We start from the raw sequence: 57,671 nt of genomic DNA on the forward strand, positions 1-57,671 counted from the left end.
GCGCTGGTTGCTGACGAGATAGACGGTCGCCAGGGCCGTGTCGGGGATGTCCGCGAAGCCGCTCGCCAGGGGCCGGCCCAGCACACCCGTGGCCTCCACTCGCCGCGCTCCCGGGGCGATGCCCTGGAACTCCCAGAGGGCCTCGTTCACTCGACGCCCTCGCTTCCCGTCGAAGACCACCGTGCACGTCTCCGTGCAGCGCACGCTCACGGTGACGCCTTCTTGCGCGAGGGCCGGAGCGGACAGCGACAACGCCAGGGACAGGAACACGTCGCGGAGGGCCATGGATTCGCCAGTCTGGCGCCGGCCGTGCTCCGGGTCGAGCCGCCTTGACTGGTGGCCGTGAAGGGCGGAGCGGAGCGGCCGTGGGTCCGCCTGCCCTCCGAGGGAGGGGAAGGGGGCCACCCGTGCGACGCGCGCGGTCCGTTCCCAACGTACCCAGGTTTCCCGGATGGGCCCATGCATGGCCCCCCAGCAAGGAGAACAGGGCATGAACGCGGTGATGCTGACCGAGCAACCCGACATCCTCAAGGCGGCGGCCTTGCTGCCTCCGCGCCTGTCACTTGGCTCGACGATGGTGGTCCATGGGCTGGCCAAGCTGCGCAAGGAAGGCACCGAGCAGCACGCGGGCTTCTTCGAGCAGCTCGGGCTCACTCCCGCCCGGCCCCTGGTGCTGGCCACCGGCGTGACGGAGGTGCTCGCGGGTGTGAGCGCCATCCTGGGCTTCGCCACCCGGCCCGCCGCGTTGGCCGTGCTCGTCACCCAGGCTTTCGCCATTGCCAAGGTGCATGGCTCCAAGGGCTTCGACAACACCAAGGGCGGGTACGAGTTCAACGTCGCGCTGTGTGCCATCGCCCTCGGGTTGCTGCTGCGTGGACCAGGGCAACTGTCGGTGCACAGCGCCGTGGAGGGGCGGGTGAAGCGCAAGGAGCTGCGTCGGCTGAGGCTGCTGCCTCGCCAGCGCCGTCGTTCCTGGCTCCTGGACCTGCTCGGCTAGGGGGCCCGTGGGGGGAGTGAGGGTGCCCGGTGACGCACATGCCAGCGCCGGGGGTGGGGGGCGTGTGTCGCCTGCCCGGCTGCTGATGGGCCGGGCACATGTGGGCTGTCCCTGGAGGGCCCGGAGCCTCGTAAGATGCGCGGGCCCATGCTTCCGTCCGCCTTCGTCCTGCTGGCGCTCGCCACCTCGCCGGGTACCTCCCCGGCGCACGAGCCCGCCCCCGCCCACAAGTTCTCCACAGCGTCCGTCACCGAGAGCGCCGAGCTGCTGTCCTCGGCGGGCTCACGGTCCGTGCGCGCCGCGCTGGGTGCGGAGGCATCCGTGGATGCGGTCGCGAAACGCGCAGGAGATGGATCCGCGCGGGCGATGATGAGCGTGGCCTCAGCCGCGATGAGTGCGGGAGATGGATCCGCGCGAGCGGTGATGAGCGCGGATCATCAGAGCGTGGCCACCGCCATGCTGAGCGCGGGCTTGGGTTCCGTGCGCTCCGTCGCGAGCCAGTCTCCGTCGAGCGTGGCCACCGCCATGCTGAGCACGGGCTCGGGGTCCGTGAGCGCCGTCGCGAGCCAGTCCCCATCCAGCGTGGCCTCCGCCGCGCTCCGCATGGGGACTCAGGCTGTCAGCACCGCGCTGGTCCGGAACACTCCCGTCGCCACGGTGCAGCCGGCCCTGGCTTCCTCGTCGGACACCCCGCCCACCGGGCAACCCGCTCCCGCGCAGGGCACCGTCACCGACCTGGGCAGCGCGGCCGCCCGAGCCGGCGCAGGCGCCCTCCGTGCCGCGGCCTTCGCCCTGGGCTCGGGCTCCTCGGCCATCCCCTCCCCCGCCGAAGCCGAGGCCCACTACGCCCGAGGCCTCGAAGCCCTCAAGTCCAAGGACACCGCCACCGCCATCACCGAACTCTCCTCCTGCGTGAAGGGCCTTCCCTCCCGCGTGGACTGCCGCTGGGAGCTGGGCTGGGCCTACTCCGTCGAAGGCCGCTGGGCGGACTCGCTCGCGCAGTGGACCGAGGTCCAGAAGCTCGCGCCCGAGCACCCTGATTTGGAAACCGCGCTCGCCCAGGCCCGAGGCCAGGCCGCCCTCCAGGCCCGGCTCTCCCTTTCCCCCCTGGCCAGCAACCGCCCGCCCCCTCCCGCCGACGCCAAGGTGCGCATCCGCGCCGTGGGCGACATGATGCTCGGCACCACCATCCCCGAAGACAACCTGCCACCCGATGGCGGCGGTAGCGTGATTGCGGGTGTGCTCCCCTTGATGCAGGACGCGGACCTCACCTTCGCGAACGTCGAGGGCCCCCTCTGCGACAACGGGAAGACCACCAAGTGCCGCTCGTCCGGCAACTGCTACGCGTTCCGCTCGCCCACCGCCTACGGCCAGTTCTTCAAGGACGCGGGCGTGGACCTGGCCTCCACCGCCAACAACCACTCGGGTGACTTCGGTGAGCTGTGCCGTCGCGAGACGGAGGCCACGCTCGATGCGCTCGGCATCGCCTGGAGCGGGCCTCCGGGCTCCGTGGCGACCGTGGACCGCAACGGCCTGCGCATCGGCATGGTGGCCTTCCACACGTCCCCCTCGTGCAACCACCTCAACAACCTGGCCACGGCCACGGCGCTGGTGCGCGCGGCGGCGGCCGAACACGACATCGTCCTCGTCTCCTTCCACGGCGGCGCCGAGGGCGGCAAGGCGCTCCACGTCCCCAACGGCCGGGAGATGTTCTTCGGCGAGGACCGCGGTGACTTGCGCGCCTTCACCCACGCGGTGGTGGACGCCGGCGCCCACATCGTCATCGGCCATGGGCCCCACGTCGTGCGCGGCCTGGAGTTCTACAAGGGCCGCCTCATCGCGTACTCGCTGGGCAACTTCGCCACCTACGGCCGCTTCAACCTCAAGGGTCCGCAGGGGCTCGGCATGGTGCTGGAGGTGGAGCTGAACAACACAGGTGACTTCACCTCCGGCCGCGTCCTCGCCACGAAGCAGGTGGACAAGGGCATCGCCGTCCCCGACGAGAAGGGCGCCGTCATCCAACTGCTGAAGGACCTCACCGCCGTGGACTTCCCCGACTCCGGCGCCCGCATCTCCGACGACGGCACCCTCCGCCCCGCCGGCAAGGGCCCCGTCTCCTCACGCTGACGTCACCCGGGCGCGCGCTGGAATCCGCACGCGCGCACCGATGCCCCGACAATCACACACCCGCGCCCACGCAATTCCTCGCAGGGCTTTCATGAAATGCGTCGTATCAGGACATGCCTGAGCGACTGTGCCGTACGCCGCGCGCGTGAGCTGTGTCACAGCCCTGTCGAGCGAATCGTCCGTGTCGTCGTCATCCATCGCACGCTGAAGGCTGACTGCTGGGCCCACTGCGCCTCTCGTGATTGCGGCACCAAGCATGACGCGTCTCGTGGAAGCGCATCGCAGACGCGTGCGGTACAAGGATTTCGCCGTGCGCGCACTTCGACTGCCCCATCTCTCCTCGCTTCGCGCTTTCGAACACCCTGGCTATCTCGCTGTCTGGCTGGGCGCACTCATCTCCAACATCGGCACCTGGATGGAGACGGTGGCGATGGGCGTGTACGTCACGCAGGAGACGGGCCGCGCCGAGTGGACCGGCGGCATCGTCGCCCTCGCCTTCCTTCCCTCCGTCGTGCTGTCGCCCCTGGGCGGCGCGCTCGCGGACCGCTTCGACCGCCGCGCCTACGTGGCGCTGGGCACCGGCGTGCAGCTCGCGCTGGCCGCGGTGCTCACGGTGCTCGCCTTCACCGGCCACCTCAGCGTGCCCATCGTCGGCGTCGTCACGCTGCTCAACGGCTGCGCGAGCACGCTCACCAACCCGGCCTTCTCCGCGATGCTCGCGGAGCTCGTTCCGCCCCGTGACTTGCACAGCGCCATGAGCCTCAACTCGGCGCAGTTCAACCTGGGCCGCATCATGGGCCCGCTGCTCGCGGCGCTGGTGCTCCAGATGGGCGGCGCGCCGTGGGCGCTGTTCGTCAACACGCTGTCCTTCGTCGCGGTGGTCGTGGCGCTGTCCCGCGTGCGCATGCCCACGCGAGAAGCCTCTCGCACGAAGGAGAGCCTCTGGGCCGGCATCACCCGAGGCGTCTCCGTGGCGCGCGGGGACGAGGACATCTCCCTGGTGCTGTGGGGCACGCTGTTCGTCGCCGCGCTGGTGGCGCCCTTCATCGGCCTGGTGCCCGTCTTCGCCATCAACGTCTTCGGTCAGGGCGCCGCCGCCACGTCGCTGCTCGTCGCCTGTCAGGGCGCGGGCGCGGTGGTGGCCGCCGTCGTCGTGGGCACGCTCGCGGACGCGCTCGGTCATCGCAAGCTCCTGGGCTTCGCCGCCATGTCCATTGGCGTGGTGTCCGCGCTCTACTGGATGTCGCCCACGCTGACGGTGGCCGCCGCGGGCATCTTCGTGCTCGGCGCCAACTACCTCACGCTGATGAGCGGCCTGCACGCCTTCGCCACCTCGCGCGTCCCCCGCGAACTCCAGGCGCGCGTGAGCAGCCTGTACAGCATGGTGCTCGGCGGCGGGTACGCGGTGGGTGTCTGGGCCCTGGGCGCGCTCGCCGACCGCGTGGGCGTGCGCTTCGTCACCATCAGCGCCAGCGTCCTGTTCTTCGCCATGGTGCTGACGCTGCGGCTGCTCAGCCCGCGCAGCTTCGAGCGCTCCCCCAACTGACCTCCCGCACCCGGGGTGCCCACGCCCTCCACGATGAGGGCGTGCCCCGGTCCACCTCCGGACATGAAGGCCGGTTCAGGTGTCGAAGGCCCTGCGTCCTCGCGCCCCACGCGCTACACACGGACGCTGTCGCCGCGAGACACCGACCCCTAGCGAGGAGCCCGCTTCATGTCCTTCCGTCCGTCCCTCCTGGCCCTGACCGCCCTGCTGCTGTCGGCCCCGCCCGCCCTCGCCCAGACGAAGGGTGCCGTCGAGCCGCTCGGTACCGCGCTGGAGGGCCTGCCCTCCGCGTTCCCCGTGCAGCAGCTGCCCCTGACGGTGGAGGGCCAGGACGTGCGCATGGCCTACCTCGACGTGAAGCCCGCCGCGCGCGCCAACGGGCGCACCGTGGTGCTGCTGCACGGCAAGAACTTCTTCGGCGCGTACTGGGAGGCCACCATCCGCGCCCTCACCGCCGCGGGCTATCGCGTCGTCGCGCCGGACCAGCTCGGCTTCGGCCGCTCGTCCAAGCCGGACATCCACTACAGCTTCCACACGCTCGCCTCGCTGACGAAGCAGTTGCTCGACACGTTGGGCGTGAAGCAGGCCGTCATCCTGGGCCACTCCATGGGCGGCATGGTGGCCACGCGCTTCGCCCTCATGTACCCGGAGACCACCGAGCGGCTCATCCTCGAGAACCCCATCGGCCTGGAGGACTACCGCGAGAAGGTCCCCTGGCAGCCGACGGAGGCGTACTACCGCGAGCAGCTCGCCGTGACGGAGGCGTCCACGCGCAAGTACCACCAGACGTACTACGTGAAGTGGAAGCCCGAGTATGACGTCTGGGTCCAGGTGCTCTACCGCCAGACGCTCAGCGGCGACTATCCCCGCCTGGCCCGCGTGGCCGCCGAGACGTCGCAGATGATTTACGAGCAGCCCGTGTCCCACGAGTTCCCGCTCGTGAAGCCGCGCACGCTCGTCGTCATCGGCCAGGAGGACCGCACCTTCATTGGCCGGGGCAAGGTGCCCGCCGACGTCGCCGCGACGCTCGGCCAGTACCCTCAGTTGGGGAAGAAGACCGCCCAGGCCATTCCCCAGGCCACCCTGGTGGAGCTGCCCGCCGTGGGCCACATCCCCCACTTCGAGGCCCCCGAGAAGTTCCACGCCGCCGTGCTCGACTTCCTCGCGAAGTAGGCCCGCCTCGCCCCTTCTCCGAGCCTGTGGGCAACTTGGGGACGCAGGACACACTCCCCGCATGGGCTCCCGGCTACCGGGTTCCGGACTAGAGTCCGTGAATCCGGGGCTTACGGCCCTGGTGCAGACCGGGGGGAGCACATGAAGAAGCTGCTCGGGCCGATGCTGTACGCGAGGAACCAGCCATCCGAGGACACGTGGTCGTTCTTCGTGAATCTGTACCTCTCTGACTCGGACCCGGCGAGGCCGCCTCCGTTGCGGCTTCGCTTCCAGGGTCTCGACGGCGTGGAGGTGGCGGGTGCTGTCTCCACTCCGCCGACGTCGGTCGCGGACTTCTCCTCGCTGAACAGCCCGGCCGCCGGTGTGTTGTGGCGGTGGGAGGTGACGCTCACGCGCGAGGCCACGCCCCGGCGGGTGACGTACCGCTTCGAGCCCGGGGAGGGCTGTGCCGCGCTGGAGCAGGTGGACTTCTCCTCGCGGGGCCATGCGGTGAAGCCCTGGGGGGAGGAGGACGTGAAGACGGTGGTGGTGCCCGCGAAGGGCGCCCTGCCTCGCGCGGCCTTCTTCTCCTGCAACGGCGCCAGCGACGCGAAGACGTGGGGCTCGGTGATGCGGATGAAGCGTCCCTTCGGCTGCTGGGCGGACATGTTGGCCCAACACGAGGAGCCCAGGGAGGGCGGCTTCGAGCTGCTGCTCGGCGGTGGAGACCAGGTGTACGCGGACTCGCTCCTGGACCACGAGCCGCTGGTGGAGTTCCGCAAGCGGGAGCTGGAGCAGAAGCTCAACCGGGACTTCGGGCCGCCTCCGGGGTTCCACGAGGAGATGGTGGCGCGCTACGTGGAGTTGTACTGCGAGCGGTGGAGCGGCTCGGCGGGAATCGCGCCCATGCTCGCGCGGGTGCCGGGCCTGTTCACCTGGGATGACCACGACATCTTCGACGGCTGGGGCTCGCACGAGTCGCTGCAGTCCTGCGAGTGGTTCGAGTCCATCTACAGCGCCGCCGCGCTCGCCTTCGAGGCCTTCCAGCTGGGCGAGCTGAAGACGGCGGAGAAGAAGCCCGCGAAGCGCAGGCCCTGTGACGCGCACTATCTCCAGACGCTGCATTTCGTGGGCACGGAGTGCGACGTGGACCTGGTGGCGTTGGACCTGCGCAGCGGGCGCACGTACCGCAAGCAGGTCAACGGGAAGATGGCGCACGAGGTGATGAGCGCCGGGCAATGGGACACGTTGGATGCGTGGCGACAGGAGCACGGGAGGGACGCGCGGAAGAAGTCGAGGCACGTCATCGTGCTGTCTTCCATTCCGTTGGTGCACCTGCGCTTCGGTCCCTCGGTGGAGACGCTGGGCGGCGACACGGCGCTGCACGACGACATGCTGGACCAGTGGGAGTCCGTCGCGCATCGAGGCGAGCGCATCCGGCTGATGGTGGACCTGCTCCAACTGGCGAAGGTGTCGCACTGCGCGGTGACGGTGGTGTCCGGGGACGTTCACGTGGGGGCGCGTGGGCTCATCCGCTCGCGCAATCCGGAGCACATCCCGGCGGGGCTCGCGGAGGCCGCGATTGAGCAGGTGACGTCCTCGGGCATCGTCCACCCGCCGCCCAACATCCTCCAGTTCATGGGCATGCGGCTGTTGTCGGAGGAGTCGGTGGATGACCTGCCTTCGTACATGCAGACGGAGATGCTCCCGGTGGGCAAGAGCCGCTATCTGCGCGAGCGCAATTGGTTGTCATTGAAGGTGGAGCCCGCGCGCTCGAAAGTCTCGCGTCCGAAGCTGTGGCTGCGCTGGGAGGCCGAGCACACCTCGCTCTCCATGCAGGTGGTGGTGGAGCCTCCGCCGCTCGTCTCGACGCAGACCTAGCGACCCGGGCCACCTCGCCCACCACCCAGGCGGGCGGGCCCCGCTGTCGTCGCACGGAGCTTGGTGCCCGTGGTCGTCGCTCCGACATTGAGCCCTGTGTGGAGTCGGCGTGGGGATGCACTCCGCGCCCTTCGACGAGGAGCGCGACATGGGCACGGGCAACAAGAAGAACGACCCCTCGAAGGGTGGCGGGGCTGGGGGCCATCACAAGCCGACCTTCGCGAAGGACCGCGTGGAGCGAGGCCTGGAGGCGGATGACACCCTGCCCCTCTACGCCGCGGACTCCATCCGCAGCACGCGGGAGCAGAAGTTCGCGCTCGACAGCGACGGCCCCGTCGGCGGCGACGTGCCCGACATCCGCAGCCCCATCGATGAGGCGGACGAGCTGGAGCGCGAGCGGCAGGGACGCGAACGGGCCCTGGAGCGTCAGGTCGAGGAGGAGGACTGACGCCGCTTGCTGACGAGACCCGACGCGTCCTTCGTCGACGCGCCGGGCTCGTTGCTGGACTGACGACTACGGGCGCGCGCTCGCGCTGCCCGGCTGCGTGTCCGGCTCCACCGCCATCAGCTTGCCCAGGTTGAGCGGAGACACCTGCTCCTGGATGAGCAGCGGGTCTCCCACGAGGATGATTTGCAGCGTGGCCGGGTCCAGGTACTTCTCGGCCGCGCGCTGCACGTCGGCCGCCGTGGCGGTGCGCAGCCCCTCCACGGTGCGGTTGAACTCATCCAACGGCCGGCGCTTGCGGTACAGCTGCGACGCGCTGGAGCCCAGCCCCTCCACCGACTCGAAGGCGCCGGGGAAGGCGCGGATGAGGCCCTCGCGCGCGGCCGCCAGCTCCTTCTCGGTGATGGGCTTCGACTTCAGGCCATTCAGCTCGCCCATCGTCTCGTTGAGCGCGGGGCCCGTCACGTCCGCGCGCACCGACGTATAGGCCGTGAGCGGACCGACGCCCAGGCGCGCGTCCGTACTCGCCCCCGCGCCGTAGCTGTAGCCCTTGGCCTCGCGCAGGTTCATGTTGAGCCGGCTGCCGAAGAAGCCGCCGAACACGGTGGTGGCCAGCTCCAGCGAGTACTCGTCCGGATTGCCCGCGGCGATGGCGGGACGGCCCAGCATCATCACCGTCTGGTCCAGGCCGGGCTTGGGCACCACGTACACCATCTGGCGCGCGGGAGTGGACGGCGCGGGCGGCGCGGCGGGCGGAGTCGCGGGCGCCTTCCATGCACCGAAGTGCTGCTTCGCGAAGGCCACGGCCTCCTCCAGCGAGATGTCACCCGTCAGCACGAGCGCCGCGGCGGCCGGACCCACGTGCTTCTTGTAGAAGCCCTGGATGTCCTCCAGCGAGAGCGCCTGCACCGTGTCGGGCATGCCCGCGGACGTGTGCCCGTACGGGTGCGTGTTCCCGAAGACGGAGGACAGGAAGACAATCTGCCCCAGCGCGCTGGGCTGACCCAGCCGGCGCACCAGGTCCGCGAGCTGCTGCTTCTTGCGCCGCTCGAAGGCCTTGGGAGCGAAGGTGGGCCGCAGGGTGACGTCCGCCAGCAGGGCCAGCGCGGCGTCCACGTTGCGCGTCAGCACGCGCACGCCCACCTGCGCGCCATCCGGAGACACCTCCTGGAAGGCGGACACGCCCAGGTCCGAGAAGGCGTTGTCCAACGCCACCGTGTCGCGGGTGCCCGCGCCCTCCAGCAGCATGCGGTACGTCAGGTCGGCGAGGCCCTTCTTTCCCACCGGGTCCTGCGCGCTGCCCGCCGCGAAGGTGACACCCGCGAAGACGAGCGGCAGCTCACGCCGGGTGCTCACCAGCACGGTGAGCCCGTTGTCGAGCGTCGCCTTCTGGAAGGTGGGCAGCACCAGCTCCGGCGGCTTGCCCGGCTGGGGCGGCGTCGCGCGGAAGGCCTCCGCGTCGGCGGGCGTCGCGGGGTTCGGGGATTGGGGCGCGGCGGTGCCCTGGGGCTCGGTCGTCGAGGGCTTCTGCTGGCTGGCGCAGCCCGCGAGCGAGACGGCGACGAGGGCGGTGATGAGGCGGCGCATCAGTGGCGCTCCTTCGGTTCGACGGGTGCCTGCTTCCGGGCGGGAGGCACGGCGTGGAGGATGACGCGAGCATCGGGGCGCAGCGTGTCGCGGGCGAACAGCTTCACGGACTCGGGCGTCACCGTCTCGTAGCGCGCCAGGTCCTGCGCCACGTAGCTGGGCTCACCGACGAAGTGGTTGTAGTTCTGCAGCACGTCCGCCTTGCCACCGAAGCCGCCGATGGACTGGAGGCCCGCCAGCGTGCGCGTGTCATAGCGGGTGCGGGCGCGCTGGATTTCCTCCGGGGTGATGCCGTTGCGACGGATGTCTTCCAGCACCGCGTCCACTTCCTTGAGCAGCGCGTCCGTGGAGACGCCGGGCCGGGCCACCACGTCGAGCGTGAAGACCGACTGCGCGCCCTGGCTCTGCTGGGTGACGTTGACGCTCTGGGCCAGCTGCTTGTCCAACACCAGCCGGCGGTAGAGGCGGCTGGCCTTGCCGGTGCCGAGCGCCGTGGCCAGCACGTCCGCGGTGGCGTCCCCGTCCTCGAAGTACCCGGGCGACAGCCACTGGATGGACAGCAGGGGCAGCGTGGCCACGCGCTCCTCGTGGCGGATGACCACGGGCTGCGCGAGCTTCACCGAGGCGACCTCGGGCTTCGTCGGCTTGGGGTGGCTGGGCAGCGAGCCGAAGTACTTCTCGATGAGGGCCTTCGTCTTCGCCACGTCGAAGTCACCGACGACGGCGAGCGTGGCGTTGGACGGCGCATACCACTTGCGGAAGAAGTCCTTCACGTCCTCCGGCGTGGCCGCGTCCAGGTCCTTCATCGAGCCGATGACGTCACCGTGGTACGGGTGCGGCAGCGGGAACAGCGCGTGCCAGGCCGCCTCGCGGGCGAGGCCATAGGGGGCCGTCTCGGTGCCCTGGCGGCGCTCGTTCTTCACCACCTCGCGCTGGGTGGCGAGCTTCTCCGGGGAGAGCGCGTCGAGCAGGAAGCCCATGCGGTCGCTCTCCAGCCAGAGGGCGGTCTCCAGGTGGTGGGTGGGCACCGTCTCGAAGTAGTTGGTGCGGTCGAAGCTGGTGGTGCCGTTGAGGTCGGTGGCGCCCAGCTGTTCGAGCATGGAGATGTGCACGTCATCGGCCACGTTGCGCGAGCCCTGGAACATCATGTGCTCGAAGAGGTGGGCGAAGCCGGTGCGGCCGGGCTGCTCGTGGTAGGCGCCGACGTGGTACCAGACGTTGACGGAGACGACGGGCAGCTTGCGGTCGACGGAGAGGATGACCTCCAAGCCGTTGGGCAGCGTGTACTTCTCGTAGGGGATGGCGACCGCTTCGCGACCGGGCTCCAGCGGCTTCGCCTCTTGTGCTGAGAGGGCGAGTGCCGGGAGCCCGAAGACGACGAGGGCTGCGGCGACGAGGGCCTTCATTCGGGACAAGGTTCCTCCGGGGCTTCCGTGCCAGGGACTCACCTCTCGCGCTTAGCACGCGTCCCTCGCCGGGTGGGCAAGGAATGACAAGCGGAATGGGCGGCGGGTGGCAACTGTTGAGGGCCGGCTCCGAGCGGGGTGAGGTGTCCGTTGACTCGCGTCCCAAGCGCGCGGCGCTCCATGAGACACTGGAGCGCATGGTTTCCTTGGTCGGTGTCACGCCTCGCTGCGCTCTCCACCCGGAGGTGGAGGCGGGGGGGACGTGTCAGCGCTGCGGCGGCTTCGTCTGTGAGGAGTGCTCCACGTGGGTGATGGGCGTGCTGTATTGCGCGGCCTGCTCCCTCCGCCCGGAGGTGAACTACCTGGAGACCTTCCGGCTGAAGCTCTGGGGGCGGCGCGACACGAATGCGTGGCTGGTGGGAGTCGGGACGCTGGGGGTGTTCGCGGGCGTGCTGACGGCCTTGTTGCAAGGCGTCTGGCCCATGGCGCTGGTGCTGCTCGGCGCCGCGGTGGTGGGTGGGGCGTTCTACCTGGGACAGAGCTGGGCGAGGACGGCCCTGGTCTTCACGCCGGTGGTCGCGGGGGTGGCGGGCGCGGCGATGTTCGGCCCCGCGCTGCTCGTGGGTGGGTTCCTGCTTTTCGTCACCGCGTTGCAAATCTTCCTCGACACGAGGAACCGGCTCTTCTTCCGCGTGGACGTGTCGGAGAAGGAGCTGCGGCGGTTGTGGGATTTGCGGGTCAACAACCCGATGGCGAGACATGCGCTGTCGTTGGGGTTCACGACGTTCATCTTTCCGGTGCTGGGGCCCGTGGCGGTGGTCTTCGGTCTCATCGCCTTGCGGAAGGTGGATTCGCGAGCGCGGCCTCCCATCGGTAAGGGGTGGCAGGCGGTGGCGGGCATCCTGCTGGGAGTCGGGGGCACGGTGCTGTGGTTGCTGCTCTTCGGGCCGCTCGTGAAGGGCTTCCTGGAGCGGCTTCCCGCCTGAGTGCCGGCTCGTCGCCCCGGCGCGCGGCGGGGGCATGCTGCCTTCTGGGAGGGAGGTGTCCACGGTGAGTGGGTGGGAGTCAGCCACCACACCCGGACAGGGGAGGGCCACGACATGGCGAATGAAAACGAGGGACGACCAGAGGCGGGCGAGCGCCCGAGCACGTCGACGGAGGAGCTGCGCGCGAAGCGGCGCGAGTCGAGGACGTCGCGGACGTACACGCTCTTCTTGAGGGACCTGGAGGCGAAGGCGGGAGTCGACCGTCCGCTCGCGGAGCGGGCCGCGGAGTCGGTGCTCTGCACGCTGGAGCAGCGGTTGATGGGCCAGGAGGTGGAGCACCTGGAGGCGCAGCTGCCGCAGAAGGTGAGGGACTTGTTGCAGCGCTGCCCGCGACACGAGGGCCTGCCTCCCCGCAAGTTCAAGATGCTGGAGTTCCTCCAGATGGTCTCCGACGACCTGGACACGACGCCGAACGAAGCGGAGCGCCTCACGCGCGCCGTGTTCGCCACGGTGCGAGCGCATATTTCCGAGGGAGAGGCCGAGGATGTGATTGGCCAGCTCCCCGCGGACCTGCGCGCGCTGTGGGTTCCGGAGGCGTGAGCCGCGCCCTACTCCGCGAGGAGTGATGAAGCCAGACGTCTCACGTCCTCGGAGTCATCGCGGGCGACCACGTCGCGCAAGAGCTCACCGGCCAGGTGCTCCACGGTGAGCAGTGTCCCCAGCATCCGCACCACCTCGGCGCGGACCTGGGGCTCGGGATCCGCACGCAACACCTGCGCCACCGCGCGCAGGTGCGGACCAGCCACGCGCCGCGAAATCATCACCGCCGCCTGCACGCGCACCCGCGCCTCCGGGTCCTCCAGCAGCACAGTGTCCAACAACACATCCACGTCCGCACCCGCCATCGCCCCCAACGCCTCCGTGGCCACCACGCGCACCTCCGCCGAGCGGTGAGCCAGCGCCGCGCGCGCATACTCCAACCCTCGAGCCGAGCCCGTCCGCGCCAGCGCCCGCAAGCACGTCTCCACATCCAGCCGCTTCGCCTCGCAGCGCCCCATCAACCCATCGAGCACCCCGAGCGCACGTCCGGGCTCCGAGCGCTCCAACCCCTTCGCCACCGAACCGAGCGCGAGCACCACCGCGCGCTTCAGCTCGCCTTCCTTCGTCGCTCCCACGGCCCGAGCCAACGCTTGCGTCAACTCCGCCGACGGCCGCGCCACCTTCCCCGCCGCCGTGGCCACCAACGCCCGTGTCGTCACCCTCAGCCGCGATTCCCCCAGCAGCCGGGCCAGCTCCCGCTGTGCCTCCGGAGTCCCCGCGCTCCCCAGCGCGTCCAACACCTGAGCCACCCCGCTGCCTTGAGCCGCCGCCACCCACCGCACGCGCCGCGCCGCCAACACCGCCTTCGTGGGCAGCAGTCGGAACAGCGCCGCCAGTCGCTCCCGGGCCTGAAGCAACTCCTGCTCCCGCGTCTCCGTCTCCAGCACGCCGAGCAGGACCTCCAGCGTCGCATCCCCCACCAGCCGACGGTCCCCCTCCACCGCCCCCATGCGCGTGGACTCCATCGCCGACAGGGGCTCCGCGTGCAGCCGGCTCCGGGCCTCTCGAAACACTCGCATCGACAGCGATGTCCGACGCGGCGTCTCCAGTCGAGTCAGCGCCACCCGGGTCTCCGCGCGCGTCTGGGGCAGCCCCGTCGCGCCGCCTCCCAGCTCCACCACGTCCGAGCCCGTCACCTCTCGCAAGAGCCCGTCCTCGTCGAGCATGAAGTCCAGGTGCCCTCGCAGCCGAGGCACCACCAGGCCCGGACCCCGAGGCCCCGTCGGCGCCCACAGCGGCAGCGCCGTCCGCAGGTAGCGCCGCTTCGTCTTCACGTACGTGTTCGCGCTGCCCCCCGCGCGGTACTCCGACTCGTAGTCCCCGGTGGTGTCTGTCTCCTCCGTGCTCCAGCTCCGGCCGTCCTCCGCCACGAACTGGGTGGCCGCCAGCAGCAAGCGCAGGAACCGCCGCTCCCGCGCGGCCAGCTCTCCGTCGAAGTGCACCGAGAGCACGCGTCCACGGGGGTCCTGGGCCACGTACACGGGCCGCTCGAAGCGCGAACGAAAGGCGCGCAGTTCGTCCTCTCCGAGTGGCTCCTCCACCTCCACTCGCGAGGGCTCCACCCGAGCGGAGAAGAAGTGCTGCCCTCCCTCCTCGCCCAGATACGTCAGCTCCAGCACGCCGCTCCAGCCGGTGTGCCGCCAGGTGCGTCCCGTCTCCGCGCCGGGGAGCTGCTCGGCCGAACGCGCATCCAGGTCGAACGAGTACCGGTGCTCCAGTCCGGGCGTCAGCACGCGTTGGCGGCCTCGCTTCCCGGGTGGGACTGTCTTTGGGACAGCGGTGGAAAGGGGCTCGTCGGAGCGCGGTGCGGGGTGGCTCACCGAGATGACCTGGGTGGGCGCTGACGGCTTCCAGCCTCGCTGCGCCTCGAAGCTCCACAGGGCCATCACCGCCAGCAAGACGATGAGGGGCACCAAGCTCTTCAGGCGAGGGGACACGGCACCTGGGATACGGAGCCACCCCCCATTCCTGGTCGTCGGCCCGGCGTGACGCGGTGCCTCAACCCAGGGAGGAGGAAGACCGAACGCTCACTGACCGCCGAGCCGCAGCTCCAGCTCCGCCAGCTCCCGCTTCACGGTGGGGTCCGACTCCCGCAGCCCCTCCACCTTGCGCACGGCGGAGATGACGGTGGAGTGGTCCTTGCTGAAGCGGGACGCAATCTCCGGGTAGGAACTCTTGGTCAGCTTGCGGCTCAGGTACATGGCCACCTGCCGCGCATGCGCCAGGGCTTTGTGACGGCGGTCTTCCTTCAACGACTCCACCGTGACTTTGTAGAAGCGGGCCACCTCGCGCTGGATGGCTTCCACGTCCACCACGTTCTGCGCGGGGAGGATGTCGCGCAGCACCTCCGCGGCGAACTCCTCCGTCACCGGCTGGCGCGTCAGGCTGTGCACCGCGGACAGCTTCACCAGCGCGCCTTCGAGCTCACGCACGTTCTTCTGGATGTGCTTGGCGATGAAGTGCGCCACCGAGTCCGGCAGGTCCAGGTTCTCCGTCAGGGCCTTCTTCTGGAGGATGGCCACCCGCGTCTCGTACGTGGGCTCGCGGATGTCTGTCATCAACCCCATGGTGAAGCGACTGCGCAGCCGCTCCTCCAGGCCCGGAATCTCCGCGGGCACCGTGTCGCTGGTGAGGATGATGGCCTTGCCCAGCTCGTAGAGCGTGTTGAAGGTGTAGAAGAACTCCTTCTGCGTCTCCTCGCGCTTGCCCAGGAACTGGATGTCGTCGATGAGCAGCACGTCGCACTCTTCCCGGAACTTCCGCCGGAAGTCCGTCATGCGGTGCTCGCGAACGCTCTCCACGTACTCGTTGGTGAACTGCTCGCTCGACAGGAACACCACCCGCTGCGTGGGGTCCTTCTCCCAGATGTGATTGCCCACCGCCTGCAGCAGGTGCGTCTTCCCCAGGCCGGTGCCGCCGTAGATGTAGAGCGGGTTGTAGTGGTGGCCCGGCTTGTCGGACACGGCCTGCGCCGCCGCGGCGGGGAGCTGGTTGCTGTCCGCCACCACGAAGGTGTTGAACGTGAAGCGGCTGTTCAGCCTCGAAGGACGGCCAATGCTCACCTTCACGGTGGGTGTGGGCGGGAAGAAGCCCTCCGGGACGAGTCCCTCCACCACTTCGTAGGCGACGGAGACGAGTCCGTCACCCAACCGGGCCAGGTGTCCTTCGAGCAATCCGCGGTAGTGGTCATCCACCCAGTCGCGGAAGAAGCGATCCGGAACACCGAGGACGAGCGCCCCGTCACGGACCTCCAGCGCGCGAACCCGGTCCAACCACTGGAGCGCGTACTGACGGCCTTCCTGACGGATGGCCTCCAGCATCTTGTTCCAGAGAATTCCAGCACTTGGAATGGAGGGTGCGGCCTGAGCGAGGGCGTTCAAGTGTGTCTCAACCGTGCAAAGCGGAGGGAGTTGCGAGCGTCTGGCGGTGCTAACAGACGCTTCCGGGTGGATCAAGCTACCGACCCAAAGCGGCGCCGTTGAAGGATCTTTTCCGGGTCCGGATGATCGGCAACGGCCATGCCGCCCCGGCGCGATTGTGGAGATCCGCCCGACGCCCCCCAACCGCTGGGGTTCCCCTGTCCCGACTTGACTGTGGGTACGGAATGCAAAAGGGCGCGGTTTCGCGCGTGCGCGCCCTCAGGGGCTCCCGGTGGATCCGCTGGAGGGCACCACGCCCAGCGCTTCGTGGCTCTGGGCATCCAGCTCCGGGAAGCAGAGGTGACACGGCCCTGGGGGCAGTCCGCCGACGCGCGCGAAGCCCCGCGCATCCGTGCGTCCCTTTCGCTGGGTGCCGTCCGCGAGGATGACGATGAAGCGCTCGTTGGCGATGGGCATGTCGTTCTCTCCCACGAGTTCGAGCTCCACCCAGCCCTCTTCCAGGGGGCACGCCTGCACCGCGGCACTGTTGTCTTCGAGGCCCATGTCCTAGGTCCCTCCGTTCCTGAAGCGCTGTCGTGTCTGGGCGTTGCGTTCTTCGCGCTGCTTCCTACGCGTCGCCTCCAGGTGCAGGCGGCGCATCCGCTCGTGCGGCTCGGTGACGTCCGCGTCATCGAGCATCTGCGAGGCCCAGCGCAGCTCGGGACGTGACTCGAAGTCGAGCCCGTGCATCGCCGTCACCTCCACGTACCAGGTGAGGCCCTGTCTGGACGTGAGCGAGCGCGCCTTCGCCTGACTCAGGCCCTCTCTCACGTGCGCCGCGAGCGCCGCGTCGTCCAAGGCTCGCAGCTCCTCGGGGAAGTGGCGCCGCAGGTGCTCGCGCAGGTCCGCTTCGAAGCGCTGCTCCGAGACGGCGCCGAGCGCGCTCAACTGGTTCTCTCGAATGGTCAGCATGGGCGAGGGCATCCGTTAGAGCGTGGACTCCGCTTCGGAGCTGGGGAGCTTCGAGTCGGGAGGCTTCGAGTCGGGAGGCTTCGAGTCGGACACGGGGAGCTTCGGCTTTGGAGGCGCCTTGTGGTGCTGTGCGCCGGAGAGCTTTCCGGTGACGGTCCGCGCGCCGAGGGGATTCTGCTGCTTCATCGCGTCCTCCCGGGTGGCGAAGACCTCGAAGCTGTCGTCGCTCACGTAGCGCACGGGGATGCCACCGGGGCGCTCGTCGGTGGCCCACAGTTGAGCGAAGGCGAGCAGCTTTGCGTCGAAGGCGCCCCAGTCCCAGACCTTCTCCTCGCTCTTGTACGCGTCGCGGCTCGCCGGGTTCACGCTGATGCGAATCTCCTCCACGTCGTGGGCCCACTCGACGAGCCCGTGGATGTGGGCCTCGATGTAGGGGATGGCGGCCTTCTTCTGGGCCGCCCTGCGCAGGCCGTCGTTCTGTCCCCGCCCGGCGGCGTAGAGCTTCAGGTGGTCTTCCTGGAAGCGCAGGCCGCTGATCTGCTTCAAGAGGGTGAACGGGTGGGTGGGCGTGCAGAGGTCGTCGGGGAACACGCCCACGCTGAAGGTGTCGTTGTGCGTGAGGGTGATGCGCCGCCAGAGGTGGGGCTTGAGGATGTAGGCCGCGTCGCCGTACTTGGGGCACGCGCCGGACGTCGTCTGCGCCAGGTTGATGGCGGCGTACTTGGGTCGGCGCGCGCGGTCGAAGCCAGGGGACTCGCAGGGGGTCTGGTACTGGACCTTGAAGCGCTCGGCGTTGTCGCGAGGCACCGAGTCCGTGCTCGCGCCCACGCGCTGCTTGCCCGTCTTGAAGAAGATCTCCCAGTACTGGGCCAGGTGTGCCGGCAGCTTCGTGCCCCGGTCCACCGCGTCGATGACCTTCTCCAGGTCATCGCAGTTGAGGTTCGCCGTGAGCTGGAACTGCACCAAATCCCGGCCGAAGTTCTCGACGGTGTAGTCCGTGGAGCCCGTGGTGTTGAAGGCCGTCAGGGCCTCGGTGGCGAGGGCGTGGTCGCGCGTCACGCGCTCGATGGTGTTGATGCGCGCGCGGACCAGCACCAGGCGCTCCTCGGGCGTGAGCTTCAGGAACTGGGCGTCCTTCGGGTCGAAGCAGGCGTGGAAGTAGTACTGGTAGAAGAAGGGAAAGGACCGAGGCTTCTGGACGATGGCCTCGATGAGCACCGACTCGTGGGCCTCGAAGTAGCCGCCGAACTGCTTCGTCACGCCCCGGAAGGACTTGAGCCCTTCCTCGAAGTGGACCCTCCCTGGCCCTCCGGACTTGCCGTCGTCTCCGTCTTCGGGCGGCACGGCGATCTTCTCGGTGATGTGGACGAACCAGGCCGCGTCCGCGATGAGCTGCTCGCGGAACTCCTGCTTGCGTCCCTCCGCCAGCTTCACCCTGTCCAGCCGCTCATCGGTCAGGAACAGCAGTCGCTCTGGCAGGAACTTCTTGTTGTTGAGGACGCGGTGGATTTCGAGCGTGTCCGCGTCGTGGACAATCTGCTCGTTGAGGTCCCCCAGCCTCGGAGGCTTGGGCTCATCCGTGCGCGCGGTGTTCTTCGCGTCGCCCTTCTTCGCGGAGCGGCTGTCCACCTTGCTCACGGTGATGACCTTTGGGACGGAGAAGCCCTTCTCCTCCGGGGGCTTCGGCTTCTCCTTTCGCTCGTCGTCGTTCTGCTCGTTCTTGACGATCATCCTCGCGACGTAGGCGGCGTACTCGTTCCCGTAGCCGGACTCGCGCAGGTAGTAGAAGCAGTTGCGCGCGCTCTCGTGCTCCCAGACGTCCTTGCCTGAGCTGGCGCGGGCGCAGTCATGCATGCCGATGCCGTAGGCGATGGCGGAGATGTCCACCTCATCCAGCTCGGGCTCGGGCATCCGCGCGAGGGCTTCGTCGCGTTGCCCGTCGTCATTGGCTGGTTTGGTGCGCAAGCTCTCCGGTCGCGTGTCCCCGGGCAGGAAGCGCGGCTGGCCATGGCGCAGGTAGAAGTTCGCCATGGCCATGCCGAGTATCAGGCTGCGCGCGATGTGCTGGTGGTTGTGGTGGAAGTCGGGAACGTTCTGCTCGTAGTGCGCCAGGAGCGTGTTCATGTCCTGGCGCTGGAACTGGAAGAAGGTGGGCTGGAAGCCCTCCGCGGGCACGCGCTTGAGGAGGCTCTGCGTCCGGTCCGTCTGGATGGCCTCGGAGGTGTCTGGGTGGAGTCGGGGCTCCAGCGTGAAGCCGCCCTTCTCCACATAGGTGGAGTACTTGGAGACGAACCCGCCCCCCTTGGGCTTCCGGGGTGAGGGAACGCTCGACGACTCACCGAGCACCTCCCAGAGGGTCCGTCCTTCGTCCACCAGGGTCATCAGGCTCTCGGCGCGCTCGCCGTTGATGACCGTCAGCGCGCTCGGGCTGGTGTGGATGAAGCACTTGGTGAAGTCCCGGTCGTTGTTCGTCGCGAGCAGCAGGGCCGTCTTGAGCTTCTTCTTCCGGCTGCTCTTCGTGCTCATCAGCGACTTCTTGAGGATGACGTCCGAGTCGCTCTTCTTCGTGGGCTCGGGAGGCTTGCGCTCCTTCCGGGCAGACGACTCGCCCCCGAGCGGAGGCGGTGGCTGGGCCAGGGGCGCGGGCGGAAAGAGGGGCTCGAGCGCCCTCAACATCTGTCCCCGCAGCAGGTCGCAGCTCGCGCTGGTGATGAGGCCGAGCGGGTTCGCGGAGAGCGTCTGCCCCGCGCGCATCAGGGCCCGGGCGAACTGGATGACGTAGAGGCCGCAGTTGTAGCCATCCTCCTGACGCTCGACGTCCGCGGAGGTCGTGAAGTCGAGCGCCCGGGAGAGATAGCCCTTCGCGTGGAGCTTCTGGATGAGGGCCCGGGCCGCGCCCGCGTTGCTCTCCCCCAGGGAGTCGTAGTGCACGAAGGCGCGGGTCGCCGCGGAGAAGACGAGCAGGCTCCAGTGGGTCTCCTCGGTGTTGACGGGAAAGAGGAGCACTGGCGCGTCCTTCGGCAGCCGGGTGGTCGCCAGGTCCAGGTGCCGCGCGGCGCCCAGCTCCGCGCCCAGGGAGTTGCCGAAGGCCTCGTCATCCCCGTCCTTGCCCGCCTTGACCACGGAGGGGGAAATCCACATCACCTGGTGGGCGTTCAGCGCCCCCAGCCCGTCGTCGTAGCCGGTGACGCCGTGGTCGATGAGGGTGTCCGTCATCCAGCCGGTGTCTTCACGCAGTTGGAAGAGGTCGTAGCGGCTCAGGAGGTTCCGCGTGGCGCGCAGAACGGTTGCGTCACTGTCGATGTAGAGAATCCACTCGTGGGCCATGAGGGCTTTCGCGGGCGCGATGTTGGACGGTGAAGTTCAGGAGCCGTGGATGGCGATGAGCTGGGTGCGCGTGCGGTCGTCGACGGTGGTGACGCGCTCGTACGCGTCGTCGTCACCCGCGAGCAGGTCCTCCGGTGTCAGCTCCAGGCCGCAGTGCTCGCGCTTGAAGGCGATGACGGCGACGGCGAGCTCGTCCTCGTCCCCTTCGACGTCCAGGTAGCCCAGGTTGATGAGCCGCTGGCGCACGCCGCTGGCCTCCGTGGCCGGGTCCAACCGGCTCAGCTTCAACTCGTAGCGCTCCTCCCCTTCCAGCTCGAGCGTGGCCTGCTGGCTGCCCGGCATGACCCAGAACGTGACGTCCCCGGCGGGCCCGGTGGTGCCGGAGAGGGCCTCACCGTCGACCTCCAGGAGGTACCGGGCGTCCTTTCGGGGCTCCGAGCCGCTCAGGAGCCGCACCTGGACCTGCACGGGCACGCCCTTGCGGCGGAAGCGGTAGCGTTTGCCCGTCTGGGCGGCGTGGCGGACCTGCTGGAGGGCGGGAATCGTCAGGACATCGCCGGCCAGGAGCACATTGGGGTCCTGGCGCAGCTCACGGAGTTCAGCGTTACCCGGGTCATTCCAGATGGCCTCGGGGAGCAGGCCGTAGCGAGCCGCGATGTCATTCAAGCACTCATGTTCCTGGGCGACATGCACCTGGGGCATCGCCCGACTCTAACGCGGCGCGAAAGGTCGTTTGAGCGCATTGCAGGGCTTGGCGGAAGTTCCGAGTCCCGGGGTGATCGGCCGGGCGGCCTGGACTTCCGTTTCCGGACCCATGTAGGCAGGCAGGCGCCCCCTCTGTGGGCAGGGGGCGACGGTTTCGTTCCCAGGATCGGGAAAATGGGGCGGGTGGAGGTGATCCTCCGTTGACTTACCCTGGAAATGGGGTATGCCCCCGGCCCTTTCCCTAGTTCAGGTCGCGCCGGAGCAGCAGGAGGCGCCGCCTTCATCATCAAGGAGTTCGAGCCGTGTCCAAGCGCACGTACCAGCCGTCGAAGCTGCGCCGCAACCGCACCCACGGGTTCCGCAAGCGCAACGCCACCAAGTCCGGCCGGGATGTCCTCAAGCGCCGCCGCGCGAAGGGCCGCAAGCGGCTGGTCGTGTCGGCTGCGAAGAAGTAAGCGAGTCCGCGTGTGAGGGCCGAGGGTGCGACGCCGGGGCAGCAGGGCCCGGCAGACCAGCGCTTCCCCAAGGCCCTTCGCCTGCTCAGCAGGCGTGAGTTCCTCGAGGTGCAGGACGGTGGGCAGAAGCTCCCCTCCGACTGTCTCCTCGCTCTCTACAAGCGCAATGGCCGGACGTACTCCCGTGTTGGCCTCACCGTGTCGAGCAAGGTGGGAAACGCGGTGGTACGGGCGCGCCTGAGGCGGGTGCTGCGGGAGTTGTTCCGCAAGCGCCGCATGCAATGGCCCCCGGGCCTGGACGTTGTGTTGGTGGCGCGCTCGTCCGCGAAGGAAGCCTCCTTCGTGGCTCTGTCCCGCGCCTTCGACGGTGTCACCCGTAAGCTGCAGCGGCTCCCGCCGGCCGCCGAGCCGAAGCCGAAGGAGCCTCCCAGATGAGCCCGCTCGCCTTCGCCATCTCGCTGCCCATCCGGTTCTACCGGAAGTTCCTCGGGCCGCTCTTGCCGAAGGTGTGCCGCTTCCACCCCTCCTGCTCCACCTACGCCATGGAGGCGCTGGAAAAGCACGGAGGCCTCAAGGGCTCCTGGCTCACCCTGTGGCGCTTGATGCGCTGCCAGCCTTTCCACCCCGGTGGCATCGACCCGGTGCCGTGACGGGGCTTCCACCCCTTGCCGCACCCTCCCCCGAGGGGAGGGACCTCTATGAACGATCCGCTTTCGCCCCAGTCGAACGACTCCCAGAAGCGGCTGCTGGTCGCCCTGCTGCTCTCCTTCGCCGTCACCGCCGGATGGATGTTCCTCTTCCCGCCCCCGCCGGCCGCCCCCGGCGCCGACGACGCGGGTGTGACGACCACCGGCACGACGCAGGACGCGGGCACCACGGCCCAGGCCGCCCTCCCGCCGTCCGGTGAGGGCACGCCGCCGCCCACCGGAACTCCCTCGGACGCCACCCCTCCCCCGCCCGCGCGGCAGGTGGAGATGATGCGCAAGGACTCCGTCTACCGCTTCTCCTCGCTGGGGGCGGGCCTGACGGAGGCCCAGTTGCAGGGCGTGAAGCTGCGTGAGCAGCACTCGCTCACGTTGGCCCAGGGCTGGCAGTTGCTGGTGGGCAAGGAGGTTCCTCCCGCGCCGCAGATGAACCTGGCGCAGCCGGTGCCCAACGAGCCGCTGCCCCTGTCCGTCACCATCGAGGGCGCAAGCCCCCTGCCGAAGAACGTGCCCTACACGGTGGAGGAGAAGAAGGGCGGCGGCGCCGAGTCCGTCACCTTCACCGGCCGCCAGGGCCCGTGGGAAGTCGTGAAGGTGCTCCAGTGGCCGCACGAGGGCTTCGAGCTCACGTACACCATCCAGGTGAAGAACACCTCCGGCCAGCCTCAGAACGGCGAGCTTCAAGTTCACTACGGCCGCGCCATCGACCCGAACTTCGAGCACGCCCCGTCCTTCTTCGGCGGCGTGGGCAACCTGAGCCGCTCCGCGTGCTGGGTGGACGAGAAGCTCCACAACATGAACCCGGGCGACGACAAGCCCGAGGACACCAAGGGGCAGATCCACTTCTTCGGCATCAACCAGCAGTACTTCCTGTCCGCGCTCTACCCGCTGGACGGGCCGCGCCCCGGTCACTGCATCCTCACCGCCACGCCCACCGCGCGGCAGGTGACGGCGGCCTTCCCGCTGAGCGTGGGCGCGGGCGAGACGGTGACGCTGCGGCTCGGCGGCTACCTGGGCCCCAAGGACCCGGACCTGATGGCCGTGGTGCCCGGTCCGGAGCTGCGTCAGGCCGCGGGCCTGGGCGAGGCCGTGTTCCACCCGAAGCTCGAGGACACCGTCGACTTCGGCATCTGGGCGGTCATCTGCAAGATTCTGCTGGGCATCATGAAGTTCTTCCACGGCCTCACCGGCAACTGGGGCGTGGCCATCATCCTGCTCACCGTCGTGGTGAAGCTGGTGCTGCTGCCGCTCACCTACCGCTCCATGGTCAGCATGGAAGAGGTGAAGAAGCTCCAGCCGCGCATGGAGGAGATTCGCAAGAAGTTCGCGGACAACCGCGAGCAGCAGAACGTGGAAATCATGAAGCTGTACCAGGAGGCGAAGGTCAATCCGCTCGGCGGCTGCCTCCCGCTGCTCATCCAGATGCCGGTCTGGATTGCCCTCTTCACGGCGCTGCGCAACAGCTTCGACCTGTACGGTGAGCCCTTCTTCGGTCCCATCTGGAGGGACCTGACCTACAAGGACCCCACGTACCTGCTGCCCCTGGCGCTGGGCATTTCGATGATCATCACCCAGAAGATGCAGCCGCAGATGATGGATGCGACCCAGGCGAAGATCATGACCTGGTTCGTGCCCGGCATCTTCACGCTGACGCTGCTCCAGTACCCGGCGGGCCTGTCGCTCTACATCTTCACCAACAACATCCTCTCCATCGCGCAGCAGTACGGGCTCCGGAAGTGGCTGGACCGGAAGAACAAGCCCCAGGCAGGGGGCGGAACGCCCGCGGTGGCGACAGCGGGAGGAAAACGCAAGTGAGCGAGCAGCAGGTTCCTCAGCAGGCCCCCGTGGGCGGCACTCCCGCCTCGGGCGGGACTCCGGCCCCGGACTTCCGGCCGCGCGTGGAGAAGCTCCTCGGGGACATCCTCGGGCTGATGGGCTTCCCCGCGCGCCTGGACATGCAGGACGCGGCGGATGGCAGCCTGTCCGTCGCGCTGCACTTCGAGGCGGGCCCTCCTCCCGGCGTGGAGCAGGGCCGCCGCAGTCAGGTGCTGGATTCGCTCCAGTTCCTGCTCAACAAGATGCTGCACCGTCCCGGCGTCGAGCGGCGCTGGGTGGTGCTGGGCTGTGGCGCGCACCCGGAGCCCCGTCAGCGTCGCGAGCCGCAGCAGCAGGCCCCCGCGCAGGCGCCCGCCCCCGTGGCCGGCGCGGCGGCGGCCACGGCTCCCGCTCCCGCGGTGGCGCCCCGTGCGCCTGCTCCCGTGGCTCAGTCGCAGGCTCCCGGGAAGCAGGCGCAGCGAGGGACGGCTCAGGCCGCGGCGCCTCGGAGCGCGGCGGCGCCCGCGCGGGCGGGCGGCGAGTCGGATGAGCGCTCGGTGGCCGTGGAAGAGGATGCGGCGCTGCGAGAGGCGGTCCGCCGGCTCGCGGAGAAGTCCGCCAGCCTGGGGCGCTTCTACGCGCTCGCCGCGATGAAACAGGATGACCGCGCGCGCGTCTTTAAGGCGGTAGAAGGTGTGGCGGGGTTGAAGGTGACGGCCGAGGGCGAGGGTCGCAACCGCCGTGTCGTGTTCACTCCGGAGAAGCCGGCGCCGCTGCCCAAGCGGAGCTTGCTCCCGGATGATGACGAGGACGATTTCGACGAGTGAGAGGGCGGTGCATGGGCAAGGCGAAGGGTCTCAAGGACAAGCTGTACGGCGCGGCGGTGCTGAAGATGAGCTTCCGCCTGCGCGGGGATGAGGAGTCTCCCGCCTTCCGCTTCGTCTACCCGGGAGTGCTCCGGGACCTGGAAATCGAAGACGGAGCGGTCGAGAAGTACATCGAGGAGAATCGCGAGGCCGTCGAGAAGGCCGCCCGTGGTTCCACGCCCCCCATGGGGCCCCGGTAGTCTCTCCCGCGCGGAGGGGAGCATCGCTCCCCAGCCGAGATGACTTCAGCCACTTCCACCATCGTCGCGCTGGCCACGGCACCCACCGCTGGGGCCGTGGGCATCCTCCGGCTGTCGGGCCCCGCCGCGCTGGAGGTGGGTCGCCGCCTGGCGCCGAGCATTCCCGTGGAGCCCACGCCTCGCCACGCGTACCTCGCGGGCTTCGTGGATGCGCAGGGCCGGGCGCTGGACGAGGGACTCTTCCTCTACTTCCGCGCGCCCTCCTCCTTCACGGGCGAGGACGTGGTGGAGCTCCAGGCTCATGGCAGTCCGCGATTGCTTCAGTTGTTGCTGGCGCGTGCGCTGGAGGACGGGCTCGCGCGTCCCGCGGCGCCCGGTGAGTTCACCCGGCGCGCCTTCCTGAATGGCCGCATCGACCTGACACGCGCGGAGGCGGTGGCGGACCTGGTGGCGGCCGACTCGGAGTCCGCGGTGCGTGCCGCCGCGGCGGGGCTCTCGGGTGCGCTCACGGAGCGGGTGCGTGCGCTGGAGGAGCCCCTGCGCTCGCTGCATGCGGACCTGGAGGGCGTGCTCAACTTCCCCGACGAGGCGGAGGGCGCGGACGAGGATTCGGAGGCGCGAGTCCAGGTGCTGCGGGCTCGGGCGGAGGTGCTGCTCTCCGAGGCGGGACAGGGTCGACTGGTGCGCCGGGGCGCGCGCGTGGCGTTGTTCGGCCCGGTCAACGCGGGCAAGTCCACGCTGTTCAACCGACTGGTGGGCGAGGTGCGCGCGCTGGTGGACGACGAGCCTGGGACGACGCGCGATGCACTGGAGGCCCGTGTCGAGTGGAACGGCCTGGGCGTCACGCTGTTCGACACGGCGGGACTGCGCGAGACGCCGGGCCGCGTGGAGGCGCTGGGTATCGCCCGGACGCGCGAACTGCTGGCGGGCGTGGACCTGACGGTGCTCGTGCTGCCGCCAGGGACGTCCGAGTCTGACGCGGAGCGCTGGCGGGCAGAGGCGGGCGCGACGGACGTGCTGGTCATCGACGGCAAGTGCGACGTGGGGTCGGAGACCCTCGGTGCGCCGCGCCCGCGTGTCAGCGGGCTCACCGGCGAAGGTGTTGACGCCCTGCGCGAATCCCTCCTCTCCCGGCTGTGGGGTGGCGGTACGCCCTCCGCGGTAGCCCTCGTATCCGAGCGCCACGCCGATGCCTTGCGTCGCGCCGCCGAGGCACTCGCACGCGCGGAGTCCGCGTCGCGCCTGTCCACCCTGGAAGTCGTCTCCGGTGAGCTGGCCCTCGCCCTGGAGGCGCTCGGCGAACTGTCCGGAACCTCCGCTTCCGAGGCACTCATCGACGCAATCTTCCAGCGATTCTGCATCGGAAAGTGACGCGTTCCGAGCAGTCGGGGACGTGTCAGACCCCCTCCTAGAATGCCGCCCTCAACCGCCGCACCTTCGGAGGCGCTGTGACGGAAGGCATCATCCACCTGGCGAACCACTCGATGCTCTCGGCCCTGCCCTCGGGCTGGGTGGGAGAAGTCCTCGACGAGGAGTTCGTCGCTTCACCCAGGCTGACTCCCGCGCAGACTCGCGCCGCCTTCATGCTGGGGGTGGAACTGGGCGAGCAGCTCGACCGACGCCGGGGTGGCAGTGGCCGCTGGTGTTTCCTGCGCGCCCCCGAACTGCGGCTCGGTCACGACGTGCTCGTCCCGGACGTGGCCGGCTGGCGGCGAGACCGCGTCGCCTCCCCCATCGACCCGGACGTGCCCTTCCTCACGCTGGCCCCGGATTGGGTGTGCGAGGTGCTCGCGCCCTCCACCGCCGCGCTGGACCGCACGCGCAAGCTGCCCGTCTACGCGCGCCAGGGCGTCTCCCATGTCTGGCTGGTGGACCCCCTCGCGCGCACGCTGGAGACGTACCAGCGCGTCAAGCGAGGCTGGCTCCTCACCGGCTGCTACGAGTCCGACGCGCTGGTGCGCGCCGAGCCCTTCACCTCCGCACCGGTGGAACTCGAGACGCTGTGGCTCCCCGAGTCCTCGCTGTGCGGGGAGACTTCACTGCTCTCCGCCGTGCCCTGACTCCCGTCGCGCCCTTCAGCTCGCGCGGCGGAGAAACGTGGCATCACCCGCGGGATGCACCATCCTGCGCACCGCACGCAGCAAGAGGTCCGGATCCACCGGGGCGGCCAGGAAGCCTCGGGCCCCCACCGCCTGCGCGCGAGGCAGGTCCACCTCGGGCGTCTTGCCCGCCACCACCACCTGCGCGGGCACCTTGCACCCCAGGGCCTCCAGCGACGGCAGCGGCGTCACCACCACCTGCATCTCGCTCGAAGCCAGCAGCTCCTCGGTGCTCGCCACGCGGGAGGTGAGTCCCGCGCCCGCCAGCACCTTCACCAGCCCCGCCGCCGCGTCCACGCCCCAGCCGTACACCAGCACCTGGGCCATGGGCTCCGGACGGGCCGCCGTCAGCGTGGGCAGCTTCGAGCGCAAGGGCGCCCTCGGCGCGGGCACCTTCACCGCGGGCTGGGGCCGCGCCGCCTCTTCCTCCAGCGAGGACAGGAGCGGCAGCGCCTCCTCGGGCGGCGCCTCCATGTTCGTCAGCTCCACCATGCTGGCGCCGAGCACCATGGTCATCTGCTCGTCCGCCTCGGGCAGGGAGAACCCCTCCATGCCGGGCCGCCGGGCGACGACGTCCGTCTCGCCCCGGTACATCCGGCCAATGGCTCGGCGGATGGACGCATCCGTGGCCAGCTTCGCCACCACCCGCGTCCGCCCCGTCACGCTCTTCACCGCGTCCAGCGACGCAAGGCTCGCCGGAGCGGCCATGGCCACCACCAGCGTGTCCTTGGGCGCGTGTCCTTCCAGCCGCAGGGGCACCACCCGGTGCGCCTCCGCCACCCGCTCCGGAATCAGCCGCGCCAGCCCGGGCTCGGGCGCCTGCGCCGACAGGTCCACCGTCTGCATCCCCACCTGCTCCGCCAGCGCCTCCAGCACCTGATCCGCCGAGCAGAAGCGTTGATCCACGACCACCTGCCCCAACGGCACCCCCCACTTGCGCTGATACGCCAGCGCGGAGTGGAGCTGCAGCGCATCAATCACGCCGCGCGCCAGCAAGATGTCCCCCAGTCGCTTCTTCATACCCGGCTCCTCCGGCCCCCCACGGCGGCCACTACCCCTGGGAACGCACTCGTCCCGGAAAATTGAAACAGTTCTACGCCCGCACCGGCCGTCGCGGCTTCCTCGCCGACGACAGACGGTTCCGCGTCCACGACATCTGCAAGGCAGGGGCCCAGGGGCGCCCACCCACCGTGCCGCGTCGTCACGTCTCCTCTGGGAGACGGAGCGCGTCCAGGGTTGTGACGGCGCGAAAAGGGCTTCGAGGCATGCCGCGCGCCCCGAAGCCCTTGGATCCACGGCGTTCCGACATCACGCCCCTGCGTCCGGAAGGCACGCGGGGGCGCGTAAAACGGAAAGGCCCGCTACCAGCGCGTCTGGGGCATGGGCGCGTACAGCGAGCCGCGCTCGGGTGCGAAGACACCCAGCCGCACCCCCAGGCCATGCACCACGCGCGTGGCCTCCACCAGCGGCGCCCAGGGCGTGACGACCGCCGTCGTGGCGGAGGTGTCCTCGCTGTTGTCCCCCGTCTCGCCCAGCACGGAGGAGAGCACCTCGGCGGGGCTCTTCTTGCGCGGATACTCCTCGATGCGCACCCGGGCATCCGCGGGGAGCTTCGCCGCTTCCTTCGCCAGCTCGAGCGCCTTGGCATAGCCGCCCAGCGCATCCACGAGGCCGTTCTCCAGCGCGTCCTCACCCGTCCAGACGCGGCCCTTGGCCAGGCCCTGCAGCTTCTCCAGCGGCATCTTCCGGCTGCTCGCGGCGCGCGTGGTGAAGTCCGTGTAGATGCGGTCCAGCTCCGCGTCCACCCGCGCCTGCTGCTCCGGCGTGTAGTCCGCGTCCGAGCTGGCGAGCGTGGCGTTGCGCCCCAGCGCCACGGTGTCGAAGTTGACGCCCAACTTCTCCCAGAAGCCGTTGGTGACGAACTTGCCGGTGTACACGCCGATGCTGCCCGTCAGCGTGCCGGGCTGGGCGACAATCTTGTCCGCCTCCATGGCGAAGTAGTACCCGCCGCTGGCGGCGTACGAACCCATGGTGGCGATGACGGGCTTGCCCGCCTCGCGAGCGCGCTGCACCTCGCGGCGCACCGTGTCGCTGGCCACGTAGCTGCCGCCGGGGCTGTCCACGCGGAAGATGATGGCCTTCACGCGCGAGTCCTCGGAGGCCTTGCGCAGCGCCGCCGCCACGGTGTCGCCGCCCATGGCCCCCTCGCCGAACGGGCTGCCCCCGCTCTTGCCGCGCGCCACCTCGCCCACCCCGTACACGAGAGCAATGGTCTCCCCCGTGGTGTGCGGCCGGCCCGCGCGCTCCAGGTACTTCTTCACGTACAGGAGCTCCGCGCCGTCGCCCGCCGCCTTCTTCTGCTCGGCGTAGACCTCGTCGCGGTAGCGCAGGCCGTTCAGCAGCTTGCCGTCCACCGCCTCCGGCGCGAGCAGCGGTGCCCGGTCGATGAGCGCGCGCACCGCGTCCTCCGTCAGCCCGCGCCCCTCGGCGATGCCCCGCACCATCTGCCCGAAGAGGCTGCCCGCGAAGCGCTCGGTGGCCTCCAGGTGCGGCCCGGTGTAGCCCTGCTCGGTGTAGCTGTTGACCGCGTTCTTGAACTCGTAGCGCTTGTCGAACTGGGGCTTCACGCCCAGCTTCGCCAGCGCATCCCGAGCGAACGGCGTCTCGAACGCGAGGCCGATGATGTTCACCGCGCCGGACGGCTGCATGTAGATTTCATCGAAGGCCGACGCGAAGTAGTACGCGCTGGTGCCGTTGGCCTCCTCGCCGAAGGAGTCGGTGAAGGCGATGGCCTTCTTGCCCTTGGCCCGGAACGCCTTCACCGCGTCGCGCAGCTCCTGCGTCGTCGCGGGAGTGCCGGGGCTGGTGCCCACGCGCACCACCAGCGACTTCACCCGCGAGTCCTCTCCGGCCTTCTCCAGCGCATCCACCACGTCGCGCACCGTGAGCGGGTCCTCACCGAAGGCCCCGGCCAGCGAGTCGCCCGACACGTGCTCCGGCAGCGGCTGCGACAGGTCCATTTCCAGCACGAGGTTGGACGGCACGCTCGGGCGGCTCGTGGAGGCCATCACGATGAGGGCGATGAGGCCCAGCATGAAGAGGACGGACATCGCGCCAATGAAGGCGAGCGCGCCGATGAGAAATCGTTTCATCCGAAGAAGCTCCTGGTACCTGGGAGACGGGCCACGAATCCGGCACGCGGTCCTTACTACTTAACGGGCCAGGGTGCCGATGCTTGCACGTCTCCCCACGCCTCCCCGCCGCCCGAGCGACATTCCGGAGGATGAAGACTGGACGCACGGGTCTTCCTGGCCCCTCGCCGGGAGACGGGGCGCTCGTCCCCCGGCTCACGGCGCGTCCAGCTCCACCACCACGGGAGGCCGCATCCCGAACGGGTGGAGGTGACAGTTGGCCACGTTGAGGAAGCGGGTGGGCACGTCGGGAAGCGCGTGCTCGCCCGGTGACTCGTGGATGTGGCCGAAGACGTGGAGGCGCGGGCGGACCTGCCGCACGCGCGCGAGCAAGTCCGCGCAGCCCACGTGCGCCCCGAGGAACGTGCGGTCCCCGAGGCCCTTGGGGGGACCGTGGGTGATGAGCACATCCAGGCCCTCGGGGATGCGGTTCCAGTGGGTGAGGATGTCGGCGCCCCGCTCGCGGTTGAAGGCCATGCCTCCGAAGCGTGGCGTCACCGGGGAGCCCCAGAGGCGAAGCCCCCCGACGAGCACCTCCTCGTCTTCGAGGTAGTGCACGCCCGCTTCCCGCGCGAGGGTCCGGGTCAGCTCGGGCTGCGTCTCGCAGATGAAGTCGTGGTTGCCCGCGACGAACACCTTCTCGCGGGCCGGGCGGCTGGCGAACCAGGCGAGGAAGGACTCCAGCTCCGGCTGCTTTCCCCGGCGAGAGAAGTCACCCGCGTGGATGAGCACGTCACACGCGGGGACCTCCAGCTCCTCGTGCCGTCGATGGGTGTCGGAGATGAGCACCAGCCTCATACGAATCCCTTCGCTTCGGGCGTGGAAGTCCGAGGCCGGAGGGGACGCTACACCGGCACGAGGGCCTTCCTCGCGGCACTTCGCTCGGGAGTCAGTGACTCAGTTCTTGAGCAGCTTGTTCAAGATGCTCTCGTGGGCTTGCAGCCGCCGCTCGGTGTCTTCCCGGTCGACGGTGAGCCGGGCGACCTTCCCGTTGACGTGGAACAGTCCCCGACGCAGCTCCGAGGTCGAGGCACCCACGTGGTCGCTCAACTTCGCGAGGGACTCGACGGCTTGCTCGAAGCCCGCGCGGACCACCTGGAGGTCGCGGGAGAACACGTCGACCTTCTCCTCGACAACCAGGAACCGATGGTCCGAGGCCTTCGACTTGTCTTCCAGCGTGTGGACCCTGTTGTCCAGGGTCTCCACCTTGCTGTCCAGGGCCTCCACCTTCTGGTCGAAGGTGTGGACCTTCACGTCCAAGGTCTCCACCTTCTGGTTGACCGCGGCTACGTCCTGCTTGAGCGCACTCACATCGTGTTTCAGCTCACGGACGTCCTGCTTGAACTCCGCGACGTCCTGCCGGAACTCCGTGACCTCCCGTCGCAGCTCCCCGGCTTCGAGAGTGACCTCCCGGAACGCCTTCCGTCCGTCCCGGATGGCCTCCTTGAGCTCGAAGTGGCTCTGGTCGAGCGCATCCAGACGCACCCGCATGCGCTCCAGGACCTTCGAAAGGTCGTTGATCGCCGCGTCCACTCCCCCACCGTCGTATCTCGCCATCCCGCCTGCCTCCCTCCGAGCGGCCCCATGCCGCTTCCAAGGTTGAAGACACCCTACCAAACCAATCTGACACGGTGGCAATCAGACAAACAACCCATGAGGTTGTCATGGGAAATCCAGACGAACCCGCGTGTCGAGGGGCCGAGGGGCGGGTCCGGGCGCTCCCTCCCCTGTCTCACGGTGGACGCCCGCCAGGAGGAAGTGCTGGCTTCCGGGATGGCGGATGACCCGTACCGGGTTAGAAGCGCCGTGCACTTTATGAAGACCCGCGAGGACCGCATGAGGCGTCGTACCCCGCTTTCCCTGTTGGCCCCCCTGATGCTGGTGGCCACCACTCCTGTATGGGCCCAGGCCCCTGCCCCCTCCCCTACCCCCGCCGCGAAGGCCGCTCCCGCGAAGGCCAAGGGCTCCGCGCTCACTCCGGTGACGAGCGTGGAGGGCATCACCGAGTACCGCCTCGCCAATGGCATGCGCGTGCTCCTCTTCCCCGACCCGACCAAGCCCAACGTCACCGTGAACGTGACGTACTTCGTGGGCAGCAAGCACGAGGGCTATGGCGAGACGGGCATGGCCCACCTGCTCGAGCACCTGATGTTCAAGGGCACGCCCACCACCAAGAACGTGCCCCAGGCGCTCACCGAGCGGGGCGCCCGCCCCAACGGCACGACGTGGCTGGACCGCACCAACTACTTCGAGACGCTGCCCGCCTCGGACGAGAACCTGCGCTGGGCGCTGTCCTTCGAAGCCGACCGCATGGTCAACAGCTTCATCGCCAAGAAGGACCTCGACAGCGAGATGACCGTCGTCCGCAACGAGTTCGAGTCCGGCGAGAACGACCCGGGCAGCATCCTCCAGGAGCGCGTCCTCAGCGCCGCGTACATCTGGCACAGCTACGGCAAGTCGACCATCGGCGCGCGCTCCGATTTGGAGAACGTGCCCATCGACCGGCTCCAGGCCTTCTACCGGAAGTACTACCGCCCGGATAACGCGCTGCTGGTGGTCGCCGGCCGCTTCGACGAGGCGAAGACGCTGGGCTTCATCCAGTCCTCCTTCGGCAAGTTGAAGAAGCCCGCCGCGCCCCTGCCCGTCACGTACACCGCCGAGCCCACCCAGGACGGTGAGCGAGAGGTGACGCTGCGCCGCGTGGGCGACAACACCCTGCTCGCCAGCGTGTATCACGTGCCCGAGGGCGCCCACCCCGACTTCGCCGCCATCGACGTGCTGACGCTCGCGCTGGGCGACCACCCGTCGGGCCGTCTCTACAAGGCCCTGGTGGAGACGAAGAAGGCGTCGAACGTGTCCGCGTACAACTACCAGTTCCGCGACCCGGGCATCATCGGGTTCAGCGCGGACATGCGCGAGGACCAGCCCCTGGCCGCCGCGCGCGAGGCGCTGCTGAAGACGGTGGAGGACTCGGCGCGCACGCCCTTCACCGAGGAGGAGGTCTCCCGCGCGAAGACGACGCTCTTGAAGATGATGGAGCTGACGCTGAACAACTCCGAGCGCGCCGCCATCGGCCTGTCCGAGTGGGCCGCCACCGGCGACTGGCGCTTGATGTTCCTGCACCGCGACCGCATCGAGGCGGTGAAGCCCGTGGACGTCACGCGCGTGGCGGCCACCTACCTCAAGGCCTCCAATCGCACGCTGGGCGCGTTCATCCCCACGGCGAAGCCGGAGCGCTCGGAGCTGCCGCCGCCGGTGGAGATGGCGAAGATGATGGACGGCTACAAGGGCCGCGCCGCGGTGGCGCAGGGCGAGGCGTTCGACCCCTCCCCCGCCAACATCGAGGCGCGCGTGCAGCGCGGCGAGCTGCCGGGCGGCATGAAGTACGCGGTGCTGTCCAAGAAGACGCGCGGTGAGATGGTGAACGCGTCCTTGTCCTTCCACTGGGGCACGGAGGCGGCGCTGCGCGGCAAGGCCGACGCGGCGTCGTACGCGGGCCGCATGCTGATGCGCGGCACCAAGAAGCACACGCGGCAGCAAATCCAGGACGAGTTCGACAAGCTGAAGGCGCGCGTTGGCGTGGACGGGGGCCTTGCCGGAGCGTCGGTGTCCATCGAGTGCCCGCGCGCGAGCCTGCCCAAGGTGCTGGCGCTGGTGGCCGAGATTCTTCGCGAGCCCTCCTTCGACGAGAAGGAGTTCACCCTGCTCAAGCAGTCGCGGCTGGCGGACCTGGAGTCGCAGCGCAGCGAGCCGGAGACGCAGGGCAGCATCGCCTTCTGGCGGACGCTGTCGAGCCACTACACGAAGGGCCACCCCTACTACGTGCCCACGCTCGACGAGCGCATCGCCGGCGCGAAGGACACCACGCTGGAGCAGGCCCGCGCCTTCCACAAGGCGTTCTACGGCGGCGCCAACGCGGAGCTGGCCGTGGTGGGTGACTTCGACCCGAAGGAACTCGTGGCGGAGACTGGCAAGTTGTTCGGCGACTGGAAGAGCCCGGCGCCCTACGCGCGCGTGCCGGAGGTCTTCAACGACGTGGGCCCCAAGGCCGTGGCCCTGGAGACGCCGGACAAGGCGAACGCGTACTTCTACGCGGGGCAGACGCTCAAGCTGCGCGAGGACGACAAGGACTGGCCGGCGCTGATGCTCGGCAACTTCGTGCTCGGCGGCGGCTTCCTCAACTCGCGGCTGGCCACGCGCATCCGCCAGAAGGATGGCCTGTCCTACGGCGTCGCGAGCAACATCGACCCGGGTGACCTGGACGCGGTCGGCACGTTCATCACCTACGCCATCTACGCGCCGGAGAACGCGGGCCGGCTCGAAACGGCGATGCGTGAGGAAGTGACGAACGTCTTGCAGAAGGACTACTCGGCGGAGGAGCTGGAGAAGGCGCGCGCGGGTCTGCTGGAGTACCGGCAGGCGGCTCGGGCGCAGGACGGCAACCTGGCGCGCAAGCTCGCCGGCTACCTGTACCTGGGCCGCACCCTCACCTTCGACGCGGGCGTGGAACAGCAGCTCTCCAAGCTCAAGCCGACGGACGTGCGTCAGGCCATGTCGCGACACCTGGACTGGACGAAGGTCACCCAGGTGAAGGCGGGTGACTTCGCCACCGCGGAGAAGAAGGCGAAGGCCCCCGTACCGGCTCAGGCCGCGCCGTGACGCGGTGACTGCTCACCCTTCACGGGGTTGAGCGCTCAGCCTCGAGGTGCCCGCGTGGCGCCTCGGGGCTTTTTCATGCCCGCGCGGGGGCGTGAGAGATGTGGGAGCGGACCTCGCCGATGCCCTAGGTCGAGGAACGTTCCTCATTGATGACGTCGTTGCACAGGCCGACGCATTCGTCGCAGATGAAGACGTTCGGGCCCGCGATGAGCTTTCTCACCTCGCGCTGGTACTTCTCGCAGAATGAGCATTGGACGTTGATGCCGGGGTCGAATTTCCGCGTGGCGTCGGCGATCTTGTCGAACCACAGAGAACTCCAATACGCCAGTGCTCTCTCCGCGTCCTCGGAGCGGACCAGGTCGGCCCGCCATTCGAGGACCATGGTTTTTTCAAGGCGGGCCCAGCTCCCATCCGGCGCCACATTCAGGGCCCAACTGTCAGGCTTGCGCTCACCGTCCTCGTAGACACCCAGATGCACCACCAGTCCGTCTGGACCGAGCTCCGCGTAGAGCCCCTCCTTCCGGTCGAATGAGACGCCCTCTGGCAACCACGAGCGGTCGAACCGTTCCTTCTTGTCCATGCGGTGGCACCTCTTCCCGCGAGGCGGATGGAGGAGAAGACCCACGTCGGTGCGGGAACCCGATGGTCCACACGAGAAGATAGCCTTTTCATGAGAGGCTTTCTCTCGGGGGGCACCCGCGGGCGACAGGCTCGAAGTCACATTTCACACATCACGTTTCCCCAATCCGTGACGCCCCGGTCATCGTGGGCTCCGTGCTCGCGGCTCGCGAGCGCGCCCTGTGGCCCAGGAAGCCAGACAGCCACGCCAGCACGGCCGCCGCCAACACCACGCCGCCCATCGGCTTCGCGGTGTTGTCATTGAGCACGCTCACCGCCCAGGACGCGGAGGCCGCGGCGGTGAACTGGAGCGCGCCCAGCACCGCGGACGCGAGCCCCGCGTGCGCGGCGTGTCGCTCCAGCGCGATGGCCGCGGAGTTGGGTCCCACCAATCCCAGCGTCGGCACGAACAGGAACAGCGCGGCGGCAATCCCCCAGAAGCCCCCTACCCCACTCCACGTGACTGCCATCACCCCCGCCGCCGTCACCGCATACAGCGTCAATGCCAGACGCAGCAACCGGTGCAACGGGATGTGGCGCAGCAGCTTGCGATTGAGCTGAGCCAGCGCCACCAGCCCCACCGCGTTCGCACCGAAGAACCAGCCGAAGTCCTGCTCCTTCACGCCATGCAGCGTGATGAACACGAACGGCGCGCCCGCGATGTATGCGAACATTCCCGCGTACGCGAAGCCACCCGCGAGCGCCGGGCCGACGAAGTCCGCGTCCCGCAGCAGCTCCCCCAAGCGCGCGCGCATGCTCTTCGTCTTCGAGTGCTCGGGCGCGGTCTCCGGCAACACCCTCCACGTGGCGACCAGCGCCACCGCGCCGATGCCCGCGAGCAACACGAAGATGACCCGCCAGCTCGTGTGCTGGAGCACGAAGCCACCCAGCAACGGCGCGAGCACGGGCGCCACGCCCACCACGAGCATCAAGCGCGACATCGTCCTCGCCGCGTCCGCGCCGGACCACAAGTCCCGCACCACCGCGCGCGGCGCCACCAACGCCACCGCGCCGCCCAGCGCCTGGAAGAAGCGCATCGCCACCAGCGCCGTCGCCGTGGGCGCGAGCGCACAGCCGAGCGAGCCCAGCACATACACCGCCAGCCCCGCGTACAACGGCCGCGTCCGTCCGAACCGGTCAATGAGCGGCCCGGTGAAGAGCTGCCCCAACGCCAGCCCCGCGAAGCACGACGCGAGCGTGAGCTGGATGACGGACTGGGTCGACTGCAAGTCCGTCGCGATGCGTGGCAGCGCGGGCAGGTACATGTCGATGGACAGCGGCGCGAACGCGGTGAGCGCTCCCAGCAGCAGTTCCAGCGACAGGGTGCCCGATGGGGGCGACTTCTTCGTGAGGGTGTTCATGCCATCCCAGGCGTGAGGCGCGCACCGCCGCGCGCGCGAGTTCGTTCAGGGCTCTGGATGCCGAGCAGGCGACCTCTCGGCGGGCCGCTCGCGAGCAACGCGGTGGCGACTCCCTGGGAGGTTCTCCGGAGCTTCATCATCGTCGACGCTGGATTAGCGGCGCGGACCCTGGCTGACCAGCGACACGAGGTTCCACGCAGTGTTCCACGCACGGAACAATCCCCGCGCCTGTCCCCGGCGGGCGTCACAAGTCCTGCCTCCGCCCGTCTTCAGGATGAAGCAGCCGCATGCGGGGGAGGGGAGTGGCTGGGTCCCACCTCCACGCCAACTCACCCCCGGAGGGGCCGGCCTGGCGAAGGCCGGCATGTCAGACCCTCCGGTTATTCCTTTCCCCGTCGCGCACACGGGGGTGCAGGACCCTTCGGAGTCTCGAGCTCGAGTTTACCGTCGCGCCCTCACCGCCATGGTCCCAGGTCCGCCCTCCGTGTGTGCGACACCATGAAGACGAAGCACGCGAGGAGGCAGGGGCCATCTCGCGCGCGCAGGGGGATGGGGCGCCGCGCTCGGGAAGCGCGGGCCCCATGAGGTACCGGCGACGCCTTCGGGCTCGCCCGACATTCTTGAATCGCCATCCACGCCGGAGGGCAAGCCCGTCGCACGGGACTTGTCCTTCTGGAGGATGGCCGGTGCGCGCGAGGCAGGCAGCTCCTCAACCCCTCCCACTGCCCGCCTCGCGCGCTCCCGTAAACCTTCCCTTTGCTTGCCAAGGGGGCGCACCGGAGACATAGGGGACCTCACAGGTCGCGGCGCGCGGAGCGAGGGTGCTCGGTGCCATGACGGAGCGGGCGCCACGTCAGGTCCCGAAACCCTCCGGCGACCCTCGTGAGCAATGGGACTCCGGTACGACGTCATCGTGGTGGGCCTGGGCCATGCGGGCTGTGAGGCGGCGCTCGCCTGCGCGCGCCTGGGCCTGGCCACGCTGGGAATCACGCTCAAGCGCGAGCGCTCCGCGGTGATGAGCTGCAACCCCGCCGTGGGTGGCACCGCCAAGGGCCACCTGGTGCGGGAGCTGGACGCGCTCGGGGGACAGATGGGGCGCGTGGCGGACCTCGCCGGCACGCACTTCAAGACGCTCAACGCCTCCAAGGGCCCCGCCGTCCAGGCGACTCGCGTGCTGTGCGACCGCGAGCAGTACTCCGCCCTGATGCAGTCGGTCCTCTTCAACGAGCCGAACCTCACCGTGCGCGAGGGCGAGGTCTCCACGCTGGTGGTCGAGGAGGGGAGGGTGACGGGCGTGCTGCTCGGCGACGGCACGCAGGTGGCCGCGTCGGCGGTGCTGCTCACCACGGGCACCTTCCTCCAGGCGCTGATGCACGTGGGCGAGAAGAAGGAAGTCGGCGGACGATTGGGTGACGACGCGGCGCGAGGCCTGTCCGATTCGCTGCGCGCGCTTGGCTTCACGCTGGGCCGCTTCAAGACGGGCACTCCGGCGCGGCTCGCGCGCGCGAGCATCGACTGGGATGCGGTGCAGCCGCAGCACGGCGACTTCCCGCCGCGTCCGCTCTCCTGGCGCACGCGCGCGGAGTCGGCCTCGGGGGTGCCGTTTCCGCGTCAGCCCTCGGTGACGTGCGGCATCACGGCCACCACGCTCCAGACGCACCGCGTGCTGCGCGACAACCTCCACCGCTCGCCGCTGTACCAGGGAGAGATTGTCGGCCGGGGGCCGCGCTACTGCCCGTCGCTGGAGGACAAGGTGGTGCGCTTCGCGGAGCGCGAGCGGCACCAGGTGTTCCTGGAGCCCGAGGGCCCCGACTCGCCGCTGGTGTATCCGGCGGGCCTGTCCACCAGCCTGCCCGCGGACGTGCAGCTCGACTTCCTGCGCACCATCCCCGGATTGGAGCGGGTGGAGGTCATCCGCTACGGCTACGCGGTGGAGTACGACTACGCGCCGCCCACGCAGCTCAAGCCCACGCTGGAGACGAAGGCCATCGCGGGCCTGTTCTTCGCGGGCCAGCTCAACGGCACCTCGGGCTACGAGGAGGCCGCCTTCCAGGGCCTGTGGGCCGGGCTCAACGCGGGCCTCATGGTGAAGGGCGAGCCGCCGCTGCTGCTCGGCCGCGACGAAGCCCATGGCGCGGTGCTGGTGGATGACCTGGTGACCAAGGGCGTGGACGAGCCGTTCCGCATGTTCACCAGTCGCTCCGAGCACCGGCTCCGGCTGCGCGAGGGCAACGCGGACCTGCGGCTGGCGCGTCACGGGCACCGGGTGGGGCTGTTGCCGCGCGAGGCGTTGGAGCGGGCGGAGGCGCGGCAGCGCGCGGTGACGGACGAAGTGACGCGGCTCAAGCGCACGGGTCTGGCGGCGCGGCTGAAGCGGCCCGAAGTCACGTACGGGCAGTTGGGGGAGGGGAGGGTGGACTGGCCCGTGTTGGCGGAGGATGTGGCCGAGGAGGTGGAGGTGGAGGTGAAGTACGAGGGCTACATCGCCCAGGCGGCGCGAGCGGCGGCGCGCGAGTCGGAGGCGACGGACCGGTGGCGGATTCCGGAAGGCTTTCGCTTCACGGAGGTGCGGGGGCTGAGCAAGGAGGCGGCGGAGAAGCTCGGCGCGCACCGGCCTTCGACGGTGGGACAGGCGCGGAGGATTCCAGGCCTGACGCCCACGGCGGTGTCGCTGCTCCTGGTCGCGCTCAAGCGCGTCTCGGGCCCCTCGGGCGGCGGCGAAACACCCCTGGAGTGATCAGAACAGGGGGTGTGGACAACGTGTGGACAACTTTGGGGATAGAAATCCCCTGAATGATTCCGGAGGGTTATGCCCCTCCGCGCTGTGGAGGTGCTGTGGATAACACGAGGTTCGTAGATCTGCTGGCATCCGGCTGCCAGGCGCTGGGCGTGTCGGTGGGGGAGGACGTGGGCCCCCGGTTGCAGCGGCTGATGGCGGAGCTGCTGAAGTGGAACGCGAAGGTGAATCTCACGGCGATTACGGCGCCGGAGGAGGTGCTGGAGAAGCACTTCCTGGACTCGCTCGCGGTGCTGCCGGAGGTGACGGGCGCGGCGTCGTTGTTGGATTTGGGCGCGGGGGCGGGCTTCCCGGGACTGCCGTTGAAGATTGCGTTGCCGGCGCTCGGCGTGACGCTGGTGGACACGGTGGGCAAGAAGGTCGCGTTCATCAAGGCCGCGTCGGCGAGCCTCGGGTTGCAGGGCGTGCGCGGGTTGCACGCGCGCGCGGAGGGACAGCCGGAGACGGAAGGGATTCCGCGCGCGCAGTTGTTGATTGCGCGCGCGTTCATGGACCTGCCGGACTGGCTGGCGTTGGCGCCGGCGTATGTGGAGCCGGGTGGGCGCGTGGTGGCGATGCTCGGCAAGTCGCAGACGGACGCGGAGCTGGCGTCGCGCGCCGCGGAGCGACAACTGCGAGTGGTCTCCGCGAGGGCGTACCGGTTGCCGTTCTCCGGCGCGGAGCGTCAGGTCGCGGTGTTCGCGAAGGAGTAGGGCAGGGGAGGGCGGGCCCGCGCGTGCACGGTGGAGGTGCGCGCGTGGCGCCATGCGGACAACTGCTATCCAGTGTCAGTTGTGGACGTGGCGTGGGAGTGAGGGGGCAGGCATGCGAGGAGGGGCCGCGTTAGCTTCAAAGCGGAGGTGCCTCGCATGCAGCCGATTCCGACGGACCGACCGGTGGTCTGGGGTGACGACGAGCCCCATGAGTCTGAAGTCGCGGTGGCCCGAGCGTCCCGCGCCGACTTCGAGCAACGCTGGGGACCTCCGCACTTCCGAGACGTGGAAGGTGATGGACTCGGACCCACTGACTACTGGGGTTGGCGCGCGGACTGCGGCTTCCAGTTCTTCGTCTTCTATTTGCAGGCCACGGACGATTTCCATGTCATGACCTCGGAAGAAGAGCTGAGCCATGCGCTCGCGCATCTCGACTGGTGGCGCGATGAAGTGGTGTGGCGGGCCAACCCTGGAGCGCCGCCGCTGACGGATGGCTGGGCGGTGTACCGGCAGGACGACACGGGTCATCGCCATGATGTCTGTGTGATGACGAGCCGAGGACATGCGGAGTGCCTGGCACGTCGGATGGAGGCTCGGGCGCACAAGCAGTGGTACGCCGTCGAGCAGCGTGGAACACCGCCCATGCGGCAGTCCCGTCCGCGTCAGGGTTGGGCCGTGATTCGGCAGGATGAGCACGGCAACCGAGCGGAGGTGGCCGTGTTTCGGACCGAGCGGCGCGCGCGGGAGCTGGCCGCCGCGTACGACTCCGAGCCTCGGCACAAACAGGCGTACTTCGTGGAGCCCGTGTCTCCTCCGAATCCGTGAGGTGGCGTCCCACGGCTCTGACGCGTTGGCCTTCTGCCATTGCGTTGCCGTGTGCGGACACGCGCGCCGGAGATGGCGCGATGCTTCCGCGACTTCATCGTGCACCGCGCCCTGCTCGTCATTGAGTGCGCACGCGTCACGACCGTGAGACGCGCGAACCTTCACCGGGTTCGTTCGTGGTGAGGACGGACCTGGGATGGAGATGTGTAAGCTGCGAGTCGCTCGACCGACGCGGAGCCTGGCGACAGTGGTGCGGTTCTATCGAGAGGGGCTTGGCTTCGAGCTCGTGGGAGGCTTCGAGGACCATGCGGGCTTCGACGGGGTGATGCTCGGCCAGGTCGGGACGCCGTACCACCTGGAGTTCACGGTGGAACGCGGACACGAGGCGCCTCGCGCTCCTTCGCCGGACCATCTGCTGGTTCTCTATGTGTCGCGGCGCGAGGAGTGGGACGCGCGGGTGCGGCGCATGGTGCAAGCGGGCTTCCATCCGGTGCGCTCACACAACCCTTACTGGGACGTGTACGGGAAGACCTTCGAGGACCCCGATGGATATCGCGTCGTGCTCTACCAGGGAGAGTGGACGCGCTGAGTTGTGTCGAGGCGCGATGTCTCTCGAACCCTGGATTTGTGTTGGGCGCTACCCCAGGTCTTGCAGGAGCACGTCGCGGTCCGTGATGAGCTTCTTCGAGTTGATGTGCTTGCGAATCACGCGCTGCGCCTCCGCGCGGACCGTTGAGTCACTGAGTCGAGCGAGCCACTGCGTGCGCAGTGCTTCGAGTTGTTGTCGCTGGGGCAGCGTCGTCGTCGCGAACCATTGTTCCAGCTCGAGGATGATGTCGGGACGGGGTGGTCGAACCGGAGGCTCCGCGACGAAGTCCGAGGGTTTCGGCGTGTATCGAAGCGAGGCCAGTTCGTCGGAGAGCGGACCCCATGATTCGGCGAGTCCGCGCAGCCCGTGTCGGACCACGTCGCTCGGTACTTCTTGTCGCGGGTCGGAGAGAAGGCCCCAGTCGACGAGTCGTTGCTGCAAGGCCTCGCGTCCGTGGACCTCGTCATGGACTTCTTCGCCCAGGTGGGCGGTGCCCCAGACGTTGAATTGATGGTTGTGGGAGAAGATGGCGCTCTCGACGTAGGCATCGCCGAAGACGCAGGTGCCCAGGGGTTCGTCTTCGCCGAACAGGCGGCGGACGCGAAGGTCCCCGAGGATGACGAGGTACTCGGAAGTGTAGACGGTGTGCGCGATGAGGTTGCCGCGCACGAAGACGAGTCCGCCTGGATTTTCGAACCAGCCATCGACGACCAGGTCGCCGTCGATGAACGTCGAGCCTCGGGTGTTCTCCAGCATGAGTGATGAGACGCGCCCGCCTGTGAACAGCCCGGCGCCGCTGAAGAAGCCGTCGGAGAGGACGAGGGCGTCCACGTCCATGCCGTTGCCGGCGCTTCGTTGCTTGAAGGCCGCGTAGGGACGGAGCACCTCGGCGGCTTCCTCGGGAGACAACCAGCGTTGAAGCGGGAGCACGGAGTGAGCCTTGGAAGTGGAGGTGTTGGCGTGTCGCCGCGGACGATGCCCGCGATGGGTCGTGTGTCTCGCGGAGTATCGCAAGGGTTCGAGCGCTGCGGTTGCCAGCTCAGGATGTGACCAGGCACTCGCGCGGATGCTGGCTCGGGGCAGGGGAGGGGAGGGGAGTGCGAGCGGACGGTTCCTTCAGTCGGGAGCACGCCTGCCTGGTCTGGCGTGAAGCTGAGTGCGAGAGCACACGCTCGATGGGACGGTCACTCGACCAGCGAGAGGTCCAGGGGTGGACTTGCCTGCTCGCGAGGCGAGAGGTGAGCGAGCTTTGGACCACGGCGCGAACTCTGTTGCACGCGGCTGTGCTGCCACTCATCGCGCGGGAGTCTTTCGGCGCGTGTGGCATCGGGGCGACTGCTCTCGAAGCGGACGCGTGACGCCAGGACTGTTCGCGAGTGACTCCGTTCGAGCCCATGGCGTACTCAGGCGAGGTGCCGCGGATGGAGTCGCGTCACGAGGTTGGAGGAGGAGCATTCCTGCGTGCTCAGCCCTGCACGGTTGTCATGACTTGATGCGAGCGTCCAAGCAGGTGCCCGCAGGCCCTGTTGCGCGGGTTCTGAGCCCGCGGCTACTGCTCGTTCCACGTGGAACAGGGTGAGTCGGGTCCAAGTCAGCGCGGGCTCCGACCGTGAGGACGGAGGCGTCATCGTGAAGCGATGGCTTCGAACGGACCTCGCGTGAGTTTGCCGCTCGTGGCTGAAGTTCCTGCAGCCCGTGGTGATGCAGGCCAGCCCTTCGAACCACACGTCGGTGAGCTCCATCGTTCGTGACGCGTGGACATGAGGGCCGTTCGACGTGTGTATCCCTGGAGGTTCGTGCCCACGGTTCGGACGCCATGCGCACCGGCGCAGGTGATGGGCCGTACGCAGACTCTTTTCGGTGGGGCCTCCGGATTCTTCGCGAACCCCAGACCCACTTGAGCCGAATCGGTGAGGGCAGGTTGGTGGTGGTCTGGTCGTGAAGCGCGAACCTCCGCACGGCGAGGTGTCGCGAGTGAGGGACGCGGGGGGCTTGCGTCGCGGCAGTGGGACCGAACCTTCGCGGCGACTGCTGGCTCTGAAAGGACGGGCGCGACAAGTGAACTCGCACGGCAGTGAGGATGCGAGCGCGCCAGATGGGGGGCGCATCGGGTGTCCGTACGGCTGAGGGTCTTCGAGGTGCTCGTTCGTGGGCCTTCGAGACGGAGCGCGGATGGGGGAGGGGAGGGGATGCCGTCCGTCACTTCTGCCCTGCACCCCATGGCGCGAACTCTGGAGTCAGCGAGTGCTCTCGGCTGTCGGACCGTTCTCCGGAGTTGCTGCCCCGTGAGGGATGCCGAGCACAGGGTCCTGCTGGTGGCGTGAAGTGAAGACCCACGCGACTGGCCCGTGCTGAGCCTGCTTCAACGAGAGGGGGAGCGCGGTGAGGTTCCATGTGGAACCCGAAGCGAGGAGTCGACTCGCGCCGCTTTCGCTGCAACGGCGTGCAGCGGACGGCGTGATTCGAGTGAAGGGAAGAGGCTGCCTGGTGGGAGGGGGAGGGGGCGCCAGTTGTTGGCGGAGTGCGGAGCCGCCTGCACTGTCACCCCGAGAAGCCGTGTCTCGATGGTGCCCGACCATGAGGACGCGTGAGAGGTCTCGTTCAGCCGCGCACCCCGGGAACGGAGACGAGTCCATGCGGTGAGGGAGCCTCTGGCTTTCTTGAGAGGTCGCGCCCCGTGGTGCCCCGTTCATCGGTGCGCGACGTCATGCGGTCCCGCTCGGGTTGCTTCTCGCTGGCGAGGTCGCTCAGCCATCGAGGCGTCGTGGTGCGGGTCCCCGTGGTTCACGGCTTGGGTGCCGCGGTCGTCCTCTTTCTGGTGAGGACGCCGAGAAGTCCCTTCTGGGTGCCGGTGCCTATCGACTCGCGTGAAGTCCGAACCATCACGCCTTGCCGCGCGTCAGGTTCCACGTGGAACGGCGAAGAGGGATGGGCCCCGCGTGCTGGCTGCACCTGGTTGAAGAGGCTGCTTCTCGAGGTCGTGCATGCCGACGCGGTGAAGACGCTGCCAGCCAGCGTTGCCGCGCATCGTGCTCCATCGTGGAAGGTGGCGGGAGCCAGGGCGAGTTCTCTTGGTGGGGCTTCACCTGGTTGATGGCGGTGCTTCTCGATGGCGCGCCGAATCACGTGAGACGGGCCTCAGTCAGCCAGCGGTTTCCACGCGCCGTGCTCCACCCGGAAGGTGACGGGAGCCAGGGCGAGTTCTCTTGGTGTCTTCACCCGGTTGAAGGCGGTGCTTCTCGATGCCGCGCGCCGAATCACGTGAGGCAGGTCTCAGCCATCCAGCGGTTTCCACGCGCCGCGTTCCATGTGGAGCGGCGATGGGGTCGAGGGTGAGTCCTCTGGGTTTCTTCACCCGGTTGAAGCAGCCGCTTCGCGAAGGCGTGCGCACCGGCTTGCGCGAGGCCTTGGTCATCCAGCGTTGCCATGCGCCGCGTTCCACGTGGAACGATGACGGGGGCTTGGGTGAGTTCATCGTTGAGTACGCGCCCGGCTGGAGCAGCCGCTTCGCGATGCCGGGCACGGCGACGCGCGTGGTGCCTCCACCAACCGGCGATGCCGTGTTCCACGTGAAACGGTGGAGGGGCCTTGGGTGAGTTCGTCCTCAGCAGCTCAAGGAGTCGCTTCGCGATGCCGTGCCGGCGGACTCGCCTGAAGTCTCTGCCAACCAGCGATGCCGTGCTCCGCGCGGAACGGTGAAGGGACCAGGGTGGGGCACGGGTCCTGAACTGGTTCAGGCAGTCGCTTCGCGATGCCGTGCACGGCGACTCGTGCGAAGCCCCCGCCAACCAGCGATGCCGTGTTCCACGTGGAACCCTGACGAGGTCCGGGGTGCGTTCCTCGTTGAGGGCGCGCCCGGTTGAAGGAGGCGCTTCGCGATGCCGTGCACGGCGACTCGCGTGATGCCTCCACCAACCGGCACGCCGTGTTCCACGTGGAACGGTGGAGGGGCCGGGGTGCGGTCGTCGTCCTCATCAACTCAAGGAGTCGCTTCGCGATGCCGTGCCGGCGGATTCGCCTGAAGTCTCCGCCAACCAGCGAGTCGTGCTTCATGTGGAACGATGAAGGGAACCAGGGTGGGGGCACGGGTCCTGAACTGGTTGGGGCAGTCGCTTCGCGATGCCGTGCACGGCATCGCGAAGCCCCGCCAACCATCGATGCCGTGTTCCACGTGGAACGGTGACGGGGCCTTGGGTGAGTTCCTCATTGAGGTCGCGCCTGGTTGAAGCAGAGGCTTCGTGATGCCGTGCACGGCGACTCGTGCGAAGCCCCGCCAATCAGCGATGCCGTGTTCCACGTGGAACCCTGATGAGGTCCGGGATGAGGGCCTCGTTGAGGTCGCGCCCGGTTGAAGGAGGTGCTTCGCGATGCCATGCGCGGCGACTTGCGTGATGCCTCCACCAACCGACGATGCCGTGTTCCACGTGGAACGAAGAAGAGGTCCAGATGGCCATCGCGTGCTGGCCTCACCTGGTTGAAGAGACCGCCGCGAAGCTTCTTCACGGTGTTGGTGCTGGCGAACTCGCATGAAGCCGCTGCCATCCCGCGATGCCGTGCGCCGTGTTCCACGTGGAACGAAGAAGGGGTCCGGATGAACGCCGCGTTGGCTTCCTCGCCTTGCTGATGAAGTGGCTGAGAAGCCGCCTCGTGGTGACGACGCCTGATGGTTCGTGTGCGGTGTTCCACGTGGAACCGATGCGAGCATGAGCACCGCTCCACGTGCCCGGACATCGGCATCGATGCGTGAAGGAGGTGAGCCGCGATGCTCGGTCCGGCGACGCATGTGCCGCCTTCGCGTGCAGGTGTTCTGGTGAGCATCCGTGTTCCACGTGGAACGCATCGCGCGCTTCATCACCTCTTCAACGAGATGCCGCGGCTGGTGGTGAGGGCCTCACGTGAGGCCTCCATCACCACGTGTTGCCGCGAACCGAGCAGATGGCGAACCCACTTCCTGATGCGCGACGTGTGCCGTGTTCCGCGTGGAACGCGGTGGTGCGTGGACTGGTGTGGACCGTCCAGTTGCTGGTGCCGTGCGGCCCATGCACGCGCGTTCGTGTTCCACGTGGAACGGCGGGGAGGCAGCGCTCGGGATGCGTCGGTGCCTTCGCCGAGAAAGGGTCGTGAGCGCGTTCTCGATGATGTCCGCATGTCGCCATGCGTGAGGTCATGCGAGGTCGATGCGGCGCGAATCGTGTTCCACGTGGAACACGAAAGCGGTCCGCGCGAGCGGTCGAAACCCGTGCTCACGCGATGCCGTGTTCCACGTGGAACGAGGTGACGCCTGAACCGGTCTCAAGGAGTCGTGCGGGTAGCGGAGCCTCATGCTCCCGTGTTCCACGTGGAACGCAGAAGCCGTTCACGTGGTGGCGCGTGCGACGTGCCGTTCACCTCATCAACGTGGTGGTGGGCCTTGGCCGGTGATGCGCAACGGCGCTGACCTGCGTGACGCTGTCGCGAGCGGTCGATGCGAGCCGTGTTCCACGTGGAACGCGGAAGCCGTTCTCAAGGTGGCGCGCGCTACGTGCCGTTCACCTCATCGACGTGGTGTTGGGCCGTTGCCCGGTGAGGCTCAGCGGTCCCGTTCTGCATGACGCTGTCGCGAGCGGTTCGTGTTCCACGTGGAACGCAGAAGCCGTTCACGTGGTGGCGAGCTACGTGCCGTTCACCTCATCAACGTGGTGGTGGGCCTTGGCCGGTGATGCGCAACGGCGCTGACCTGCGTGACGCTGTCGCGAGCAGTTGAGGCGACGCGGGTCGTGTTCCACGTGGAACGCGGAAGCCGTTCTCGTGGTGGCGCGCGCCGCGTGCCGTTCACCTCATCAACGTGGTGTTGGACCTTGGCCCAGCGAGGCTCAGCGGTGCCGTCCTGCATGACGCTGTCGCGAGCGGGTCGTGTTCCACGTGGAACGCAGAAGCCGTTCACGTGGTGGTGTTGGGCCTTTGCCCGGTGAGGCTCAACCACGCTGACCCGCGTGACGCTGCCGCGAGCCGTTGAGGCGACGCGGGTCGTGTTCCACGTGGACCGGTGATGGGTGCCGAGCAGTGGTGGAACGCCGGTGCCGTGTTCCATGTGGAACGCGGAGGCAGCCAGGGTGGTGACGGGTGCTCGGCCTCATCGACGTGGTGTTGAAGACCGATGAGAAGGTGTTCACACGCTGCGCTTCCGCGATGGTCTGAAGGACCTCGTGCCGTGTTCCACATGGAACGCGGTCACGAGTCGGAAGGGCGGACTTCATCCGCGAAGACAACGTGCCCTTCGCTTCGAGCCGATGTCGCGGACAGGCAGATGCCTGGTGCCAGCGCGTCGCGCGCGAGTTCCGATGTCGCCGTGGCCTTTGAGGCTGTTCCACGTGGAGCGCGCGCGCCGATGTGGTGCGCGGGTGTTCATCCGAAGCGCGCTTCAGCGTGTGGCGTGTCCCACGCGGGAACGGGTGTCGTGACCGATGGGTGCGGACAACGAGCATCGCGTGAACACGGTGAGCCACTTGGGCACGCATCGTCGCCGCTGTGTTCCGCGTGGAACGCCGTGGTGGTGATGCGTGCTGAGGCGGCGACGAACGCGTGTCGCCTTCCACGCGGAACAGGTGAAGTGACCGCGCTGAGTCCTGGGGGTGGAGATGAGGACTCGCGAGGCCGGGTGCCGACCCAGGCTCCACCTGGTTCGCGTGTCGGGTCCGTCCCCGGTTGTGGCGATGCCGTGTGCTCATGCTTGCTGGCTTCAGCGTGAAGCGAGCTGTGCGGTGGACGGTGGTCGCGCGCTGGAGGCCGGACAACGCTTCGATGACTTCACGGCATCGAGTGAGGGTCGCGGCGCGCACCAGATGGAACGAAGCAGAGCCTCACGCTGAAACGATCGATGCGGGGATGTCTGGTGCGAGTTGGCCAGTTCGATGCCGCGCGCGCCGTGGCCCGCGTGAAACGGAGGTGCGGTCCGCGGCCCCGTGTCCAGATGGTGCCGAACGGGCAGGTGGGTTTCGGCAAGCACCGCCGGCCGCGCGCATCGCCGCATGTGGAGTGGCGATGGGGGAGCTGGTTCATGCCAGCGTGGTGCTCGCGGCACGGATGGCGTGTCGAACTGGCCGTTGAGCCGGTAGGGCAGTTCAGGCGGCGCCGCTGAAAGCTCTCGGATGGCGGGGCTCATCGCTGAACGAGGCTGCACCTCGCTTCATGTCGAATGGTCGATGGAGGTCGCGAGCCGGTTCGCGCCGCGTCAGTTGGAACCAGCGAAGAGTGTTCGCGCGATGCCCCACGTCGAACGGGTGCTGGCGGTAGCGAACTCGTTCACGTGGAGGCGTCCGATGGTGAGTCAGTGCTGGGCGCCGGACCGGATGGTGGTCGCGCCACTCCGCACGTCGAACGGGTGCTGGAGGTAGTGAACTCGTTCATGTGGAGGCTTCCGATGATGAGTCAGCGATGGGCGCCGGACCGGATGGTGGTCGCGCCACTCCTCATGTCGAACGGGTGCTGGCGGTAGCGAACTCGTTCATGTGGAGGCTTTCGATGATGCGTCAGCGATGGGCTCCGGACCGGCCAGTGGCCGACCTGCACCTCGCGTCGAACGGGTGCTGGGAGTGGTGAGCGCGCTCACGCGGAGGCTTCCGATGATGAGCCAGCGATGGGCGCCGGACTGGATGGTGGTCGAACCACACCTCACGTCGACCGGCGGTAGCGAACTCGTTCATGCGGAGGCTCGTTGATGAGGCGCGAGGGTTGCCACATGGGCAGTGGCCAAACCGCACCTCGCGTTGGCTGGGTGATGGAGTGGGCGAACCGGTTCGCGCGGTGGCTCTCGATGAGGAGACCTCGACGGGCGACGCATTGGAGGGCGTGCGGTGCCTCACGCCGGATGAGCGGGGGAGGTGGCGAACCGGTTCATGCGGAGGCTCTTGGTGATGACGCATCGGAAGGGGTCGTGCAGCGCTTCACACCGGATGGGTGATGGAGGTGGCGAAGTGGCGCATGCGGAGGTCTCGATGATGACGCCGCAATGAACTGAATGGTGGTCGACCCACGTCTCCCGTCGAACGAGCGATGGAGGTGCCGAGTTCGCTCATGCGCAGGCTCTCGCCGATGAGCATTGAGGAGCGCTGCATCGGACGGTGGTCGACCCATGCCTCAAGTCCAACGAGCGATGGATGGAGATGGCGGACCTGCCCGTGCGAGGGCGCTCGATGATGACGCATCGATGGGCGACGCATCGGACGGTGGCCGAACCGCACCTCATGACGAACAGGCATGAGCAGTGACGGCCCGGTTCATGTTGGTGCTTCCGACAAATGCATCGAGTTGGCGCACGGTGCGGAGGTTCCCCATCGCTTCATGTTGAACGGACAAGAGCCGTGGCGAGCCGACTCATGCGAATGCGACCAACAACGCACCGATGAGTGGCGTCACCTCCGATGACCCCGAGGCGACTTCATGTTGAACGGACAAGAGCCGTGGCGAGCCGACTCATGCGAATGCGACCAACAACGCAGCGATGAACAGCTGCCGCCGCGGAAGACAGTCGAAGCGCACTTCATGTCGTACGAGTCACGCGTGAAGGGTTGGTTCATGCGAGGGCTCGTGACAGCGCATGGATGGTGCGCGCCATCGGAGGGCAACCGCAGTGCGCTTCATGGCGGACAGGCGATGAAGGTTGCGAGCCGGTACGAACCGGCACTTCCGATGCTGCCTGGGTGGGCCTCATCGTCCGGCGAGGTTGCCCAGCGCTTCCACGTCACCCAACCCATTTGAACGGTGCACGGAGGTCGCGAGTCGAGCAGGCCCGTTCCATATGGAACGCGTGCGCGGACGGACTTGAGCGGTGACACCGACCCCCGTCACCCGCGTGCCCCCTTATAAGGAGGGCATCCGAGCAGTCTCCCCACGCCGCCCGAATCCAGGATGCGAACGCCCGGTCGGCCGGGTTCTGGACATAGGAAACCGTGCTCCAAGTCTCCGGAATCAGGCCTTCCGGCTTGCTTGGAAGCCCTCGAAAAGAGTCGTCACGCTGGGAGCGCCGTGAATTTGATCCAACACCGAATCGCGTGCTAGCAGCGGATCAGCGTGCAGTCGTGCACCGCATCACGCACGGCGCCCGGCTCTCGCCGGGCAAGAGAGAGGATGGGGCTCGTGGGTCGAATCATCTGCATCTCCAATCAGAAGGGTGGCGTGGGTAAGACCACCACCGCCATCAACCTCGCCGCGAGCCTCGCCTCCGCCGAGCGCCGCACGCTCCTGGTTGACATGGACCCGCAGGGCAACGCCGGCAGCGGCCTGGGCCTCAAGCAGGACAAGCTCCACGGCACCATCTACGACGCGCTCCTCAATGGTCGCCCCATGAAGGAGCTCTTCCACCCGACCGAGCTGCGCTACCTCCAGGTCGTCCCCGCCACGCCCGACCTCACCGGTGCCGAAGTCGAACTCGTCAACCTGGAGAACCGCGAGTTCCGCCTCCGCGACGCCCTGCGCCCCCTGGCCTCCGAGTTCGACTACATCATCATCGACTGCCCGCCCTCGCTCGGCCTGCTCACCCTCAACGCCCTGTCCGCCGCGGACTCCGTCCTCATCCCGCTGCAGTGCGAGTACTACGCGCTCGAGGGTCTCTCCCAGCTCACGCACACCATCGACCTGGTGAAGCAGGGCCTCAACCCCGACCTGAAGATGGAGGGAATCCTCCTCACCATGTTCGACGCTCGCGCCAACATCGCCCACCAGGTCGTGGACGAGGTGCGCGGCTACTTCAAGGAACAGGTCTTCCAGGTCGTCGTCCCGCGCAACGTGCGCCTGTCCGAGTGCCCGTCCTTCGGCAAGCCCATCATCCTCTATGACATCAAGTCCAAGGGCTGCGAGAGCTACCTCGCCCTCGGCCGCGAACTGATGAAGCGCGACACTCCCAAGACGCCCCGCCGGCGGGTCGCCTGAAGCCCTCCGCGAGCCTTTGCGTCGCCCATGCCCGTCGTGAGTCTCCTCGCGGCGCTGGAGTCCTGACTTGGTGAAAGCAGACACGCAGAAGCGCGCCCTCGGTCGTGGGCTCTCCGCACTCATCCCCCAGGCCGCTCCCGGCAAGGCCGCCGAACAGGCCGCCCTCAAGGCCGGCGTCCTCAAGCTCCCGATTGAGGCCATCCACCGGGACAAGGACCAGCCGCGGCGCTACTTCGACGAGGAGAAGCTCAAGGAGCTCACCGAGTCCATCAAGACGCAGGGCATCCTCCAGCCCATCCTGGTGCGCAAGGACGGGGACGGCGGCTACAAGCTCATCGCCGGCGAGCGCCGGTGGCGCGCCTCCCAGGCCGCGGGCCTCAAGGAAGTGCCCGCCATCATCAAGGACGTCACCGAGGTCCAGGCCTTCGAGCTGGCCCTCGTGGAGAACCTCCAGCGCGCGGACCTCAACCCCATTGAAGAGGCGGAGGGCTACAAGCGCCTGACGGACGAGTTCCGCCTCACGCAGGAGCAGGTCAGCCAGCGCGTGGGCAAGGAGCGCTCCACGGTGGCCAACGCGCTGCGCCTGCTCGCGCTGCCCGCGGACGTGAAGCTGATGGTGGCGGACGGCTCGTTGAGCATGGGACACGCGCGCGCCCTCCTGGGCGTCCCCCGCCTGCCCGAGCTGCAAAACCTGGCCAAGCAAGTGGCCGACAAGAAGCTGTCCGTGCGTGACACGGAGCGGCTGGTCCAGCAGAGTCGCACCCACGGCAAGAAGGATGCGGGCAAGACGCCGCCGAAACAGAGCCCGCAGGTGAAGTCCTTGGTGGAAGAGCTCCAACGTCGTTTGGGGACGAAGGTCCGGTTGACCGAACGAAGCCCCGGAAAGGGCACCATCGAGGTGGACTTCTTCTCCTACGATGACCTGGACCGGCTGTTGAAGCTGCTCAGGAAGGAGTAGCGCGTGGCGCTCCTTGGCGGGAAGAAAGACGAAGCACCCAGCAAGCCCCTGTTCAAGCGGGAGGAGGAATCCGTGTCGCAGCGCTCTGGTGAGGTTCATACGCTTCTGGGCAAGGGAAGCGAGTTCGAGGGGAAGCTTACCTTCGAGGGGCAGGTCCGCATCGACGGCAAGTTCCAGGGGCAGATCATCACCAAGGACGTGCTCGTCATTGGGGATGGCGCCAAGGTCAATGCCGAAATCCAGGCCGGCACCGTCATCATCAACGGTCAGGTCGAAGGCAACGTGAAGGCCACCCAGATCATCGAGCTCAAGACTCCGGGCCGCGTGAAGGGAAATCTAGAGACGCCGTCGCTGTCCATGGACCGTGGCGTCGTCTTCGAGGGCACGCTGAAGATGGAGAACCTGGGTGGCAACGCCGCCTCGGCGCGTCCTCCTCCTCCTGGCGGCGAGTCGAAGAAGTAAGGTGCGTCAGCGCGCGCACATCGCGCCAGCCCTGGTGCTGGCGCTGTCGCTGCTGTCCGGTTGCAAGGGCTGCAAGGACGAGGGTGCCGACTCCGGCGCCCTCTCTCCGGACGGCGCCGCGCAGACCCCTCGTTCCGGTGTGAAGGTTCCACTGCCGGACGGTTGGTCCGCGCAGGTCGCTCCCGACGACAGCTTCCAGGCGGGCCCGCCCGGCCGCCCGGTGCTTCGAGTGGACCTGCGCCGAGGCCAGGGTGAGCAACTGCCCACCGTGGACGCGCTGGCGGAGCGCGTGCGCGAGGAGTCGAAGAACTTCGAGGTGTCGCTGGACCAGGAAGAGTCCAAGGACACCTACTCGCTCTTGCGCGTGACGATGGCGCCGAAGCTCGCGGACGGTGGCATCGGCCTCCAGGCCCCCGCGCTCTTCGGTGCCCGCCGCGTGGGCAACGACCTGTTCCTCTGCGCGACGCTGCCCGGCGCCTCACCGGAAGATGTCCGGCTGGCCACCGAGGCGTGCCGCGAAATCGAAGTCCAGTCCTCCCAGTCCAAGTAGTCGCGCGGCCTCACGACGACGGGCCGGTGCCTCCTCGCCCCGCGAGCGAGCCACCGAGCCCCTGGTCCGGCCCATGTCCCCGCTCACGAAGAGGCGCGCGCTCCCGAGCACTGGACCTCCAGGGTCCAGTCGCCTTCCGCGGAACGAACCCGCCGTTTCGGCGTCGGACGGGTCGTCACCGGGAGCGAGCGTGGCAAGGTTGGCTCCAGGAGGTGGTCATGGACTGGAGAGCGAATCTCGTCGAGGACGACGCGGGCGTGAGGGAAGTGCTGGAGCACTCGCGGAGGGTGGCGGTGCTGGGCATCCGCTCGGAGGCGCAGGCGCACAAGCCGGCGTACTCGGTGCCGGCGTTCCTCCAGAAACACGGCTACGACATCGTCCCGGTGTCGGTGCACGGCGAGAAGGAGCCCATCCTCGGCCGGCCCGTGTACTCCGCCGTGGCGGACATCCCGGGGGACGTGGACCTGGTGCAGGTGTTCCGTCGCCCGGAGGACATCGACGCGCACGTGCCGGACCTGCTCGCCAAGAAGCCGCGCGCGGTGTGGTTCCAGCTGGGCATCCGCAATGACGCGGCGGCGGAGAAGCTGGCCCGTGCCGGCATCCGCGTGGTCCAGGACCGGTGCATGAAGGTGGAGCTGATGCGGCTGCTCCAGGAGCGCCAACCTGGTGGCGCGCTCCCTGTCTGACGCCCGAGAGCAGGCAGGCGTGGCGCGGTGCTGAACATTCAGCGAGCGCCGGGCGTCCATCCGATTATGGATGAGAAGATGAACCGGATGGCTCCGAGCTTGGGACGAGGGGTGCACTTCCGTGCACGCCGCGTCGCCATCGTCGCACGGGGACTTCCAGATTCTTTCGCGAGTCCCTAACCTTGTCGTTCCCCCGGCCCGTGGTGGGTCAACACCCCAGCCCATCCTCCGGACCTCCACGCAGCGCCCCGCAAGGAGTTCCCCGCATGTCGTTCACCGGAATGCTCCCCCTTCACCTTGCCACCGTGGACCTCAGCCCCGTGGGGGAGCGGCTGTTCGCCGCTGGAGGGCTCGCCGTCACCGTCCTCGCCGCGCTGTGGTTTGCCTGGACTCGGCCCATGCCGCAGCCCGTGCCCGTGCGCGTGCAGTCCCGTCGCAACCCCCGACGCTAGTCGTCGGAGGACGCCGGACCTGGTGGCCGGGTGATGCCCGACCCCAGGTCCGAGCCCCTGGAACTCAGCCGCGCTTGAGCGCGAGGGACAGGGCGAAGTCACCCGCTCCGTCCGTCCACCACGCCGCCAGTCCCAGCCCCGCCGCGTCCAGCTCCGCCTCGACGCGTGCCTGCTCGAACTTGCAGCTCACCTCTGTGCGCAGCACCTCGCCCTCGGCGAAGTCCACCCGGCGCTTCAGGGAGGACAGCCAGACGGACTGCGGGCGCTGCGACACCAGGCGCATCTCCACCCAGGCGTTGTGCTCGTCGAAGGGCGCGACGTGCTCGAACGCCTCCGGGTCGAAGTCCGCGCCCAGCTCGCGGTTGAGCACGCGCAGCACGTTGCGGTTGAACTCGGCCGTCACCCCGGCGCTGTCGTTGTAGGCGGCGAACAGCCGCGCGCGGTCCTTGATGAGGTCGGTGCCCAGGAGCAGGCCGTCACCGGGCTGCAGGCCCGAGGACAGCTCGCGCAGGAAGCGCGCTCGCTCGGTCGGCTTCAGGTTGCCGATGGTGCCGCCCAGGAACGCCACCAGTCGCCGTCCGCCTCCGGGCAGGCGCGACAGGTGGTGCTCGAAGTCGCCCACCACCGCGTGCACGGTGATGCCCGGGTACTCGCGCGCCAGGGACGCCGCCGCGCGCCGGAGGAACGCCTCGCTCACGTCGAAGGGAACGAAGCGCGACAGCTGTCCCGCCTCCTCCATCGCATCCAGGAGCAGGCGCGTCTTCTCGCTGGTGCCACTGCCCAGCTCGATGAGCGTCGTCGCGCCGCTCAGCCTCGCCACGTCTCCGGCATGGGCCAGCAGGATTTCCCGCTCACGCCGCGTGGGGTAGTACTCCGGCAGGCGGGTGATGTCGTCGAAGAGTTGGCTGCCCCGCTCGTCATAGAGCCACCGGGGTGACAGCTCCTTGGGCGAGCCGCACAGCCCCTGGAGCACTTCCTGTCGCAGGGCGCGCTTCGCGTCGCCCGGCTTCACGTACACCTCCACCCTCACCCCGGGGACAGCCTGCGTCCCCTCACCCGAAGTCGTCTCCACCGGCTGCACTGTCGACCTCATTGATTCACCTCACCTCTGACGCACAACGGAAGCCGGCGAAAATCTGCCGCCGGATGGGGTAGTCCCAGTTGCGAAAGCCATTGCGTACCGCCACGGGTGCGCTCGCCCAGGCCCCGCCTCGAAGCACCTTGTAGTCGTCGCCGAAGAACACCTCCGAGTACTCGCGATAGGGATACGCGCGAAAGCCCGCGTAGGGATGGAAGTCGCTCGCCGTCCATTCCCAGACATCTCCCAACAGGCCCCAGACGCCCTCGCTGCTGACGCCCTGGGGATGACTGCCCACTCGCGCGGGACCCCACGCGTCACCGCCCAGGTTGGCGTGCGCGGGCGTGGGCGCGTCGTCGCCCCACGGGTGCTCTCGCGCGACGCCGTCCGAGCCGCGAGCCGCTGTCTCCCATTCGGCTTCCGTGGGCAGCCGCTTCCCCGCCCAGCGCGCGTACGCGTCTGCTTCGTACCAGCACACGTGCTGCACCGGCTCGTTCGAGGGCAGCGGCTCCACCTGTCCGAAGCGCCTGCGCAGCCAGTGCCCGCCCTGCTGGGGCAGCCAGAACTGCGGGTGGCGCAGTTGCTCCGCGCGCACGAAGTCCCAGCCCTTGGGATGCCACCAGCGCGCGTCGTCGTAGCCCCCCGACTCGACGAAGGCGACGTAGTCCCCGTTGGTGACGGGGTGCGCATCCATGAGGAAGGGCGCGACCTCGCGCGCGTGCGCGGGCCGCTCGTTGTCGTACGCCCACGGTGACTCGCTGCCCAGGCGCACCGTGCCGCCGGGGATGAAGACGGGCTGGCGGGTGATGGGAACGGGGCTCGGATGCGGACGCGGCGAGCTGATGCGGTACTCCACGTCCGTCATCAACTGGAGCGTGGCGGCGAGCGTCTCCGCGTGCTGCTGCTCGTGCTGCGCCACCATGCCGAAGACGTACCCGCCCACCAGCAGCGGCGCCTCGCTGTCCTCGGGCACGTGGTCCGACAGGTGCGCGCGCACGGCTTGACGCACGCGCGCGGCGTAGGCGAACGCGGACTCGGGGGACAGCAGCGGCAGCAGGGCGCGCGTGTTCCGGGGGTGCTGGAAGGCGTCGTAGATGGCGTCGAAGGCCGGGTCCGTCAGCGCCGGTGCGCCGAGCGCTCGCAGCAGCCACTGCTCCTCGTAGTTGGCGACGTGCGCGACGTCCCAGATGAGCGGTGACATCAACGGCGAGTGCTGGTTCATCAGCACATGCTCCGGCAGTCCGGCGAGCATGCGCAGCACGCGGGCGCGCGCGGCCTCCAGCTCGGCCCAGGCCCGCGCCTTCCAAGCCCTTCCCGGTGCACTGCCTGGCTGTCGTGTCGTCGAGCTGTCCGTCGTACGGGACATGGCGCCTCAAGCTAGGGCGTGGAACGGCGTGAGGGTAAGTCCCGGGCCCCTCGGCCGCAGGTTCCCGTGCGGGAATGTACGTTTCCGTGGGGGGCGGCCGACCTGGCCGATGCTGCGACACCTCGCTGGCACTCCACCCGTGACATCGCCTCGCGCCTCGCGTGTTTCCCGCGCGTCGTGAGCGAGCCCGTCCTCCCCGTCAGGATGCGTGGCGCCCGACGCGCATGCGCACGATTCTGTCCACTTTCGCCG

At 68.6% G+C, this 57,671-nt stretch carries 46 protein-coding genes and 1 pseudogene (1 of these 47 only partly in view); 28 read left to right on the plus strand and 19 right to left on the minus strand.

Annotated elements, in window-relative coordinates; genetic code table 11:
- Positions 1-285, minus strand: partial view of a hypothetical protein gene (locus HUA75_RS29700; RefSeq protein ID WP_174488291.1) — the 5' portion only. 672 nt of this gene lie to the left of the window's left edge; the window shows 285 of its 957 coding nt (coding positions 1-285); the start codon lies at positions 283-285; its stop codon lies off the left edge, out of view.
- A gap of 205 nt (positions 286-490) precedes the next feature.
- Here HUA75_RS29700 and HUA75_RS29705 point away from each other — a divergent pair, with 205 nt between their 5' ends.
- Entirely contained in the window at positions 491-997 is a 507-nt protein-coding gene (locus tag HUA75_RS29705; protein WP_141648268.1) for a DoxX family protein, read from the plus strand.
- 437 nt (positions 998-1,434) lie between these two features.
- Here HUA75_RS29705 and HUA75_RS29710 read toward each other — a convergent pair whose 3' ends face one another.
- Positions 1,435-1,602, minus strand: coding sequence for a hypothetical protein (locus tag HUA75_RS29710; RefSeq protein WP_174459645.1), 168 nt, complete (start codon positions 1,600-1,602; stop codon positions 1,435-1,437).
- Here HUA75_RS29710 and HUA75_RS29715 point away from each other — a divergent pair.
- The 5 genes from HUA75_RS29715 to HUA75_RS29735 all read left to right on the plus strand — a co-directional run bounded on the left by HUA75_RS29715 (position 1,601) and on the right by HUA75_RS29735 (position 8,151).
- Positions 1,601-3,124 carry a CapA family protein gene (locus HUA75_RS29715; protein WP_217446308.1) on the plus strand — a complete coding sequence of 508 codons (1,524 nt, stop codon included), beginning with the start codon at positions 1,601-1,603 and terminating at the stop codon, positions 3,122-3,124. The two genes, HUA75_RS29710 and HUA75_RS29715, sit on opposite strands and share 2 nt — an antisense overlap.
- Before the next feature lie 310 nt (positions 3,125-3,434).
- Positions 3,435-4,670: an MFS transporter gene (locus HUA75_RS29720; RefSeq protein WP_174488292.1), complete on the plus strand. Its 1,236-nt coding sequence runs from the start codon at positions 3,435-3,437 to the stop codon at positions 4,668-4,670.
- A 168-nt stretch (positions 4,671-4,838) separates the two neighbouring features.
- Positions 4,839-5,843: an alpha/beta fold hydrolase gene (locus HUA75_RS29725; RefSeq protein WP_174488293.1), complete on the plus strand. Its 1,005-nt coding sequence runs from the start codon at positions 4,839-4,841 to the stop codon at positions 5,841-5,843.
- 141 nt (positions 5,844-5,984) lie between these two features.
- A complete protein-coding gene (locus HUA75_RS29730) occupies positions 5,985-7,703 on the plus strand; it encodes an alkaline phosphatase D family protein (RefSeq protein ID WP_141648612.1) in 1,719 nt (572 codons plus the stop codon).
- Between the two features lie 148 nt (positions 7,704-7,851).
- Positions 7,852-8,151, plus strand: a complete 300-nt coding sequence (locus HUA75_RS29735; RefSeq protein WP_141648617.1) for a hypothetical protein — start codon at positions 7,852-7,854, stop codon at positions 8,149-8,151.
- Between the two features lie 66 nt (positions 8,152-8,217).
- Here HUA75_RS29735 and HUA75_RS29740 read toward each other — a convergent pair whose 3' ends face one another.
- A complete protein-coding gene (locus HUA75_RS29740; protein WP_174488294.1) occupies positions 8,218-9,735 on the minus strand; it encodes an insulinase family protein in 1,518 nt (505 codons plus the stop codon).
- On the minus strand, positions 9,735-11,141 hold the full coding sequence (locus HUA75_RS29745) for a pitrilysin family protein (protein ID WP_141648616.1): 1,407 nt from the start codon (positions 11,139-11,141) through the stop codon (positions 9,735-9,737). The genes HUA75_RS29740 and HUA75_RS29745 overlap by 1 nt, the downstream gene beginning before the upstream one ends.
- 197 nt (positions 11,142-11,338) lie before the next feature.
- Between HUA75_RS29745 and HUA75_RS29750 the strand changes: the two genes are divergently transcribed.
- Entirely contained in the window at positions 11,339-12,127 is a 789-nt protein-coding gene (locus HUA75_RS29750; RefSeq protein ID WP_174488295.1) for a DUF4190 domain-containing protein, read from the plus strand.
- Between the two features lie 114 nt (positions 12,128-12,241).
- Positions 12,242-12,727: a DUF2267 domain-containing protein gene (locus HUA75_RS29755; RefSeq protein WP_141648609.1), complete on the plus strand. Its 486-nt coding sequence runs from the start codon at positions 12,242-12,244 to the stop codon at positions 12,725-12,727.
- Between the two features lie 8 nt (positions 12,728-12,735).
- On the opposite strand, the gene HUA75_RS29760 is transcribed toward HUA75_RS29755, so the two are convergent.
- The 6 genes from HUA75_RS29760 to HUA75_RS29785 all read right to left on the minus strand — a co-directional run bounded on the left by HUA75_RS29760 (position 12,736) and on the right by HUA75_RS29785 (position 21,051).
- The gene (locus tag HUA75_RS29760) at positions 12,736-14,640 is read right to left on the minus strand and encodes a HEAT repeat domain-containing protein (RefSeq protein WP_371746221.1); all 1,905 of its coding nucleotides are present in this window, start codon (positions 14,638-14,640) and stop codon (positions 12,736-12,738) included.
- 114 nt (positions 14,641-14,754) lie between these two features.
- Positions 14,755-16,107 (minus strand): chromosomal replication initiator protein DnaA, encoded by a 1,353-nt coding sequence (gene dnaA / locus HUA75_RS29765; RefSeq protein WP_141648947.1) that lies wholly within the window; start codon positions 16,105-16,107, stop codon positions 14,755-14,757.
- Between the two features lie 258 nt (positions 16,108-16,365).
- The gene (locus HUA75_RS29770) at positions 16,366-16,650 is read right to left on the minus strand and encodes a hypothetical protein (RefSeq protein ID WP_174456102.1); all 285 of its coding nucleotides are present in this window, start codon (positions 16,648-16,650) and stop codon (positions 16,366-16,368) included.
- A 3-nt stretch (positions 16,651-16,653) separates the two neighbouring features.
- On the minus strand, positions 16,654-17,058 hold the full coding sequence (locus tag HUA75_RS29775; protein ID WP_174488296.1) for a hypothetical protein: 405 nt from the start codon (positions 17,056-17,058) through the stop codon (positions 16,654-16,656).
- A 15-nt stretch (positions 17,059-17,073) separates the two neighbouring features.
- Positions 17,074-20,385, minus strand: coding sequence for a DUF3626 domain-containing protein (locus tag HUA75_RS29780; RefSeq protein WP_174488297.1), 3,312 nt, complete (start codon positions 20,383-20,385; stop codon positions 17,074-17,076).
- Positions 20,386-20,421: 36 nt separating this feature from the next.
- On the minus strand, positions 20,422-21,051 hold the full coding sequence (locus HUA75_RS29785) for a hypothetical protein (RefSeq protein ID WP_174488298.1): 630 nt from the start codon (positions 21,049-21,051) through the stop codon (positions 20,422-20,424).
- A gap of 341 nt (positions 21,052-21,392) precedes the next feature.
- On the opposite strand from HUA75_RS29785, the gene rpmH reads away from it, so the two are divergent.
- The 8 genes from rpmH (at position 21,393) to HUA75_RS29825 (ending at position 27,190) form a co-directional block, all read left to right on the plus strand.
- Entirely contained in the window at positions 21,393-21,545 is a 153-nt protein-coding gene (rpmH, locus tag HUA75_RS29790) for a 50S ribosomal protein L34 (protein ID WP_141648952.1), read from the plus strand.
- A 12-nt stretch (positions 21,546-21,557) separates the two neighbouring features.
- Positions 21,558-21,980, plus strand: coding sequence for a ribonuclease P protein component (rnpA, locus tag HUA75_RS29795; protein WP_141648953.1), 423 nt, complete (start codon positions 21,558-21,560; stop codon positions 21,978-21,980).
- The gene (gene yidD, locus HUA75_RS29800; RefSeq protein ID WP_141648954.1) at positions 21,977-22,195 is read left to right on the plus strand and encodes a membrane protein insertion efficiency factor YidD; all 219 of its coding nucleotides are present in this window, start codon (positions 21,977-21,979) and stop codon (positions 22,193-22,195) included. Before rnpA ends, yidD begins: the two co-directional genes overlap by 4 nt.
- A 48-nt stretch (positions 22,196-22,243) precedes the next feature.
- Positions 22,244-24,064 carry a membrane protein insertase YidC gene (gene yidC / locus HUA75_RS29805; protein WP_174488299.1) on the plus strand — a complete coding sequence of 607 codons (1,821 nt, stop codon included), beginning with the start codon at positions 22,244-22,246 and terminating at the stop codon, positions 24,062-24,064.
- A complete protein-coding gene (locus HUA75_RS29810) occupies positions 24,061-24,891 on the plus strand; it encodes a hypothetical protein (protein ID WP_174488300.1) in 831 nt (276 codons plus the stop codon). The genes yidC and HUA75_RS29810 overlap by 4 nt, the downstream gene beginning before the upstream one ends.
- An 11-nt stretch (positions 24,892-24,902) precedes the next feature.
- On the plus strand, positions 24,903-25,130 hold the full coding sequence (locus HUA75_RS29815; RefSeq protein ID WP_141648817.1) for a hypothetical protein: 228 nt from the start codon (positions 24,903-24,905) through the stop codon (positions 25,128-25,130).
- A 39-nt stretch (positions 25,131-25,169) separates the two neighbouring features.
- Positions 25,170-26,501, plus strand: coding sequence for a tRNA uridine-5-carboxymethylaminomethyl(34) synthesis GTPase MnmE (gene mnmE, locus HUA75_RS29820; RefSeq protein ID WP_141648816.1), 1,332 nt, complete (start codon positions 25,170-25,172; stop codon positions 26,499-26,501).
- A 77-nt stretch (positions 26,502-26,578) separates the two neighbouring features.
- A complete protein-coding gene (locus tag HUA75_RS29825; protein ID WP_174456108.1) occupies positions 26,579-27,190 on the plus strand; it encodes a Uma2 family endonuclease in 612 nt (203 codons plus the stop codon).
- Positions 27,191-27,205: 15 nt separating this feature from the next.
- Here HUA75_RS29825 and HUA75_RS29830 read toward each other — a convergent pair whose 3' ends face one another.
- The 4 genes from HUA75_RS29830 to HUA75_RS29845 all read right to left on the minus strand — a co-directional run bounded on the left by HUA75_RS29830 (position 27,206) and on the right by HUA75_RS29845 (position 31,977).
- Positions 27,206-28,249 carry a general secretion pathway protein GspE gene (locus tag HUA75_RS29830; RefSeq protein WP_141648815.1) on the minus strand — a complete coding sequence of 348 codons (1,044 nt, stop codon included), beginning with the start codon at positions 28,247-28,249 and terminating at the stop codon, positions 27,206-27,208.
- A 341-nt stretch (positions 28,250-28,590) separates the two neighbouring features.
- Positions 28,591-30,381, minus strand: a complete 1,791-nt coding sequence (gene sppA / locus HUA75_RS29835; RefSeq protein WP_141648814.1) for a signal peptide peptidase SppA — start codon at positions 30,379-30,381, stop codon at positions 28,591-28,593.
- A gap of 195 nt (positions 30,382-30,576) precedes the next feature.
- On the minus strand, positions 30,577-31,218 hold the full coding sequence (locus HUA75_RS29840) for a metallophosphatase domain-containing protein (protein WP_174488301.1): 642 nt from the start codon (positions 31,216-31,218) through the stop codon (positions 30,577-30,579).
- 99 nt (positions 31,219-31,317) lie between these two features.
- Positions 31,318-31,977 (minus strand): hypothetical protein, encoded by a 660-nt coding sequence (locus tag HUA75_RS29845; RefSeq protein WP_174488302.1) that lies wholly within the window; start codon positions 31,975-31,977, stop codon positions 31,318-31,320.
- 279 nt (positions 31,978-32,256) lie between these two features.
- On the opposite strand from HUA75_RS29845, the gene HUA75_RS29850 reads away from it, so the two are divergent.
- Positions 32,257-35,079, plus strand: a complete 2,823-nt coding sequence (locus tag HUA75_RS29850; RefSeq protein WP_174488303.1) for a pitrilysin family protein — start codon at positions 32,257-32,259, stop codon at positions 35,077-35,079.
- Positions 35,080-35,218: 139 nt separating this feature from the next.
- Here HUA75_RS29850 and HUA75_RS29855 read toward each other — a convergent pair.
- Both HUA75_RS29855 and HUA75_RS29860 read right to left on the minus strand, forming a co-directional pair.
- A pseudogene (locus HUA75_RS29855) lies at positions 35,219-35,374 on the minus strand (ClpX C4-type zinc finger protein); the annotation flags it as partial.
- Between the two features lie 436 nt (positions 35,375-35,810).
- Positions 35,811-37,058: a multidrug effflux MFS transporter gene (locus HUA75_RS29860; RefSeq protein WP_174488304.1), complete on the minus strand. Its 1,248-nt coding sequence runs from the start codon at positions 37,056-37,058 to the stop codon at positions 35,811-35,813.
- A gap of 889 nt (positions 37,059-37,947) precedes the next feature.
- Here HUA75_RS29860 and mnmG point away from each other — a divergent pair.
- The 4 genes from mnmG (at position 37,948) to HUA75_RS29880 (ending at position 41,961) form a co-directional block, all read left to right on the plus strand.
- On the plus strand, positions 37,948-39,795 hold the full coding sequence (gene mnmG / locus HUA75_RS29865) for a tRNA uridine-5-carboxymethylaminomethyl(34) synthesis enzyme MnmG (protein ID WP_174488305.1): 1,848 nt from the start codon (positions 37,948-37,950) through the stop codon (positions 39,793-39,795).
- A gap of 98 nt (positions 39,796-39,893) precedes the next feature.
- The gene (rsmG, locus tag HUA75_RS29870; RefSeq protein ID WP_174460375.1) at positions 39,894-40,547 is read left to right on the plus strand and encodes a 16S rRNA (guanine(527)-N(7))-methyltransferase RsmG; all 654 of its coding nucleotides are present in this window, start codon (positions 39,894-39,896) and stop codon (positions 40,545-40,547) included.
- A gap of 156 nt (positions 40,548-40,703) precedes the next feature.
- On the plus strand, positions 40,704-41,372 hold the full coding sequence (locus HUA75_RS29875) for a hypothetical protein (RefSeq protein ID WP_174488306.1): 669 nt from the start codon (positions 40,704-40,706) through the stop codon (positions 41,370-41,372).
- Positions 41,373-41,568: 196 nt separating this feature from the next.
- On the plus strand, positions 41,569-41,961 hold the full coding sequence (locus HUA75_RS29880) for a VOC family protein (protein WP_141642454.1): 393 nt from the start codon (positions 41,569-41,571) through the stop codon (positions 41,959-41,961).
- Between the two features lie 48 nt (positions 41,962-42,009).
- On the opposite strand, the gene HUA75_RS29885 is transcribed toward HUA75_RS29880, so the two are convergent.
- Entirely contained in the window at positions 42,010-42,891 is an 882-nt protein-coding gene (locus HUA75_RS29885; protein WP_141642455.1) for a hypothetical protein, read from the minus strand.
- A gap of 2,402 nt (positions 42,892-45,293) precedes the next feature.
- Here HUA75_RS29885 and HUA75_RS29890 point away from each other — a divergent pair.
- The 7 genes from HUA75_RS29890 (at position 45,294) to HUA75_RS29920 (ending at position 54,975) form a co-directional block, all read left to right on the plus strand.
- A complete protein-coding gene (locus HUA75_RS29890; protein ID WP_174488307.1) occupies positions 45,294-45,557 on the plus strand; it encodes a hypothetical protein in 264 nt (87 codons plus the stop codon).
- A gap of 5,518 nt (positions 45,558-51,075) precedes the next feature.
- Positions 51,076-51,867, plus strand: coding sequence for a ParA family protein (locus HUA75_RS29895; RefSeq protein ID WP_141642456.1), 792 nt, complete (start codon positions 51,076-51,078; stop codon positions 51,865-51,867).
- A 67-nt stretch (positions 51,868-51,934) separates the two neighbouring features.
- On the plus strand, positions 51,935-52,825 hold the full coding sequence (locus HUA75_RS29900; RefSeq protein ID WP_141642457.1) for a ParB/RepB/Spo0J family partition protein: 891 nt from the start codon (positions 51,935-51,937) through the stop codon (positions 52,823-52,825).
- A gap of 3 nt (positions 52,826-52,828) precedes the next feature.
- Positions 52,829-53,287, plus strand: a complete 459-nt coding sequence (gene bacM, locus HUA75_RS29905; RefSeq protein WP_141642458.1) for a bactofilin BacM — start codon at positions 52,829-52,831, stop codon at positions 53,285-53,287.
- A gap of 1 nt (position 53,288) precedes the next feature.
- Positions 53,289-53,837 carry a hypothetical protein gene (locus HUA75_RS29910; RefSeq protein ID WP_141642459.1) on the plus strand — a complete coding sequence of 183 codons (549 nt, stop codon included), beginning with the start codon at positions 53,289-53,291 and terminating at the stop codon, positions 53,835-53,837.
- Positions 53,838-54,055: 218 nt separating this feature from the next.
- The gene (locus HUA75_RS29915; RefSeq protein WP_174460380.1) at positions 54,056-54,523 is read left to right on the plus strand and encodes a CoA-binding protein; all 468 of its coding nucleotides are present in this window, start codon (positions 54,056-54,058) and stop codon (positions 54,521-54,523) included.
- A 266-nt stretch (positions 54,524-54,789) separates the two neighbouring features.
- The gene (locus HUA75_RS29920; RefSeq protein ID WP_174456120.1) at positions 54,790-54,975 is read left to right on the plus strand and encodes a hypothetical protein; all 186 of its coding nucleotides are present in this window, start codon (positions 54,790-54,792) and stop codon (positions 54,973-54,975) included.
- 64 nt (positions 54,976-55,039) lie between these two features.
- On the opposite strand, the gene egtD is transcribed toward HUA75_RS29920, so the two are convergent.
- Positions 55,040-56,068, minus strand: a complete 1,029-nt coding sequence (gene egtD / locus HUA75_RS29925) for an L-histidine N(alpha)-methyltransferase (protein WP_174488308.1) — start codon at positions 56,066-56,068, stop codon at positions 55,040-55,042.
- Positions 56,069-56,072: 4 nt separating this feature from the next.
- The gene (egtB, locus tag HUA75_RS29930; RefSeq protein WP_141642463.1) at positions 56,073-57,419 is read right to left on the minus strand and encodes an ergothioneine biosynthesis protein EgtB; all 1,347 of its coding nucleotides are present in this window, start codon (positions 57,417-57,419) and stop codon (positions 56,073-56,075) included.
- Positions 57,420-57,671 lie beyond the last annotated feature (252 nt).

Origin of the sequence: Myxococcus sp. CA040A (assembly GCF_013336725.1) — a bacterium.
Classification (GTDB): domain Bacteria; phylum Myxococcota; class Myxococcia; order Myxococcales; family Myxococcaceae; genus Myxococcus; species Myxococcus llanfairpwllgwyngyllgogerychwyrndrobwllllantysiliogogogochensis.

Coding starts and splice junctions, on each gene's coding strand:
- HUA75_RS29705 (WP_141648268.1), top strand. CDS start 491: ATGAACGCGGTGATGCTGACCGAGCAACCCGACATCCTCAAGGCGGCG.
- HUA75_RS29715 (WP_217446308.1), top strand. CDS start 1,601: ATGGGGACTCAGGCTGTCAGCACCGCGCTGGTCCGGAACACTCCCGTC.
- HUA75_RS29710 (WP_174459645.1), bottom strand. CDS start 1,602: ATGCGGAGCGCGGCGGAGGCCACGCTGGATGGGGACTGGCTCGCGACG.
- HUA75_RS29725 (WP_174488293.1), top strand. CDS start 4,839: ATGTCCTTCCGTCCGTCCCTCCTGGCCCTGACCGCCCTGCTGCTGTCG.
- HUA75_RS29730 (WP_141648612.1), top strand. CDS start 5,985: ATGAAGAAGCTGCTCGGGCCGATGCTGTACGCGAGGAACCAGCCATCC.
- HUA75_RS29735 (WP_141648617.1), top strand. CDS start 7,852: ATGGGCACGGGCAACAAGAAGAACGACCCCTCGAAGGGTGGCGGGGCT.
- HUA75_RS29740 (WP_174488294.1), bottom strand. CDS start 9,735: ATGCGCCGCCTCATCACCGCCCTCGTCGCCGTCTCGCTCGCGGGCTGC.
- HUA75_RS29745 (WP_141648616.1), bottom strand. CDS start 11,141: ATGAAGGCCCTCGTCGCCGCAGCCCTCGTCGTCTTCGGGCTCCCGGCA.
- HUA75_RS29750 (WP_174488295.1), top strand. CDS start 11,339: ATGGTTTCCTTGGTCGGTGTCACGCCTCGCTGCGCTCTCCACCCGGAG.
- HUA75_RS29755 (WP_141648609.1), top strand. CDS start 12,242: ATGGCGAATGAAAACGAGGGACGACCAGAGGCGGGCGAGCGCCCGAGC.
- HUA75_RS29770 (WP_174456102.1), bottom strand. CDS start 16,650: ATGGGCCTCGAAGACAACAGTGCCGCGGTGCAGGCGTGCCCCCTGGAA.
- HUA75_RS29775 (WP_174488296.1), bottom strand. CDS start 17,058: ATGCTGACCATTCGAGAGAACCAGTTGAGCGCGCTCGGCGCCGTCTCG.
- HUA75_RS29780 (WP_174488297.1), bottom strand. CDS start 20,385: ATGGCCCACGAGTGGATTCTCTACATCGACAGTGACGCAACCGTTCTG.
- yidD (WP_141648954.1), top strand. CDS start 21,977: ATGAGCCCGCTCGCCTTCGCCATCTCGCTGCCCATCCGGTTCTACCGG.
- yidC (WP_174488299.1), top strand. CDS start 22,244: ATGAACGATCCGCTTTCGCCCCAGTCGAACGACTCCCAGAAGCGGCTG.
- HUA75_RS29815 (WP_141648817.1), top strand. CDS start 24,903: ATGGGCAAGGCGAAGGGTCTCAAGGACAAGCTGTACGGCGCGGCGGTG.
- mnmE (WP_141648816.1), top strand. CDS start 25,170: ATGACTTCAGCCACTTCCACCATCGTCGCGCTGGCCACGGCACCCACC.
- HUA75_RS29830 (WP_141648815.1), bottom strand. CDS start 28,249: ATGAAGAAGCGACTGGGGGACATCTTGCTGGCGCGCGGCGTGATTGAT.
- sppA (WP_141648814.1), bottom strand. CDS start 30,381: ATGAAACGATTTCTCATCGGCGCGCTCGCCTTCATTGGCGCGATGTCC.
- HUA75_RS29840 (WP_174488301.1), bottom strand. CDS start 31,218: ATGAGGCTGGTGCTCATCTCCGACACCCATCGACGGCACGAGGAGCTG.
- HUA75_RS29845 (WP_174488302.1), bottom strand. CDS start 31,977: ATGGCGAGATACGACGGTGGGGGAGTGGACGCGGCGATCAACGACCTT.
- HUA75_RS29850 (WP_174488303.1), top strand. CDS start 32,257: ATGAGGCGTCGTACCCCGCTTTCCCTGTTGGCCCCCCTGATGCTGGTG.
- HUA75_RS29860 (WP_174488304.1), bottom strand. CDS start 37,058: ATGAACACCCTCACGAAGAAGTCGCCCCCATCGGGCACCCTGTCGCTG.
- mnmG (WP_174488305.1), top strand. CDS start 37,948: ATGGGACTCCGGTACGACGTCATCGTGGTGGGCCTGGGCCATGCGGGC.
- HUA75_RS29875 (WP_174488306.1), top strand. CDS start 40,704: ATGCAGCCGATTCCGACGGACCGACCGGTGGTCTGGGGTGACGACGAG.
- HUA75_RS29880 (WP_141642454.1), top strand. CDS start 41,569: ATGGAGATGTGTAAGCTGCGAGTCGCTCGACCGACGCGGAGCCTGGCG.
- HUA75_RS29915 (WP_174460380.1), top strand. CDS start 54,056: ATGGACTGGAGAGCGAATCTCGTCGAGGACGACGCGGGCGTGAGGGAA.
- HUA75_RS29920 (WP_174456120.1), top strand. CDS start 54,790: ATGTCGTTCACCGGAATGCTCCCCCTTCACCTTGCCACCGTGGACCTC.
- egtD (WP_174488308.1), bottom strand. CDS start 56,068: ATGAGGTCGACAGTGCAGCCGGTGGAGACGACTTCGGGTGAGGGGACG.
- egtB (WP_141642463.1), bottom strand. CDS start 57,419: ATGTCCCGTACGACGGACAGCTCGACGACACGACAGCCAGGCAGTGCA.